The 57671-nt window shown below is 45.2% G+C and carries 58 protein-coding genes (2 of these 58 only partly in view); 32 read left to right on the top strand and 26 right to left on the bottom strand.

Annotated features, from left to right (window positions below; genetic code table 11):
- On the bottom strand, positions 1 to 493 hold the 5' portion of the coding sequence (gene nadK, locus AACV12_RS08965; protein ID WP_013857433.1) for an NAD(+) kinase. 392 nt of this gene lie to the left of the window's left edge; 493 of the gene's 885 nt are visible here — the first part of the coding sequence; its start codon is at positions 491 to 493; the stop codon falls past the left edge of the window.
- 142 nt (positions 494 to 635) lie between these two features.
- Between nadK and grpE the strand changes: the two genes are divergently transcribed.
- From grpE to dnaJ, 3 genes are all read left to right on the top strand, one after another.
- Complete coding sequence (grpE, locus tag AACV12_RS08960) at positions 636 to 1235, top strand: nucleotide exchange factor GrpE (RefSeq protein ID WP_038148829.1); 600 nt, start codon at positions 636 to 638, stop codon at positions 1233 to 1235.
- A gap of 344 nt (positions 1236 to 1579) precedes the next feature.
- Positions 1580 to 3487 (top strand): molecular chaperone DnaK, encoded by a 1908-nt coding sequence (dnaK, locus tag AACV12_RS08955; protein WP_013857431.1) that lies wholly within the window; start codon positions 1580 to 1582, stop codon positions 3485 to 3487.
- 286 nt (positions 3488 to 3773) lie between these two features.
- Positions 3774 to 4916, top strand: a complete 1143-nt coding sequence (gene dnaJ, locus AACV12_RS08950) for a molecular chaperone DnaJ (protein WP_170889424.1) — start codon at positions 3774 to 3776, stop codon at positions 4914 to 4916.
- Positions 4917 to 5025: 109 nt separating this feature from the next.
- On the opposite strand, the gene AACV12_RS08945 is transcribed toward dnaJ, so the two are convergent.
- A complete protein-coding gene (locus AACV12_RS08945) occupies positions 5026 to 5457 on the bottom strand; it encodes a type IV pilin protein (protein ID WP_170900211.1) in 432 nt (143 codons plus the stop codon).
- Between the two features lie 102 nt (positions 5458 to 5559).
- Here AACV12_RS08945 and AACV12_RS08940 point away from each other — a divergent pair, with 102 nt between their 5' ends.
- The 5 genes from AACV12_RS08940 to AACV12_RS08920 all read left to right on the top strand — a co-directional run bounded on the left by AACV12_RS08940 (position 5560) and on the right by AACV12_RS08920 (position 10223).
- Positions 5560 to 6060, top strand: coding sequence for a GspH/FimT family pseudopilin (locus AACV12_RS08940; protein ID WP_170900194.1), 501 nt, complete (start codon positions 5560 to 5562; stop codon positions 6058 to 6060).
- Entirely contained in the window at positions 6038 to 6706 is a 669-nt protein-coding gene (locus AACV12_RS08935) for a PilW family protein (protein WP_094164459.1), read from the top strand. Before AACV12_RS08940 ends, AACV12_RS08935 begins: the two co-directional genes overlap by 23 nt.
- Positions 6697 to 8004 (top strand): hypothetical protein, encoded by a 1308-nt coding sequence (locus AACV12_RS08930; RefSeq protein WP_170900193.1) that lies wholly within the window; start codon positions 6697 to 6699, stop codon positions 8002 to 8004. The genes AACV12_RS08935 and AACV12_RS08930 overlap by 10 nt, the downstream gene beginning before the upstream one ends.
- Positions 7994 to 8407 (top strand): type IV pilus modification PilV family protein, encoded by a 414-nt coding sequence (locus tag AACV12_RS08925; protein ID WP_017045593.1) that lies wholly within the window; start codon positions 7994 to 7996, stop codon positions 8405 to 8407. The genes AACV12_RS08930 and AACV12_RS08925 overlap by 11 nt, the downstream gene beginning before the upstream one ends.
- 256 nt (positions 8408 to 8663) lie before the next feature.
- Complete coding sequence (locus tag AACV12_RS08920; protein ID WP_017045592.1) at positions 8664 to 10223, top strand: AbgT family transporter; 1560 nt, start codon at positions 8664 to 8666, stop codon at positions 10221 to 10223.
- 63 nt (positions 10224 to 10286) lie between these two features.
- Here the strand turns inward: AACV12_RS08920 and fghA are convergent, their stop codons facing one another.
- Both fghA and AACV12_RS08910 read right to left on the bottom strand, forming a co-directional pair.
- Positions 10287 to 11129 (bottom strand): S-formylglutathione hydrolase, encoded by an 843-nt coding sequence (gene fghA, locus AACV12_RS08915; RefSeq protein ID WP_013857422.1) that lies wholly within the window; start codon positions 11127 to 11129, stop codon positions 10287 to 10289.
- A 52-nt stretch (positions 11130 to 11181) separates the two neighbouring features.
- Complete coding sequence (locus tag AACV12_RS08910) at positions 11182 to 12315, bottom strand: S-(hydroxymethyl)glutathione dehydrogenase/class III alcohol dehydrogenase (RefSeq protein WP_047688923.1); 1134 nt, start codon at positions 12313 to 12315, stop codon at positions 11182 to 11184.
- A 126-nt stretch (positions 12316 to 12441) separates the two neighbouring features.
- Here AACV12_RS08910 and AACV12_RS08905 point away from each other — a divergent pair, with 126 nt between their 5' ends.
- On the top strand, positions 12442 to 13329 hold the full coding sequence (locus AACV12_RS08905; RefSeq protein ID WP_019281152.1) for a LysR family transcriptional regulator: 888 nt from the start codon (positions 12442 to 12444) through the stop codon (positions 13327 to 13329).
- Between the two features lie 20 nt (positions 13330 to 13349).
- Positions 13350 to 13865, top strand: coding sequence for a tRNA adenosine(34) deaminase TadA (gene tadA, locus AACV12_RS08900; protein WP_170888572.1), 516 nt, complete (start codon positions 13350 to 13352; stop codon positions 13863 to 13865).
- A gap of 37 nt (positions 13866 to 13902) precedes the next feature.
- Here tadA and AACV12_RS08895 read toward each other — a convergent pair whose 3' ends face one another.
- A complete protein-coding gene (locus tag AACV12_RS08895; protein WP_254917022.1) occupies positions 13903 to 14037 on the bottom strand; it encodes a hypothetical protein in 135 nt (44 codons plus the stop codon).
- A gap of 209 nt (positions 14038 to 14246) precedes the next feature.
- Complete coding sequence (gene mltF, locus AACV12_RS08890; protein ID WP_013857418.1) at positions 14247 to 15785, bottom strand: membrane-bound lytic murein transglycosylase MltF; 1539 nt, start codon at positions 15783 to 15785, stop codon at positions 14247 to 14249.
- 312 nt (positions 15786 to 16097) lie between these two features.
- Between mltF and purL the strand changes: the two genes are divergently transcribed.
- Together purL and AACV12_RS08880 are read left to right on the top strand one after the other, a co-directional pair.
- A complete protein-coding gene (gene purL / locus AACV12_RS08885; protein ID WP_170900192.1) occupies positions 16098 to 19994 on the top strand; it encodes a phosphoribosylformylglycinamidine synthase in 3897 nt (1298 codons plus the stop codon).
- Between the two features lie 240 nt (positions 19995 to 20234).
- A complete protein-coding gene (locus AACV12_RS08880) occupies positions 20235 to 20468 on the top strand; it encodes a DUF3622 domain-containing protein (protein ID WP_010319076.1) in 234 nt (77 codons plus the stop codon).
- A 38-nt stretch (positions 20469 to 20506) separates the two neighbouring features.
- Here the strand turns inward: AACV12_RS08880 and AACV12_RS08875 are convergent, their stop codons facing one another.
- The 5 genes from AACV12_RS08875 to tsaA form a co-directional block, all read right to left on the bottom strand.
- Positions 20507 to 20698 carry a DUF4250 domain-containing protein gene (locus AACV12_RS08875; protein WP_010319077.1) on the bottom strand — a complete coding sequence of 64 codons (192 nt, stop codon included), beginning with the start codon at positions 20696 to 20698 and terminating at the stop codon, positions 20507 to 20509.
- Positions 20698 to 20904, bottom strand: a complete 207-nt coding sequence (locus tag AACV12_RS08870; RefSeq protein WP_010319078.1) for a YaeP family protein — start codon at positions 20902 to 20904, stop codon at positions 20698 to 20700. The genes AACV12_RS08875 and AACV12_RS08870 overlap by 1 nt, the downstream gene beginning before the upstream one ends.
- 108 nt (positions 20905 to 21012) lie before the next feature.
- A complete protein-coding gene (locus AACV12_RS08865) occupies positions 21013 to 21654 on the bottom strand; it encodes a tellurite resistance TerB family protein (protein WP_088731992.1) in 642 nt (213 codons plus the stop codon).
- Between the two features lie 140 nt (positions 21655 to 21794).
- Positions 21795 to 23510: a proline--tRNA ligase gene (locus AACV12_RS08860; protein ID WP_017047972.1), complete on the bottom strand. Its 1716-nt coding sequence runs from the start codon at positions 23508 to 23510 to the stop codon at positions 21795 to 21797.
- Between the two features lie 88 nt (positions 23511 to 23598).
- Positions 23599 to 24294: a tRNA (N6-threonylcarbamoyladenosine(37)-N6)-methyltransferase TrmO gene (tsaA, locus tag AACV12_RS08855; protein WP_047688902.1), complete on the bottom strand. Its 696-nt coding sequence runs from the start codon at positions 24292 to 24294 to the stop codon at positions 23599 to 23601.
- A gap of 121 nt (positions 24295 to 24415) precedes the next feature.
- Here tsaA and AACV12_RS08850 point away from each other — a divergent pair, with 121 nt between their 5' ends.
- Entirely contained in the window at positions 24416 to 24670 is a 255-nt protein-coding gene (locus AACV12_RS08850; protein WP_010319081.1) for a type B 50S ribosomal protein L31, read from the top strand.
- 3 nt (positions 24671 to 24673) lie between these two features.
- A complete protein-coding gene (ykgO, locus tag AACV12_RS08845) occupies positions 24674 to 24799 on the top strand; it encodes a type B 50S ribosomal protein L36 (RefSeq protein ID WP_010319082.1) in 126 nt (41 codons plus the stop codon).
- Between the two features lie 51 nt (positions 24800 to 24850).
- Here ykgO and AACV12_RS08840 read toward each other — a convergent pair whose 3' ends face one another.
- Both AACV12_RS08840 and AACV12_RS08835 read right to left on the bottom strand, forming a co-directional pair.
- Positions 24851 to 25300: a YaiI/YqxD family protein gene (locus tag AACV12_RS08840; protein ID WP_026027673.1), complete on the bottom strand. Its 450-nt coding sequence runs from the start codon at positions 25298 to 25300 to the stop codon at positions 24851 to 24853.
- Between the two features lie 7 nt (positions 25301 to 25307).
- Positions 25308 to 25595, bottom strand: a complete 288-nt coding sequence (locus AACV12_RS08835; protein ID WP_047688899.1) for a hypothetical protein — start codon at positions 25593 to 25595, stop codon at positions 25308 to 25310.
- Between the two features lie 868 nt (positions 25596 to 26463).
- Between AACV12_RS08835 and AACV12_RS08830 the strand changes: the two genes are divergently transcribed.
- Positions 26464 to 26976 (top strand): GNAT family N-acetyltransferase, encoded by a 513-nt coding sequence (locus AACV12_RS08830; RefSeq protein ID WP_013857407.1) that lies wholly within the window; start codon positions 26464 to 26466, stop codon positions 26974 to 26976.
- On the opposite strand, the gene AACV12_RS08825 is transcribed toward AACV12_RS08830, so the two are convergent.
- Complete coding sequence (locus tag AACV12_RS08825; protein ID WP_170900191.1) at positions 26936 to 27235, bottom strand: DUF3301 domain-containing protein; 300 nt, start codon at positions 27233 to 27235, stop codon at positions 26936 to 26938. The two genes, AACV12_RS08830 and AACV12_RS08825, sit on opposite strands and share 41 nt — an antisense overlap.
- Before the next feature lie 11 nt (positions 27236 to 27246).
- Entirely contained in the window at positions 27247 to 28290 is a 1044-nt protein-coding gene (locus tag AACV12_RS08820) for a DUF3549 family protein (RefSeq protein WP_170900190.1), read from the bottom strand.
- A gap of 122 nt (positions 28291 to 28412) precedes the next feature.
- Between AACV12_RS08820 and AACV12_RS08815 the strand changes: the two genes are divergently transcribed.
- Entirely contained in the window at positions 28413 to 28733 is a 321-nt protein-coding gene (locus tag AACV12_RS08815; RefSeq protein ID WP_170900189.1) for a YqcC family protein, read from the top strand.
- Positions 28727 to 29449, top strand: a complete 723-nt coding sequence (truC, locus tag AACV12_RS08810) for a tRNA pseudouridine(65) synthase TruC (RefSeq protein WP_017045581.1) — start codon at positions 28727 to 28729, stop codon at positions 29447 to 29449. The genes AACV12_RS08815 and truC overlap by 7 nt, the downstream gene beginning before the upstream one ends.
- 125 nt (positions 29450 to 29574) lie before the next feature.
- On the opposite strand, the gene dxs is transcribed toward truC, so the two are convergent.
- From dxs to xseB, 3 genes are all read right to left on the bottom strand, one after another.
- Positions 29575 to 31458, bottom strand: a complete 1884-nt coding sequence (dxs, locus tag AACV12_RS08805; RefSeq protein ID WP_013857403.1) for a 1-deoxy-D-xylulose-5-phosphate synthase — start codon at positions 31456 to 31458, stop codon at positions 29575 to 29577.
- 19 nt (positions 31459 to 31477) lie between these two features.
- Entirely contained in the window at positions 31478 to 32362 is an 885-nt protein-coding gene (gene ispA / locus AACV12_RS08800; protein ID WP_013857402.1) for a (2E,6E)-farnesyl diphosphate synthase, read from the bottom strand.
- A 148-nt stretch (positions 32363 to 32510) separates the two neighbouring features.
- On the bottom strand, positions 32511 to 32753 hold the full coding sequence (gene xseB / locus AACV12_RS08795; RefSeq protein ID WP_010319093.1) for an exodeoxyribonuclease VII small subunit: 243 nt from the start codon (positions 32751 to 32753) through the stop codon (positions 32511 to 32513).
- Between the two features lie 353 nt (positions 32754 to 33106).
- Between xseB and pomA the strand changes: the two genes are divergently transcribed.
- From pomA to rlmM, 6 genes are all read left to right on the top strand, one after another.
- Positions 33107 to 33871 (top strand): flagellar motor protein PomA, encoded by a 765-nt coding sequence (gene pomA, locus AACV12_RS08790; RefSeq protein ID WP_013857399.1) that lies wholly within the window; start codon positions 33107 to 33109, stop codon positions 33869 to 33871.
- A gap of 11 nt (positions 33872 to 33882) precedes the next feature.
- Positions 33883 to 34827, top strand: a complete 945-nt coding sequence (locus AACV12_RS08785; protein WP_017044193.1) for a flagellar motor protein MotB — start codon at positions 33883 to 33885, stop codon at positions 34825 to 34827.
- Between the two features lie 162 nt (positions 34828 to 34989).
- Positions 34990 to 36438 (top strand): tRNA uracil 4-sulfurtransferase ThiI, encoded by a 1449-nt coding sequence (thiI, locus tag AACV12_RS08780; RefSeq protein WP_026028114.1) that lies wholly within the window; start codon positions 34990 to 34992, stop codon positions 36436 to 36438.
- A 376-nt stretch (positions 36439 to 36814) separates the two neighbouring features.
- A complete protein-coding gene (locus AACV12_RS08775; protein WP_026027676.1) occupies positions 36815 to 37726 on the top strand; it encodes a transcriptional regulator GcvA in 912 nt (303 codons plus the stop codon).
- Complete coding sequence (locus AACV12_RS08770; protein ID WP_013857395.1) at positions 37716 to 38114, top strand: DUF423 domain-containing protein; 399 nt, start codon at positions 37716 to 37718, stop codon at positions 38112 to 38114. Before AACV12_RS08775 ends, AACV12_RS08770 begins: the two co-directional genes overlap by 11 nt.
- The gene (gene rlmM, locus AACV12_RS08765) at positions 38111 to 39202 is read left to right on the top strand and encodes a 23S rRNA (cytidine(2498)-2'-O)-methyltransferase RlmM (RefSeq protein WP_170900188.1); all 1092 of its coding nucleotides are present in this window, start codon (positions 38111 to 38113) and stop codon (positions 39200 to 39202) included. The genes AACV12_RS08770 and rlmM overlap by 4 nt, the downstream gene beginning before the upstream one ends.
- 44 nt (positions 39203 to 39246) lie before the next feature.
- Here the strand turns inward: rlmM and xni are convergent, their stop codons facing one another.
- The 5 genes from xni to queF all read right to left on the bottom strand — a co-directional run bounded on the left by xni (position 39247) and on the right by queF (position 46585).
- Positions 39247 to 40032, bottom strand: coding sequence for a flap endonuclease Xni (gene xni / locus AACV12_RS08760; RefSeq protein WP_026028115.1), 786 nt, complete (start codon positions 40030 to 40032; stop codon positions 39247 to 39249).
- Positions 40033 to 40122: 90 nt separating this feature from the next.
- Positions 40123 to 41490: a nucleotide 5'-monophosphate nucleosidase PpnN gene (gene ppnN, locus AACV12_RS08755; RefSeq protein WP_017044198.1), complete on the bottom strand. Its 1368-nt coding sequence runs from the start codon at positions 41488 to 41490 to the stop codon at positions 40123 to 40125.
- 301 nt (positions 41491 to 41791) lie between these two features.
- Positions 41792 to 43348 (bottom strand): GGDEF domain-containing protein, encoded by a 1557-nt coding sequence (locus AACV12_RS08750; RefSeq protein WP_094164171.1) that lies wholly within the window; start codon positions 43346 to 43348, stop codon positions 41792 to 41794.
- 109 nt (positions 43349 to 43457) lie between these two features.
- Complete coding sequence (locus AACV12_RS08745) at positions 43458 to 45725, bottom strand: tetratricopeptide repeat protein (protein WP_170900187.1); 2268 nt, start codon at positions 45723 to 45725, stop codon at positions 43458 to 43460.
- A gap of 14 nt (positions 45726 to 45739) precedes the next feature.
- A complete protein-coding gene (gene queF / locus AACV12_RS08740; RefSeq protein ID WP_170900186.1) occupies positions 45740 to 46585 on the bottom strand; it encodes an NADPH-dependent 7-cyano-7-deazaguanine reductase QueF in 846 nt (281 codons plus the stop codon).
- 98 nt (positions 46586 to 46683) lie between these two features.
- Between queF and syd the strand changes: the two genes are divergently transcribed.
- Together syd and AACV12_RS08730 are read left to right on the top strand one after the other, a co-directional pair.
- Positions 46684 to 47229, top strand: a complete 546-nt coding sequence (syd, locus tag AACV12_RS08735; RefSeq protein ID WP_170900185.1) for a SecY-interacting protein — start codon at positions 46684 to 46686, stop codon at positions 47227 to 47229.
- Between the two features lie 2 nt (positions 47230 to 47231).
- Entirely contained in the window at positions 47232 to 48008 is a 777-nt protein-coding gene (locus tag AACV12_RS08730) for a Zn-ribbon-containing protein (RefSeq protein ID WP_170900184.1), read from the top strand.
- 94 nt (positions 48009 to 48102) lie between these two features.
- Here AACV12_RS08730 and AACV12_RS08725 read toward each other — a convergent pair whose 3' ends face one another.
- The 3 genes from AACV12_RS08725 to metN are packed head-to-tail and all read right to left on the bottom strand — an operon-like array spanning position 48103 to position 50663.
- Positions 48103 to 48912: a MetQ/NlpA family lipoprotein gene (locus AACV12_RS08725; protein WP_013857385.1), complete on the bottom strand. Its 810-nt coding sequence runs from the start codon at positions 48910 to 48912 to the stop codon at positions 48103 to 48105.
- Between the two features lie 49 nt (positions 48913 to 48961).
- Positions 48962 to 49639 carry a methionine ABC transporter permease gene (locus AACV12_RS08720; RefSeq protein WP_170888582.1) on the bottom strand — a complete coding sequence of 226 codons (678 nt, stop codon included), beginning with the start codon at positions 49637 to 49639 and terminating at the stop codon, positions 48962 to 48964.
- On the bottom strand, positions 49629 to 50663 hold the full coding sequence (metN, locus tag AACV12_RS08715; protein WP_013857383.1) for a methionine ABC transporter ATP-binding protein MetN: 1035 nt from the start codon (positions 50661 to 50663) through the stop codon (positions 49629 to 49631). The genes AACV12_RS08720 and metN overlap by 11 nt, the downstream gene beginning before the upstream one ends.
- 197 nt (positions 50664 to 50860) lie before the next feature.
- Here metN and gmhB point away from each other — a divergent pair, with 197 nt between their 5' ends.
- From gmhB to AACV12_RS08680, 7 genes are all read left to right on the top strand, one after another.
- Positions 50861 to 51412, top strand: a complete 552-nt coding sequence (gmhB, locus tag AACV12_RS08710) for a D-glycero-beta-D-manno-heptose 1,7-bisphosphate 7-phosphatase (protein WP_013857382.1) — start codon at positions 50861 to 50863, stop codon at positions 51410 to 51412.
- Positions 51413 to 51438: 26 nt separating this feature from the next.
- Entirely contained in the window at positions 51439 to 51783 is a 345-nt protein-coding gene (locus AACV12_RS08705; protein WP_170900183.1) for an MliC family protein, read from the top strand.
- Positions 51784 to 51838: 55 nt separating this feature from the next.
- Positions 51839 to 52786: a trehalose operon repressor TreR gene (gene treR, locus AACV12_RS08700; RefSeq protein ID WP_013857380.1), complete on the top strand. Its 948-nt coding sequence runs from the start codon at positions 51839 to 51841 to the stop codon at positions 52784 to 52786.
- Positions 52787 to 52953: 167 nt separating this feature from the next.
- The gene (treB, locus tag AACV12_RS08695) at positions 52954 to 54378 is read left to right on the top strand and encodes a PTS trehalose transporter subunit IIBC (protein ID WP_026027679.1); all 1425 of its coding nucleotides are present in this window, start codon (positions 52954 to 52956) and stop codon (positions 54376 to 54378) included.
- A gap of 61 nt (positions 54379 to 54439) precedes the next feature.
- The gene (treC, locus tag AACV12_RS08690; protein ID WP_017047986.1) at positions 54440 to 56131 is read left to right on the top strand and encodes an alpha,alpha-phosphotrehalase; all 1692 of its coding nucleotides are present in this window, start codon (positions 54440 to 54442) and stop codon (positions 56129 to 56131) included.
- Between the two features lie 257 nt (positions 56132 to 56388).
- The gene (locus AACV12_RS08685; RefSeq protein WP_013857376.1) at positions 56389 to 57111 is read left to right on the top strand and encodes a winged helix-turn-helix domain-containing protein; all 723 of its coding nucleotides are present in this window, start codon (positions 56389 to 56391) and stop codon (positions 57109 to 57111) included.
- Positions 57102 to 57671: the beginning of an ATP-binding protein gene (locus AACV12_RS08680; RefSeq protein ID WP_017047987.1), read on the top strand. The gene runs 1065 nt beyond the window's last position; only the first 570 of its 1635 coding nucleotides appear in the window; its start codon is at positions 57102 to 57104; the stop codon falls past the right edge of the window. Before AACV12_RS08685 ends, AACV12_RS08680 begins: the two co-directional genes overlap by 10 nt.

Raw genomic sequence — 57671 nt, 5'->3', positions numbered from 1 at the left:
CTTCAAATTCAATCATATGTGCAATTTTGCCGGGGTGTAATACGGCTTCATTAAGCGCTGCATTATGGCTTTTGACTTGCCCGTGGCGATGAATTTCTGTTTCCAGTAAGAAGCGTTGTTCTTCTAAATATTCGCCATTGAGTACTGCAAGTAGCCTTGGTTGAAAATCTTCTGGGTTGAGATCGGTCAAAAATCCTAAATTGCCACGATTCACCCCAATCACGGAAATGTCGAAGCGTGATAATACGCGTGCGGCACCGAGCATATTGCCATCGCCCCCAACCACAACCGCAAGGTCTGCTTTTTTGCCGATTTCAAGCAGGCTAGCGAAATGTTCCGCAGGTACACCTTCCAATATTTCACTGAGACGATCATCAATAAAGACCGGATATCCCATTGAAGTTAGCCATTGGTAAAGCTCTTTATGTGTTTGAATGGCTTGTTGATCTCTTGGTTTTCCAATGATAGCGATCACTTCAAATGGTTTTTTCATAAATTTTCCAAACTAATTAGGCTTGAATCAGGATTGTTCATCCCCATAATAAGGGCAAGTTATGCCTTTGTGCGAATTTTTGTGTGCTTAACTTTTTGAACTGTGGAGGTTAAGCGCAAAATAGTTGGATTCTGGAGATATCATGAACAACGAAGAAAACAAAATCAAAGAAGAAGAACTACAGCAAGAAGTAGTGGGTCAAGAAGCTGAAGTCGTTGGTACTGACGCGGATATCGATTGGAACGAACAAGTTGAAGTCGATGAGAAAGAGTCCCAAATTGCGCAATTAGAAGCGGCGCTACTGTCGAGCGAAGCAAAAATTCAAGAGCAAAAAGACTCGGTGCTAAGAGCGAAAGCGGAAGTTGAAAATATGCGCCGCCGTTCAGAGCAAGAGATCGATAAAGCGCGTAAATATGCGTTGAGCCGTTTTGCTGAAGAGTTGTTGCCAGTGTTAGACAACCTAGAGCGCACGATTCAAGCTGCTGACGCTGAGAACGAAGTAGTGAAACCGCTGGTGGAAGGTGTGGAACTGACGCACAAAACTTTCATTGGCGTAGTTGAAAAGTTTGGCCTGAAAGAGATTAATCCTGAAGGCGAAACATTCAACCCAGAACTGCACCAAGCAATGTCAATTCAAGAGAGCCCAGATCATGAACCTAACACTGTGATGTTTGTGATGCAAAAGGGCTATGAGTTGAATGGCCGAGTGATTCGCCCTGCGATGGTCATGGTATCAAAGTAAAGAGTTGCGAAATAAGCCAAATGCTTTATTGGCGTTAATTTATTCAGTGCCAAAGAGAGGTGTACGTCGCCTCTCTTTTTTATGTCGAAATCGATTAATGTCGAGATAGAAACCTTCATTAAGTGATTTCGGGATTGAAAAAGTCGTTATTTACGCTGTTTAGTCGAAATATCATAACTTTTTTCAATTTTGCCCTTGAAAAGGTGCTGAGTGACCTTATTTATTGGGCATACGAGAAACGAACATCCTTGTTTAGTTTGTGAGTAAGGGTTGAAACCCTGTTCTCCCTCCCCCACATAGGGGGTAGCATAAAACAAAAATAGAATTTATTTGGAGATAGCCTGATGGGTAAAATCATTGGTATTGACTTAGGTACTACTAACTCTTGTGTTGCTGTTTTAGATGGCGACAAACCTCGCGTTATTGAAAACGCTGAAGGTGAACGTACAACTGCATCGGTAATTGCATATACAGATGGTGAGACGCTAGTAGGTCAGCCTGCAAAACGTCAAGCGGTAACAAACCCAACCAATACGCTATTTGCAATTAAGCGTTTGATCGGTCGTCGTTTTGAAGACGAAGAAGTTCAACGTGATATTGAAATCATGCCTTACAAAATCGTGAAGGCTGATAATGGCGATGCTTGGGTTGAAGCAAGAGGCCAAAAAATGGCCGCTCCTCAAGTTTCAGCTGAAGTTCTGAAGAAAATGAAGAAAACAGCTGAAGATTTTCTTGGTGAGCCAGTTACTGGTGCCGTTATTACGGTTCCTGCATACTTTAACGATGCACAACGTCAAGCAACGAAAGATGCAGGTCGTATTGCAGGCCTTGAAGTAAAACGTATTATCAACGAACCAACAGCGGCTGCACTTGCTTATGGTTTGGACAAACAAGGTGGCGATCGCGTTATCGCGGTATACGACCTTGGTGGTGGTACATTTGATATTTCAATCATCGAGATCGATGAAGTTGAAGGCGAGAAAACATTCGAAGTTCTAGCAACTAACGGTGACACACACCTTGGTGGTGAAGACTTTGATAACCGCATGATCAACTATCTCGTTGATGAGTTCAAAAAAGAGCAAGGCATCAACCTAAAAACTGATCCACTTGCGATGCAGCGTCTGAAAGAAGCCGCAGAAAAAGCGAAGATTGAGTTGTCATCAGCGCAACAAACAGATGTGAACTTGCCTTACATCACCGCTGATGCTGCTGGTCCTAAGCACATGAACGTGAAAGTGACACGTGCGAAACTAGAATCTCTAGTGGAGGACCTTGTTCAGCGTTCGCTTGAGCCACTAAAAGTGGCGTTGGCTGATGCAGACTTGTCTGTCGGCGACATCACTGACGTTATCCTAGTGGGTGGTCAGACTCGTATGCCTATGGTTCAGAAGAAAGTGGCTGAATTCTTTGGCAAAGAAGCGCGTAAAGATGTTAACCCAGATGAAGCGGTTGCTGTTGGTGCGGCCATTCAAGGTGGTGTGCTTGCGGGTGAAGTAAAAGACGTACTGCTACTTGACGTAACGCCTCTGTCTCTCGGTATCGAGACAATGGGTGGCGTGATGACTAAGTTGGTTGAGAAAAACACAACGATTCCAACTAAAGCGAATCAAGTATTCTCTACCGCTGAAGACAACCAAAATGCAGTAACGATCCATGTTCTACAAGGTGAGCGTAAGCAAGCCATGTACAACAAATCGCTAGGTCAATTTAACCTAGAAGGTATTCAAGCTGCACCACGTGGCATGCCACAAATTGAAGTTGTGTTTGACTTGGATGCGGATGGTATCTTGCACGTGTCTGCGAAAGATAAACAAACAGGCAAAGAACAGAAGATCACTATCCAAGCGTCTGGCGGTTTGAGCGATGCTGAAATCGAGAAAATGGTCCAAGAAGCTGAAGCAAACAAAGAAGCGGACAAAAAGTTCGAAGAGTTAGCGACAGCACGTAACCAAGCGGACCAAATGATTCACGGTACTCGTAAGCAAATTGAAGAAGCGGGTGATGCTCTTCCTGCTGACGATAAAGTGAAGATTGAAGCGGCCATTACTGAGCTTGAAGAAGCGAAGAAAGGTGAAGACAAAGAAGCGATCGACGCTAAAGTTCAAGCGCTTATGGCTGCTGCTCAAAAACTGATGGAGATCGCTCAGCAAAAAGCTCAAGCACAACAAGCGGGTGAAGGCCAACAACAGTCTGCAGAAGACGATGTTGTTGACGCTGAGTTTGAAGAAGTCAAAGAAGACAAAAAGTAATTGATTGAGTTCCCTCCTTTTAAGCGGGGAGGGCTAGGGTTGGGTGGCTCGCGAGTTTAACCCACCCTAACTTCTCTAAGAGAAGAATGAAATCAACGGTATGATGCGGGCGTTTGGGGTAACTCTTACGCCCGTATGTCTGTAATTAATGAAAACTCATTGGTGTCCATCTAACTAACAGTGTCTTTTTAGTTTGAATTCACTAGAATCTAGAGCCATTAGTTAGGTCGATATAAACACCAAGCGGCAGCGTGTCGTTTGCGGTAACAAATTGGTGACGAAGAAGATGTCAAAACGTGATTTTTACGAAGTATTAGGCGTAGGCCGAGATGCCTCTGAGCGCGATATTAAAAAGGCGTACAAGCGCCTAGCAATGAAGTTTCACCCTGATAGAAACCAAGGGGATGACAGCGCTTCGGACAAGTTTAAAGAAGTAAAAGAAGCGTATGAAATTTTAACCGATTCGCAAAAGAAAGCGGCTTATGATCAGTACGGTCATGCTGCTTTTGAACAAGGCGGAATGGGCGGTGGCGGCTTTGGTGGCGGCAGTGCTGATTTTGGCGATATCTTCGGTGATGTCTTTGGTGACATTTTCGGTGGTGGTCGTCGGGGCGGTGGTCAAGCGCGTGCACAACGTGGTGCTGACTTGCGTTACAACATGGAACTGTCTTTAGAAGAGGCCGTTCGTGGTTGTTCGAAAGAGATTGAAGTGCCAACACTGGTCCATTGTGATTCTTGTGAAGGTACTGGCGCGAAGAAAGGCTCGTCTGCGCAAACGTGTGGAACCTGTCATGGTCACGGTCAAGTACAGATGCGCCAAGGATTTTTTGCTGTACAGCAAACCTGTCCGACTTGCCATGGTAAAGGTAAGATCATTAAAGACCCATGTAACGTGTGTCATGGACAGGGGCGTAAGCAAAAAACCAAAACGCTTAATGTTAAAATTCCAGCCGGTGTGGATACGGGCGATCGCATTCGTTTATCTGGCGAAGGTGAAGCGGGAGAAATGGGCGCTCCAGCGGGGGATTTGTACGTACAAGTTCACGTCAAAGAGCACCACATTTTTGAACGTGATGGCAACAACTTATACTGTGAAGTCCCTGTAAGTTTTGCTATGGCGGCACTTGGCGGTGAAGTTGAAGTTCCAACACTCGATGGTCGTGTAAACTTGAAAGTGCCAGAAGAGACGCAAACAGGGCGCATGTTCCGTATGCGTGGTAAAGGTGTGAAAGGCGTACGCGGTGGGGCGATCGGTGATTTGGTTGTCAAACTCGTGGTTGAAACACCAGTGAAACTGAGCACGCGTCAAAAAGAACTATTACGTGAATTTGAAGAAACTTGCGGTGGTGAAGCGGCAAATAAGCATAAGCCTAAATCGGAAGGTTTCTTTAATGGCGTGAAAAAGTTCTTCGATGATTTAACCAGCTAATTCACTGTTGAATTATTATCTATCCAATAAGGCCTGCAATGCAGGCCTTATTCGTTCCAGATACAGGATGACTTTGTCCTCCCCTCACAAACTGAACCTTTGTGGTGTTCTATTTCCAGCATGCGCTTGGTGCGGATTCGTTGGTTGATTTCAATGTCATGACCTTATCGCTGGTAAGGCACTCATCCTTGTCTTGGCCTCTGGTGCTCTGCGCCGTCGCGGTGATGGTGTAGCTACTGGTTGCGGAGCTGGCGACTGAAAACTGATAGCGTTCAGCATCGCTTTCACAGATGACGCAATTTCCCCCTGAAATGATCCCGCTCCAGTCATAACCCTTATCGTAGTGATGCTCCAGTTCCAGTTGAATTCTCCCCATATCGGCGAGAGCGGTGGTTCGGTGTCCTTTTAAAACGTGCTTGGTATAACTTGGATAAGCGATTGCAGACAGTACGCCAATAATCACAACCACAATCAATAATTCGATCAATGTCATCCCGAACGACTGCCGGTTGTGGTTGTTGCATTTAGAATTTCGAATCATCACGTGGAGTTCCTTGTTGATTTACCCGCTATTTTTATTAGGTGATAGCATTCGCGCAAGGTGAATTTTGTTTCATATTTTAATTACATAGGAATTTGGGAAATGGCTCGCGGGTTTACTTTACTTGAGCTGCTTATCACGGTTTCCGTTTTGTCTATTTTACTCACGATAGCGGCTCCCAATTTCAAACAAGTCAGTGATACGCAAAAGATGCAACGTTTAGCGGGTGAGATTAATGGCTTGATGATGAGCGCCCGTTCGGAAGCAGTAATGAGAAAGCAGCCGCTATGGGTGCATATTGTCATGTCGGGTTCGGTTAATAGCCAAGGTGAATGGCAAATCGTGCTGACTAATTCAGGAACCTATCCCGGGGGGCAAGTGATTTCATCGCTATCGGGGCAACCTTATCGAAATATTGAATTGGGGGTGAATTACCCGTCAAATCAGATCCATTTTGAAGCCATTAATGGCCGAGCTGTAAATGGGAGCCTTGATTTTTCAACACACCAAGGTGCACTCAAATTCACGACCTATAGACCTTCAGGACGAATGCGCCTATGTGGTAATGGAGGAGACTATTTTGGTTTTAAGCAGTGCAGCTAACATACCGAGAGCAAAAAAGCATACCTATAAAGCTCATATCGCTGAAACCAAGCAGATGGGGGCAACGTTAATTGAGTTCATGGTGGCATCCATGCTTGGCTTGATTGCGATAGCCATTATCGGCTCCGTATTCATTACTGGACAGAAGGTAGCGACCGAAAGAGGCAAGGAGCTACTGCTACTGCAACAAGTGACGGGCGCGCTGCAATACCTCAAACAAGATATTCAACGTGCAGGTTATGATGGCGGTCATGGTAACTCACTCACGTTATTGGATAGCGATGATATCGTTTTTGTTTCGGCCGACCAATCAACGCTCGCGTATGCATACCTTGATGATACGGGGGCAACGAAACAGATCAGAAATGTTGGGTTTGTCATGACTTCTGGCGCGTTGGGTGTCTGTGACAGGCCGACGTCTGTGATTTCTGGGGCCAAAACCGTTTCCCAAGCGACGGCTGGTTGCTCTGCTATTTTTGATACTAACCAGATTAATGTGACTCATTTTCAAGTCCAGCGAGCATCATTAGCGGCGAATGGTGTGAGCTCAGCCTACATGACGATCTCTATGGCAGCAGAGTTGGTGGGGGATAGCCGTGTATCAACATCATTTGGAGTGGCAATAAAACAAAGGAATTGGCAGTAATGAAGCAAGCTCAGCAAGGCGCTGTAACGTTATTGATCACCACGCTTTTGTTGGTGCTCGCTTTAGTGGTGGCATTAGGCTCCTACCGTTCGCTCTTTTTTCAGATCAAACGAGCACAAAATGAGGTGCAAGCGAGGCAACAGCATTGGCGAGCAGAAGGGGGGCTTGAGTGTGGTTATAGCCATATTATGAACAATAAAAATAGTTCAATTCCCAACAACCTCAATACCTTGTGTGTCGATTTAGAGTTAACGTACCTCTCTGCAGACCCTACTAACGCCAGTACACTTATGTCCCAGTATCAAATGACGACGTTGAAAAAGAACATTCTGTTTCAACGTGGGAGAAGTCCAGGAGCCATTCGTTCTACTTCAGACTTAATAGTGTTTGGCTCTACACTTATTTCTCCACCAGATCCCGGGCCCAAAAATAGTGATGGGAAATATGAATGCGCGGCTATCGCCGTTGCTAAATATGTTATTGCTACGGCGGGAGTGACAAATAATGGTGTTGGGAGTGCTATTCAAAAACCAAGCGCTGTTTTTGACAATAGTGCCGATTGCGCGCCGACGCATAAAACGAACAGTAGTTCACAAAGCGGTATTTGGAAAAATAGTCGCGGTCTTTATGAAGCAGTCGATGTCAAAAATGATATTTACCGAGATGAAACGCTAAACCCATTTAAAGATCTCTTTGGTTACGAACGGGGAGAATGGGAAAAAGCACGCGACGATACTGAATTTAAGTTCTTGAGTTACACAATGACCAGTGGTGATGTTGATTGTGTTTCGAAATTTAAAGGTGCTTTGGTTCTTGGTCAGCCGAATCAAGTATGGATTGATGGCAGTTGTCAACTTAACCAAGCATCGATTGATACAATGTCAACCATACAAAATGCTCATCCTGGAACTTACCTTTTTTTGCTGGTGCATAATGGTGTATTAGGGATTCGAGGGAGTGGCAGCATTCAAGGGGTGCTCTTTCACTTTAACAGTGGATTTGCCGCTGATACGGCAAATTGGAATGGATTTGATACTGAACTCATCGCGGATCTCAATGCTAATTTTGATGCACCGATAAAAACATTGTACGGCAGCGCTACCACCTTGACGCCAAAGCACGCTACCTACTTACAGTCGGGATCTTTTCAATTTACCGGAGGAATGGCCTTTGATACCCAAGGTCAGATAGCACTATTTTATAACTCGCTACGTTTGCAATATAACAGTGATATTGAAAACAGCTTTTCCTTTTCGGTTCCACCTAGATGGCAAAAAGGTTCATGGAATGATCTCTAAGCAGCAAGGATTTAGCCTAATAGAAGTGATGATATCGTTTGTTCTAATTGGTGTTGGGGCACTGGGTTTGGTCAAATTGCAAGTGTTGGTTGAGCAAAAGGCGGATTTTGCCGTTCATAGTATCGAAGCACTACATTTGGCCGAACAAAAGTTGGAATGGTTTCGTAGCCGTGGCGCTTCTGCCGCGATTTCTACTCTCACGCCAGCGAATTTTGATAGTGATATTGTCAACGGACAAGATCACTCACATCCCTTTTATACACTCAGTTGGTCAGTACCAACGGTCTCTTTATCGGGCTCACTGAAAACCATTTATATTGAGTCCTATTGGCATGATCGTCAGGGAAATAAGCAGTCGGTTGAGCTGAAAACCATGATTTCGCAGTTCAGTGAGTTTGATTAGCGTCTCGATGCTTATACAAAAATGAAATATTTGATTTTGCAAATTGGTTACTGATTTGTAGGAAAAAAGAGCATAAGAATGTGTTTGGATTGTTGTGGTGGAATGCTATTTTTGCAAAATATGTCCCCGTTTTTGTAAAAAACTGTAGAAGCTTGTGCTTTGGTTGAGGCTTTTTTATAGAATAACCGACGATTAATAGGTCGGCTAAATAAATTGATATAGGCCTACAGCAGCAACATCACATATGGAGTTACGAATGAGTAACCAAGTCGTAAAACAAGCACCATTTCCGAAGCCGAGCGGTATGGATCGCTTTTTAAATTTTATTGAACGTGCAGGAAATAAAATTCCTGACCCTGCGATTTTGTTCTTCTGGGCATTGATTATTGTTTGGGTTTCATCGGCACTGTTATCGAATGTGACATTTGATTTGACCAACCCTCGAACGGGTGAAGCATTGCAGGTGAATAACCTACTGACAGGTAAAGCGCTCGCGAGTTTTCTAGCCAATATGGTGACCACATTCACCAGTTTTGCGCCGCTAGGTATCGTGCTGGTTGCCATGCTCGGTGTGGGAGTGGCTGATTCTTCAGGGTTTATCACTACAGGCCTTAAGAAAATGCTAAATTTCACGCCAGCGAAACTACTAACACCGATGCTGATTTTGGTGGCGATAGTGTCGCATACGGCTGCTGATGCTGGTTATGTATTGGTTATTCCTCTGGGTGGGATTATTTTCCATGCGGCAGGGCGTCATCCACTGGCCGGTATTGCAGCCGCATTTGCTGGTGTTTCTGGTGGCTTTTCAGCGAACTTTATTCCTTCTGGTATTGATCCTTTGCTCGCTGGTTTTACACAAACCGCCGCACAAATTTTGGATCCTCAATACATAGTGAATCCGCTGGCGAACATTTTCTTCACGGGTTTATCTTCGGTGATCATCGTCGCGATTGGTTGGTATGTGACTGAGAAAATTATTGAACCTCGTCTAGCGAATATGCCTGTCGATGAAGATGCGGAAATAGCGCCAGATCTAGGAACATTCAGCGCAACGGAATCGAGAGCATTTCGTTTTGCTGGCTGGGCAATGGTGGTAGGTATTGCATTACTCGTAGCGGCTTTGATCCCAGAAAACTCAGCACTGCGTTCGCCTGATGGTGAGCTAACGGCCTTTTCTGCGCCAGTGATGAAGTCGATCGTTCCTTTGATTTTTATCTTGTTTATTATTCCGGGAATTGTGTATGGCCGAGTGGCTGGCACCTTTAAAAACAGTAATGACGTGATAAAAGCGATGTCTGGCACCATGGCTACGATGGGCGCATACATAGTTATGTCGTTCTTCTGTGCTCAGTTCTTATCAGCGTTTGGTCAGTCTAATATTGGTACTATGTTGGCATTGTATGGCGCCGAAGGCCTAAAAGCGATGGACTTACCCGGCCAAGCAACGATTGTGGGGATGATTTTACTCACGGCTAGCGTTAATTTGCTGGTGGGTTCGGCCTCGGCAAAATGGGCATTGATTGGTCCAATTCTGGTACCTATGCTGATGGCGGTAGGGATTTCTCCCGAGCTATCGCAAGCGGCTTACCGCGTGGGCGATTCGGTTTCTAACATTATCTCTCCACTGATGGTCTTCTTCCCATTAGTCGTGGTGTATTGCCAACGTTATGTAAAATCGACGGGCATTGGCACCTTGGCTTCAATGATGATGCCTTTCTCCATTGCGATGCTGATTGGTTGGACGCTGTTCCTGCTCGCTTACTGGGCTTTTGGTATTCCGCTAGGGGTGCAAGCGCCTTACACATACAGCTTGTAGCGTTAACGTTATTTATCGAGTCTGAATTAAAAGCCCGCGAGTGTATCGCGGGCTTTTTCAATCTCATTTGTGCAGATGTTGCGCGTGAAATGCTAAGTGATCATCAATGAAACTTTGAATGAAAAAATAACTGTGATCGTAACCTTTATGCATTCTTAACGAGAGTGGGCTATTGCTCGCTTGTGCAGCGGCGAGTAAGCGTTCAGGTTTAAGCTGTTCGTGTAAAAACGGGTCTTCCTCTCCTTGGTCAACCAAAATGGGTAAGGATGATGAGTGAGTAGTGAGCAATTCAACCGCATCGTATTGTTTCCAATCTTGCTGGTTATTACCAAGGTAGTGGCGAAATGCTTTTTGCCCCCAAGGGCAGTGTATTGGGTTGCTTATCGGGCTAAAGGCTGAAATCGAGCGATAGCGTTGAGGGTTTTTCAATCCGATGGTTAACGCACCATGGCCACCCATACTGTGTCCTGCAATCGCTCGCTGTTGGTTTACGGGAAAATGTTGCTCTATTAAGGCTGGAAGTTCTTGCACAATGTAGCTGTACATTTGGTAGTGCTTATCCCAAGGCGCTTGAGTTGCGTTGAGGTAAAATCCTGCGCCAAGGCCAAAATCATACGCTCCTTGCGGGTCGTCAGGAACACCTTCACCTCTTGGGCTGGTATCGGCGGCAACAATCGCGATACCGAGCTTAGCCGCGCTTTGAAATGCGCCAGCTTTTTGCATGAAGTTTTCATCGCTGCATGTTAAGCCGGATAACCAATACAACACCGGAACCGATTGATAGGCCGCTTGAGGTGGAAGATAAATAGCAAAACGCATACTGCACCCTAGTACTTGTGATGAGTGCGTGTACTGTTTATGCCAGCCTTCAAATACTTTGGCTTGGCTAATGTTTTCAATGTGCATAGCAAGTTTCCCCCACCCAGCCCTTTAAGAAAAAAGGGCTGGCTATTAAGGCTTATTGGTCAAAATGAATCACAGAACGAATACTTTCGCCTTTATGCATTAAATCAAAGGCTTGGTTTATATCCTCTAAACCCATGGTATGGGTAATAAACTCTTGCAAACCAAATTCGCCAGCCAGATAGCGCTCGACAATGTGTGGCAGTTCTGAGCGGCCTTTTACGCCGCCAAATGCACTACCACGCCATACTCGGCCCGTCACTAATTGGAAAGGGCGAGTTGATATTTCTTGGCCCGCGCCAGCCACACCAATAATGACCGATTCTCCCCAGCCTTTATGGCAGCATTCCAACGCTTGGCGCATTACATTGACGTTACCGATGCACTCAAAAGAAAAATCAACACCGCCATCAGTCATCTCAATAATCACTTCTTGGATTGGCTTAGTCAGAGTTTTCGGGTTCAGGCAGTCCGTTGCACCAAGCTGAGTAGCAAGCTCAAACTTACTCTCATTGATATCAATGCCAATAATACGGCTGGCACCGGCCATTTTTGCGCCAATAATGGCGGAAAGCCCGATGCCGCCTAGGCCAAAGATGGCCACAGTATCACCTTGTTTAACTTTGGCCGTATTGAGCACCGCGCCCATGCCCGTTGTGACACCACAACCGAGCAAGCAGACCTCTTCTAATGGAGCCGCTTTATTGACCTTAGCCAAGGAAATTTCTGGCAATACGGTATACTCAGAAAAGGTGGAGCAACCCATATAATGGAAAATGGGTTGGCCGTCTTTATAGAAACGTGTAGTGCCATCAGGCATTAATCCTTTTCCTTGCGTTTCACGTACTGCTTGGCACAGGTTGGTTTTACCTGATTTACAGAATTTGCATTCACCACACTCTGCGGTGTACAAGGGAATGACATGATCTCCTACCTCGACGCTGGTTACCCCTTCACCAATCCGCTCAACGATACCGCCGCCTTCGTGGCCGAGGATAACCGGAAAAATCCCTTCAGGGTCCTCACCAGATAGCGTAAAGGCATCGGTATGACAAACGCCGCTCGCAATAATACGCACCAACACTTCGCCTTTTTGGGGCAACATAACGTCAACCTCCTCGACTTTTAGTGGTTGATTTGGCCCCCACGCAATCGCCGCGCGAGATTTAATGAATTGATGTGATGACATAAGATTTTCCTTTGCACATTACTTGAAGTTTCAAGTGAGTTGGGGAGAGTGACAGTATATTCCCTTCTTGAAATTTGATAATCGGTCTAAAATAAGAATCACTTTTACTTATCAGTAATAATTAAGATGGCGAGTTGGGAAGGCATTCATGAATTTGTTGCGGTGGCTGAAACTGGAAGTTTTACCGCAGCAGCACATAAACTATCGACATCAGTAGCGAATGTCAGCCGGCGTATTGCGCTATTAGAAGAGCGCTTGGCGGTAAAGTTGTTGCAACGTACCACGCGGCGAGTCTCCCTGACCGAAGCGGGTCAACTCTATTATCATCAGTGTCGGCAATTGGTTGAAGGCTTAGCGCAGGCTGATCTTGCTGTCACGCAGATGCAGCAAACGCCGTCAGGTTTACTGAAAGTGACCGCTCCGGTGACTTATGGTGAGCAGAAAGTCGCGCCTTTGCTGCATGAGTTTTTACAGTTACATCCTCAATTGGAGTTGGAACTGATACTCACTAACCAAAAATTGGATCTGATTGCGGAAGGAATTGATGTCGCCGTACGATTAGGGCAGTTAGATGATTCGAGTTTTATTGGCAAAAAGTTATCCAACCGACAACTGTTTGTCTGCGCTAGCCCTGACTATTTGGTGAAATATGGCACTCCCTATTCATTGTCAGAGTTGGTTCATCACCAATGTTTACAAGGCACTATGAACTATTGGCGATTTAAGGATCAGCAACGCTCTCGCGAAATCGGTGTTAAAGGAAAAATTAAATGCAACAGCGGTGTGGCGTTATTGAATGCCGCGTTGCAAGGGATTGGAATCGCACAATTGCCCGACTATTATGTAGAGCCGTATTTGCTCTCGGGTGAGTTGCAAGAAGTGCTACATCAGTACCGAGATGATCGTGAAGGTGTATGGGCCTTATACCCACAAAATCGCCATTTGTCCTCAAAAGTTAGGCTGCTGGTGGATTTTCTGGCAGAACGGCTATCGTCCGCTAACGGCAAAGGCTAGTGAAAGAGAAAATAGGATATATGAATACACAGTTTACCGTTCAAGATCAAAAGTTTATGCGCCGAGCCATCGCGCTTGCCAATCTTGCAGAACAAGCAGGTGAAGTGCCTGTGGGCGCTGTGCTTGTTAAAGATGGCGAAATCATTGCTGAAGGTTGGAATGCCTCTATTGGTCAACATGATGCGACAGCGCACGCTGAAATTCAGGCTTTGCGTCAAGCAGGTCAACGGTTACAAAATTATCGTTTGCTTGATACTACCTTATACGTCACTTTAGAGCCCTGTCCAATGTGCGCAGGCGCACTGCTGCATAGCCGAGTCAAAAGGATTGTCTTTGGCGCTCCAGATCTCAAAGCTGGGGCGGCCGGTACGGTGCTGAATTTATTTGAAAGCCAAGCCTCCTATCATTACGCGACGGTCGATAAAGGATTGTTAGAAGAGGAGTGTCGGGAGCAACTGCAATCTTTTTTTAGACGAAGACGCGCAGAGATACAGGCGGAAAAACAGCGGAATAAACAACAGAGTGATGGGCTTTAGCAAACATCCACTTTGAGTAGATGTTTGCCGCTGAAGGTTAAGCAGAGATTAATTGCATAAATGCACGGTTACGCCAGATAATTTTCTTTTTATTATTGGATAACATACGCTTACGACGGTTCGCTGCCACCGTTTTATTAAGGTGTTTTGATAGCTTTTTACGTTTAAGCATAAACAACCTCCTACTGCTGAGTTTTGACAATGATCCCTAATGGTTTAGGGTGCCTTATGACAATCTTAATCTGCCTTTATAGTGCAGGATTGTTACCATAATATGAAACTTAGGAAACGATCTTTTTCACGTTTTGATGTATGGGCTGCACACTTGGAAATCAAGTGTGCAATTTTTGTTCAACGTGGAAGATTTAGCTATTGTTATGCTTATTGAGCTACGGGGTCGAGATACTGATTATCCTGCGCCTCATCGGCCGATTCCATCGCTTCTAACGCGGCCTCCTCCTCCTCAATACTGATCACAACCAAATCATCAGTACCTGAACTATTGTCTATCTGCTTTTGTTGATCAACATGGCCAATAATACTTTGATAATAGCGACGAATATTTTCAACGTAGGCCTTGGCTTCGTCACCTCGCGCGTAGCCATATCGAGTCTGGCTGAAGTATTTCTTTTGTCTCAGTTGAGGGAGGCGTTCTTTGACTTCAGTCCATGAATCAGGGTTCGCACCTTGTTGCTTGGTTAAGCGTCTTGCATCCATCATATGCCCATAGCCGACGTTATAGGAAGCGAGAGCAAACCAAATTTTCTCATGTTCTGGGATGGAGTCTGGTATACGCTGTACCATCCGACGCAGGTATTCGACACCACCACGAATCGATTGTTCCGGATCGAGTCGATTGGCGACACCAACACTTCTTGCCGTAGGGAGAGTCAACATCATCATACCGCGGACCCCGGTGGGGGATTTAGCTAATGGATTCCAGTGAGACTCTTGATAAGCTAAGGCGGCAATCAATCGCCAATCAAACTCGTCAGAATATTGTTGGAAAAGAGGGGCCCATTTTGGTAAGCGGACATCGAGTGCTCTAATAAAGGCGCGCGTATCGACATAATCAAACGTGCCCACGTGACCAATATATTTCTCTTCCAAGGCCGCTAATTGACCAGATTGTTTAAGGTTGCCAAAAAACTCAATCATCAAGGCGTATAAACTTTCATCTTCAGAGCGACGCATATACCAAGCGATAGGCTGATCTTCAGTTAATTCAAAGGCGACGGCTAAGTCAGGGTATATTCGCTGCGACAGCGAGACTTCGACCGAATCAGCCATGGTAAATAGCAGTTCGCCATTCGAAACCTGTTTTAAAAGGTCGTTAACGTCGGCGTTATTATTCACATTGTACTGAAACTCTGGGTAGATCTGTTTAATGTCGCTGAGTGTATTCTCAAAGTGGGATTCATTCACGATAGAAAAAACGCTGTCACCTTCATGACCAGCAATCAGTTCCGGTTGTTTTTCCAGTAATTGTTTTAAATTTCTTGGACGCCAGTTGCCTTTCTTATAGACGACTTGTTGGCTGACATAGTAATAAGCGGGCCCTGTTCTGTACTCATTCAAGCGTTGATTCGATTGACTTAACCCCGCTGCAACAACGTCGATTTCCCCATTTTTCAGTGCAGGAAAGAGACTAGACAACCGATAAGCGGGTTTCATCTCTAGTTTAACCCCAAGCTGATTGGCAAATTCGCGTGCTAGTTCGTAGTCCAGCCCTGCAGGGCCATCTGGGCCAATGTAGTAGGAGAGTTGATTGTTCAACGTACCCACTCGCAATACGCCACGTTCACGAATATGGTCAAGCTCGCTTTTAGGATCTGAATCGATTTGGCAACCGACGACAAAAAGAGTGAGTAGGAAAATGGACAATGAGCGATGAAGCTGAATCAGATAATACTTTGGCATTTATGAGCGATCTCTTACATCAATTACTGCCTTTATATCAAAGGCGGCCATATTGGCAAAGTTTCAGATCAAAAACGGATGAAAAAGTGTCGGTGACCACGCTAATGTGGCTGTATTTCAAATTTGACAAAAAAAATGACGCAAACGGTTGCTTTTGGTGTTACGTCACAAAAAGAATTCCTTTATAATGCGTTCGAAATCACGAGGTGAAATTGGTATGTATTCAGTTTTCTTTTATTAACTTATTGTATTTTAATGATTTTGAATTCATTCCAATTACACCTCAACCCACTGTATAAGAGACCTAAGCACATGAGAATTTTGCGTGGCTCCCCAGCGCTTTCTGAGTTTCGTGTTAACAAACTCGTTGAACTTTGTCGTGAACAGCAACTGCCTGTATCGGGTATTTACGCGGAGTTCATGCATTTTGCTGATCTCTCTGCGGATTTAGACGCTCAATCCCTTGAAAAATTAGAGAAACTACTCACTTATGGCCCAACGATTCAAGAACATGAGCCACAAGGTCTTCTTTTACTGGTCACTCCTCGCCCTGGAACCATCTCGCCTTGGTCTTCCAAAGCGACGGATATTGCGCATAACTGTGGTTTGAATGAGGTGAAGCGCTTAGAGCGAGGCACGGCTTACTACATCGAATTAGATCGCGAACTTTCTCAACCGCAACTTGTTACGCTTTATTCCCTGCTGTACGACCGAATGATGGAAGTCGTGTTTACCGATTTCGAATCAGCAACCTCACTGTTTAAAGTCGCTGAACCTGCTCCCGTAGCGTACGTCGACTTGCTGAATGGCGGCCGCTCAGCGCTTGAAAAAGCAAACGTTACCCTTGGGCTTGCATTGGCTGACGATGAAATTGATTATTTGTTCGAAAGCTTCGTCACTAAGCTTGAGCGTAATCCAACCGATATCGAATTAATGATGTTTGCTCAAGCAAACTCTGAGCATTGTCGCCATAAAATCTTCAATGCCGATTGGACTATTGATGGCGTTAAGCAAGATAAATCGCTGTTTAAGATGATCAAAAACACTTATGAAGTGACTCCTGATCACGTGCTGTCTGCCTATAAAGATAATGCCGCCGTCATGGTGGGTTCAGAAGTTGGGCGTTTTTTCCCTGATCCAGAGACACGCCAATATGGTTATCACCATGAAAAAGCGCATATTTTAATGAAGGTGGAAACACACAACCACCCGACGGCGATTGCTCCTTGGCCGGGCGCATCAACGGGTTCCGGTGGTGAAATTCGTGACGAAGGTGCAACGGGGATTGGTGGAAAACCTAAAGCCGGGTTAGTCGGTTTTACTACTTCAAACTTGCGTATTCCTAATTTTGTGCAGCCTTGGGAAACGGATTTTGGTAAACCGGGGCGCATTGTCACGGCACTTGATATTATGCTGGAAGGCCCGCTCGGTGGCGCGGCTTTTAACAACGAATTTGGTCGTCCAAACTTGTTAGGTTACTTCCGTACTTACGAAGAGAAAGTTAACTCTCATGCTGGTGAAGAAGTGCGTGGTTATCACAAACCAATCATGATTGCTGGTGGGATGGGGAATATCCGCGACGAGCATGTGCAGAAAAAAGAGATCCCTGTTGGCGCGAGCTTAATTGTGCTTGGTGGTCCGGCAATGAACATTGGCCTTGGTGGGGGTGCCGCTTCTTCTATGGCATCTGGTCAATCTGCGGAAGATCTTGATTTTGCGTCGGTACAGCGTGAAAACCCAGAGATGGAACGCCGCTGCCAAGAGGTGATTGATCGCTGCTGGCAACTCGGTGAGGCGAATCCGATCGCCTTTATCCATGATGTGGGCGCTGGTGGTATCTCAAACGCATTGCCTGAGCTTGTTGATGATGGTGAACGTGGCGGTATTTTCCAACTGCGTGATGTACCTAACGATGAGCCGGGAATGAGCCCGCTTGAAATTTGGTGTAATGAATCACAAGAGCGTTACGTGCTGGCTGTAGCGCCAGAAAACATGGCGCGCTTTGACGCCATTTGCCAACGTGAGCGCGCGCCTTATGCTGTTGTGGGCATTGCCACTGAAGAGCGTGAACTGAAATTGGAAGATTCACATTTCGACAATACGCCAATTGATATGCCGATGGACGTATTGCTTGGCAAAACACCTAAAATGTATCGTGATGTGAAGACGCTGAAAGTTAATAATCCAGCACTTGATCGCCGTGATATCGAATTGAACGAAGCGATTGATCGTATACTGCGTCTCCCTGCGGTTGCAGAAAAAACCTTCCTCATCACCATTGGTGACAGAACCGTCACTGGTTTGGTCGCTCGTGACCAAATGGTTGGTCCGTGGCAAGTGCCAGTAGCAAACTGCGCGGTCACTGCGGCAAGTTATGATACTTACCATGGCGAAGCGATGTCGATGGGTGAGCGCACGCCAGTTGCCTTGCTGGATTTTGGGGCATCGGCACGTTTAGCCGTGGGCGAAGCGATCACCAATATTGCCGCTACCCATATCGGTGATATCAAACACATTAAGTTGTCGGCGAACTGGATGTCACCAGCGGGTCACCCAGGTGAAGATGCTGGTTTGTATGAGGCAGTAAAAGCGGTCGGTGAAGAGCTTTGTCCTTCGCTCGGCCTGACTATCCCTGTGGGTAAAGATTCGATGTCGATGAAGACCAAATGGGATGAGAATGGCGAACAAAAAGAAGTGACCTCTCCGCTATCATTGGTGATCACGGCATTTGCTCGTGTTGAAGATGTACGTAACACCATCACCCCTCAGTTAAGAACCGATAAGGGCGAAACCTCACTGGTTTTGATTGATTTAGGTAATGGTAAGAATCGCTTGGGCGCAACGGCGTTAGCACAAGTCTACAAACAGTTGGGTGATAAACCCGCAGACGTAGATAATGCGGCGCAGCTTAAAGCCTTCTATGAAGCGATCCAAACTTTGGTCGCGAATCAGCAGATTATTGCCTATCACGATAAAGGTGACGGTGGTTTATTCGTTACTCTAGCTGAAATGGCCTTTGCTGGTCATTGTGGCGTGAAAGCCGATATCGCTGCGCTAGGTGATGATGCATTGGCCGCGTTATTTAATGAAGAGCTGGGCGCAGTCATTCAAGTTCGTCACCACGATTTAGATACGGTGATCTCGACGCTAACGGCGCATGGTTTACAAGCGTGTTCACACGTTATCGGTCGTGTTGACGCTTCTGATGAGCTAGCCATTACCGCTGGTGAACAACCTATTGTTGTGCGTAACCGCACCGAACTTCGCACCATTTGGGCTGAAACCACGCATAAGATGCAAGCGCTGCGCGATAACCCGCAGTGCGCGGACCAAGAGTTTGCAGCAAAACAAGATAACAGTGATAAAGGCCTTAACGTCAGTTTGAGCTTTGACGTGCAACAAGATGTTGCAGCACCGTATATTGCTAAAGGCGTGAAGCCAAAAATGGCTATTTTGCGCGAGCAAGGGGTTAACTCACACGTTGAAATGGCGGCAGCGTTTGATCGCGCAGGCTTTGAAACAACCGATATACACATGAGCGACATCTTAACGGGTCAAGCGGTGCTTGAAGAGTACCAAGGCCTCGTCGCATGTGGTGGGTTCTCTTATGGTGACGTATTGGGCGCGGGCGAAGGCTGGGCGAAATCAGTGCTGTTTAATGTACAAGCTCGTGAACAGTTCCAAAGTTTCTTCCAACGTGAAGATACTTTCTCGCTAGGAGTGTGTAACGGCTGTCAAATGCTGTCGAATTTGAAAGAGTTAATCCCTGGTGCGGATTTATGGCCGCGTTTTGTGCGCAATGAATCAGAGCGTTTTGAAGCGCGCTTTAGCTTAGTGGAAGTGCAGCAATCTGATTCACTGTTTTTTAATGAGATGGCTGGCTCGCGCATGCCGATTGCGGTTTCGCATGGCGAAGGGCGCGTTGAAGTTCGTGATACGGCACATTTAACGGCGATTGAACAATCAGGCACCGTTGCGCTGCGTTTTGTGGATAACAACGGCCATGCCACGCAGCAATATCCGAACAACCCAAATGGTTCACCAAATGCCATTACAGGCTTAACGACTCAAGATGGCCGTGTGACGATCATGATGCCGCACCCAGAGCGCGTGTTCCGCACGGTAGCGAACTCTTGGCATCCTGATTCTTGGGGTGAAAACAGCCCATGGATGCGTATGTTCCAAAATGCACGTAAGAACTTAGGGTAACTCACCTTGTCGCCAGTGAGATAAACGACTTAGTCTTGTTATTCCAGCCGCTGCAACTCAGCGGCTTTTTTGTTTACTTTGAGGATGAATTTTTTGTAAAAAATGCAGAAAAAAATTGTGATTTGTGCTCTAATGCCGCGCTTACCAAGGGATGGTGTTCAACATCCGCCGCCATATAATATAATGGCGCGCGACAAACGTTGATGAGTAATCCCTTATTATTCCCTTAGGAAAACGAAAATGTCAGAAAGTAAAAAATTTACCATCAAAGTGACTGAAAAGCGCAATGGTTGGGCGGCGGAAATCGTACGTCAAGTGACCTCTCGCAGAAGTGTTGTTTCAAAGCGCGAAATGGGTTTTGAAAGCGAAGCACAAGCACAAGCTTGGGCGGAAAAAGAGCTCAGTGGCTTTATTGAGAACCAAGCGAAACGCAATGAGCGTAAGGCTCTGGCAAGAAAAGAGAAAAAAGCTTAGTACAAAAACCCGCTTTAAATTAGCGGGTTTTTTATGCCTTAACGAAATTGACCGATTTGCGGTAAAAACTCAAAACCTGCACTGGCTAAGCGAGCCTCTAATGCCGCACGATCGATATCAAAGTCATCCGCCAGCTTATCAAGATCGCCATTAAAATCATCACGTAGCTTCATATTGATGATGCTCATCAGCATGATTGGATCCATCGAGGCAAAATTGGCTAAATTCATCACTTATCCTCGAAATCAGAAATCAGCAAGTTAGCTGCCGCAAAGGCTGCTTGCTCTCGAACCGCTTTTGGCAGCGATTCGTCTGCTGCGACATCATTCAAGGTTTTGATGGCGCAGGAGATTGCTTGAGGAATATAAGCTTGATCACCACTGCCTATCTGCGCATAAAGCTCGCGCACTAATTCACAACAACCGTAAACTTGCATAGATTAAATCCTAACTAATGATAATGGCTCTCAATATACACATTACGTTTGGCAAAGACAAAATCAGAACTTGCGTTTGCGCAAGCTCTGATTGCATGTGATGAAACTTTAAGCGTTCACTTGCTGCTCTAGCGCCATAACCAGATCGTCGGCTAGCTGTAGTTGCTTAGCGAGCTCGTTCAGATACGCTTTTTCCATGAAATTTTGTTCATCGGCGATAAGTAAAGAGGCCAGATAAAGCTCACTCGCTTGTGCGGGCGTTGTGGCTAACTGTGCAATAGCCGTGGGATCGAGCGGTTTATGCAGCTCATTTTTTACCAGCTGCTGCAATTGGTTATCTGCGCCCATTTCAGAGATGGCTTGCTCAATTTTCGCCATTTCTTGTTCATCCACATGACCATCAGCTTTTGCGGCGGCAATCATCGCTTTTAGGATCAGCGTGCTGTGGCTAGCATCATTAGGGTCAAAGCTAGACTGCGGTTGAGTGGTCGTTTGTTTTGCTTGCCAGTCATTATACGCTTTATAGGCTAGTGCGCCGAGCGCCGCTGCTCCACCAATCCCTATCACTTTAGTGCCTATTTTTTTTGCTTTCTTCGAGCCCATCAATAAACCGATTAGGCCACCACCGAGTGCACCTGCTCCTAAGGTTTTGAGTTTACTTGAATCTTGTGTGATAGCGCCGAGTTGGCTTGAACCTTGTTTTACGATGTCTGAATTCAATGCTTGGTTAAGTAAACTTTTTAGATCCATAGGTCACCTCCATTAATAATGGATTAAAGAATAGATCACCGTAGATGAATCGAAGATTAATATGCTTGAAAAAGCTTTTGTGGCTGGTGACAAAATAAAAAAGGTTGCCATTTAGGCAACCTTTTCAAGAGCATACTTTATTAGGCGATTTGAGCATTAATAAAGGAGACTATTTCATTCATAGCGACGGCCGACTTCTCACCACTGCGGCGATGTTTATATTCGAAGTTGCCCTCATCCATACTGCGATCGCCAATAATGATGGTATGTGGCACACCGATCAGTTCCATATCTGAGAACATTACGCCCGGGCGCTCTTTACGATCATCAAATAGCACTTCAATACCAGCTGCGGTCAGTTCCGCATACAGCTTTTCAGCAGCTTGTTGGACGCGCTCTGATTTGTGCATGTTCATGGGGACAATCGCCACTTGGAAAGGCGCGATCGCGTCAGGCCAGATGATGCCGTATTTATCGTTGTTTTGCTCAATGGCTGATGCCACAACGCGTGATACACCAATGCCGTAACAACCCATCTCTAAAATGGTGTTTTTACCATTAGAATCAAGAACGCCACAGTTCATTTTCTCAGAGTAGTTGGTACCCAATTGGAAAATATGACCCACTTCGATACCGCGTTTGAGCATTAGTGTCCCTTTGCCACATGGGCTTGGGTCGCCTTCAACGACGTTACGGAGGTCTTCCACTTTCGCTAGCTCAACGTCACGGCCCCAGTTGATGCCAAAGTAGTGTTTGCCATCGATGTTGGCTCCTGCGCCAAAATCGCTCATGACGGCTACGCTGTGATCAACGATAAATGGCAATTCAAGACCAACAGGGCCAAGAGAGCCTGGGCCTGCACCAATCAGCGCGCGAATCTCTTCTTCGCTAGCCATTTCTAGCGGAGCGGCAACTTCAGCGAGTTTCTCGGCTTTGATTTCATTGAGTTCATGATCACCACGGATGATCAGTGCCACGATAGAGGCATCGATCTCATCAGATGCTTTTACAAACAGTGTTTTAACTGTTTTTTCAATCGGTAGGCCATGCTGCTCAACCAATTCAGCGATGGTTTTGGCGTTTGGCGTATCAACCTGCGTCATCTCTTGAGTTGGCGCGGCGCGCTCAACGGCTGGCGCAATGGCTTCCGCTTTTTCGATGTTGGCGGCGTAATCCGATTCAGTTGAGAAGGCGATGATGTCTTCACCACTTTCAGCCAATACATGGAACTCATGCGAGCCGTTACCACCGATAGCGCCGGTGTCGGCTAATACTGGGCGGTAATCAAGCCCCATGCGATCGAAGGCTTTACAGTAAGCTTCGTGCATCGCTTGGTAAGATTTCTCTAAGCCTGCTTTATCAATATCAAAGCTATAGGCATCCATCATGCAGAATTCACGAGCACGCATCACACCAAAACGAGGACGTCTCTCATCACGGAATTTGGTTTGAATCTGGTACAGGTTCAGCGGCAATTGCTTGTAAGAGCTGACTTCGTTGCGTACCAAGCTGGTGATCACTTCTTCTGCTGTTGGACTAAGCACAAACGGACGAGTATGGCGGTCAGTAAAGCGAAGTAGCTCAGGGCCCATTTTCTCAGAGCGGCCTGTCTCTTCCCACAGTTCAAACGGTTGCACAACGGGCATCAAGGTTTCGATTGCACCGGCATTGTCGATCTCTTGACGAACGATGTTTTCGACTTTACGCAGCACACGTAGACCAGTAGGCAGCCAGGTATAAAGACCTGAAGCCAGCTTACGGATCATACCTGCACGTAACATGAGCTGATGGCTCACGACTTCTGCGTCGTTTGGAGTCTCCTTCAAAGTAGAAAGAAGATATTTACTGGTACGCATTCTATGGTATCCGTTTCATGATAGTTAAAAGCGCTCTCCAATGAGAGGCTAGAATTAAGCCGCTAATAATATCAGCCAATCGGCTTTGTCAAAAGCGTTCTATTGCGGTTACTGAGACTAAGTTGTTTGCGATAGTGAATTTTACGTTCAGATCGAACAGATTTACCGCATATTCTTTATGATCGATTTTGTGTTTCTTATAGGCTGGGCGAGGGTCTTGAGCCAGCACTTGCTCAATGACGGCTTTAACCATGTCGTGATCTGCACGCGCATTCAGTGCTGTTAACGCCGCTTGGCTAAAGGTCACTGCGATCTTGTCGGGCTCGCTCTCGGCATAGCCACCGCTGGCTGTGGCTATCGAATCGGAATAGGGAATATAGGGTTTGATGTCAATGATCGGTGTGTTATCGACTAAATCTACGCTGCCTAGTTCCAAATAAACCTGATCACCTTGCTGAGTGACGCCTTTCAATTCAACGGCAGACATACCGATGCCGTTAGGTCGAAACGTGGCCCGTGAAGCAAATACGCCGATCCGCTCATTTCCGCCTAAGCGCGGTGGGCGCACCGTCGGTTTCCAACCGGCATCGAGGTTTTGGTCAAACAGAAAAAGTAACCAGACATGGCTAAATTGTTCGATACCTCGCACCGACTCTAAGCAATTAGCGTGACCGATGAGCTTGACTCTCGCGCTTGCGCTCGCCACTAAGCGAGGTTGGCGAGGAACGGCAAATTTTTCTTTATAAGGCGTTTCAATAGTGCCAATCGGAGCAATGGTGTGCATATCCGTATCCGTCTTTTTTCACGTTGGTTGAGAAAAATATCACATTTAAGCTTGCTTTTCTTCTTGGTAATGATTATTAATTGGCATGTTATAACATAACAATTTAAGTGAGGGAAAATTGATGAAAGACGGAATTCATCCGCCATACCAAAAAGTGGTTTTCCACGACACCAGTGTGGATAAGTATTTTATTGTGGGTTCAACGCTAAAAACTGATCGGACGATCGAGTGGGAAGATGGCAACACCTATCCTTATTTCACCTTAGATGTGTCGTCTGAATCGCATCCGTATTACACCGGTAAGCAGCGAGTTGTTCAAAAAGAAGGACGAGTGGCGAATTTCAATCGTCGCTTTGCTCAGTTTGGTAAGGAGTAAACTATGAAAGTATTAAGTTCATTAAAAAGCGCAAAATCACGTCATCCAGATTGTCAAATCGTCAAAAGACGCGGTCGTTTATATGTAATTTGTAAAACCAATCCAAGATTTAAGGCGGTTCAGCGCTAATGAAGAGAAACGGTTGGACAGGCCAGTGATTGTCCAACCGTCAAAACGTGGTTATTTGTTCGCTTTAGCCAAAATGCGATCCAAATGGTTGGCAAATTCGCGCCGTTCTGTTTGAGAAAGCGCACTTGGTCCGCCAGTTTGGATACCGCTTGAGCGCATTGTGTCCATAAAATCTCGAATATTGAGGCGAGCCTTGATGGTCTCTTTGGTATACAGCTCACCACGAGAATTGAGTGCCAAGCCACCTTTGGTTATCACTTCATCGGCCAGCGGAATATCGGAAGTAATTACCAAATCGCCCACTTCTACCCGTTTGACGATTTCGTTATCGGCAACATCAAAACCACTGGGGACTTGCAGTGAACGAATGTTGGATCGTTGCGGAATCGGAACGACATGATTGGCCACAAAAGTACATTCAACGCCCGTCCTTTCGGCTGCGCGGACAATGGTTTCACGAATTACTTTCGGACATGCATCGGCGTCCACCCAAATTTTCATCATTCAATTACTTCTCGGTTAGTTGTGCCTCTAGGGCTGCTACTCGGGCTGACAAAGCGGCTAGTTGCGTTTCAAGTTCGGCTACCTTGCTCGCGCTATTTTCCGTACTAACGCTCACTTCTACTTTGGGAACTCGGTGTGCATTTTTCCAACTTTTGATGGTTGCAATCAAGGCTGGCATTGGCACTGAGGTGCTAAGACGTGACTTTACTAAGGCCACACTCGGTTCCTTTCCCTGTTGTTGTAAGAGAGTCAAGATGTTTTCTAGTTCTTGAGTGACATCTTTTGTGAGCATAGGTTGTCCTTTTTGTGAGTTGCTGTGATCTTACCTTTTATTTACCAAGAGCAAAAGTGGCGAAGTGTTGTAAGAGATCTCGCACATTGTTTGTAAGAAATCACAGTGTTTAGCGCAGTGTTTGGTGGTGATTTTTTTATAACTATTTGTTTTTAATTAATATATCTATTTCTTTAGGTTGTTTTTTTTAAAATGATATTTTTAGGTGATTGTTTCTTAAAGCCAAACGAGTAAATTGAACCCTGTCGGAAGGATTCTGACAAGGAATTACAAAGCACCAGGGTTTGGTCTCTTCAGGAAGAAGACAAGGTTGTTCACGAAGAATAACCACGCAGGATGCTAGGACAGCGTAAGGATACAACAGTTGGCAGGATGCGAGCTGCATGGATTGGCGATGGACACCTTGTGGATAAGGCAGGACAACATCAGGATGATGTTATGGACACCGCTCAAGGAACAAGTGATGAGTATTGACCGGAGTGTTAGTACCATGGAAAGTTTGGACACCGCTAGGATGGCGATGCAGGATGAGCCGAAGAATTGGCCACTATTATGGATGATGCATGGAGCACACAATTTAGTAGCTGGACTGCTGCGAGTAAGACTTTAAGCCTCGACACATGCGTGTTGAGGCTTTTCTTATTACTTGCATTCTGGCTTTAGCGTGTTGTTGCTTCAAAAAAAGTTCATATGATAAGTGCAGCAAAATAATAACAACAAAAAAACAATCTAGATCAATTACCTCATCGTTCGGTTGGTTTAATTTTCGGCTTCTTTGCAAAAATAGAGTACCAGATTTTATCTGGGCTAAGGCGTATTGCCCTGAGCCTAGTTGAGTCTTTCGGTATTATTTTGCGGCTAACAAGGATTGTACGTGACAACCGTAACAAGAAGAACGCTTCTTCTCCCTTACACCGATTCGTTAGAGTCTGATTTTTTGATGCTCAATTGTTGCGCCAAAAATCGGGCACAGATGAATGGCCCTAAAACGGTCGCTTCAGCAAAACAGCTTTTTCAACGAGTGCTTCATGATCCTCATTTGTACGCAATGGCGGTGTTAGATAATTATAACCGCGAATACATGGGGCATTTGTTCATTGAACTTGACGAAGAGCGAGCAGAACTCGGTTTTCTTTTTGATAAATTGTATTGGGGCAAAGGCATTGCAACTGAGGCATTGAAGGCTTTTTTACCTAAAGCAGCCTACCAATTGCAACGACAAAAAATTACAGCCACTGCTAATATTGGCCACCATGCCTCTATTGCGGTACTCAAAAAACTCGGCTTTGAGCTGTTGGGTGAGAAAGAAGATGTTTTTGGCCCTTATTGGGAATTTGAGTTTACATACGATGAGGCGGCAAATGAAAAGCAGATGGCCTAAAGCCTATCATTTGTAATTCACCTTGGTAGCAGTCGTCACCTAGTGCAGAAAACTCAAACCAATAAACGGTATGCCAACGCCAGAGTCCTTCTGGCGTTTTGAATTTGTGGTGTCCAAAAGCAACGCTGATCAGCTGTAAGTCGAGTTGTTCGCATTTTCGACTGATCGCCGCTTTTGCTAATTCGGCTTGGCGACGCTGTTGCCAGAAAAGAAAGCAGCCCAAGCTGAGTAATAAAATAGCCAATAGATCGCCTAGCATAAACATTCCAGTTATTGAGCTTTAGTTGTTTGTTGTAAGCGAATTAAGGCATCGGCTAATTCGATCGAAGGGCTAGAATGCAGCAGTGGCAGCAGTACCATTCGCAGTTCTGGCAGCATCACTAAATCAGCAAAGAGCTGGTTAAAGAGGGCTTGATTGCCTGTTTGCGCCAAGCGTAATAAAAACGTTTCGGCAAGTGATGGGTTAGACAATACATGCCACGAGCGCCCTGCAATGGCAATTAATATCTCTTGATGGCTCAAGCGTGGGCTTTGCAGAATACGTTCAACCAAGGTCGCGGTGAGTGCATTATTCGCACCTGATAAGGCTCGTATTAAAGCAGAGAGTAAGAACAGATCAGGTTCGTGGCTTTCGATGTGCAGCATTGCCATCTCTTGCAAACGCAGCGCCAACTTATCATTCAACGGTGCACTATGTTCGAGTGCCCCAAGCAGGGCATACAAAGGCTGAGCGGAGAGGTGGTTTAATGCTTTCCTTAGTAACACGCTATTTTGTTCTTTGTTTAAACGAGCACAAATATCAGTAATGCCTTGTAAGCCGACCGTCTGCCAGTTTTCCCAGCCTAAATCCCCACTAAAATAGTGTTGCGCATGCTCATAATATTGGCTTGATGGTAGGTTCAACTGGGCGCGTATTTGGCTGTGGAATACTGCCATTTTGTCGTCGCTCGGTTTAAAGGTATAAGGGTTATTGGCAAGCTTTTGCTGCTGCTCATCGCTGAGGTCTTGATGCAAACGTGACCCCATCGCTTCAAGTACAAACTTGATGAAGTTACCTATCTCAGCTTGTTTGAGTAGGCCGCGTTCATCCAAAGAGAATTTAAGAAACCAGATCCAAGGTTGTTGGGCTTGGTTCCAATACGCGATGGCAAGATGAGCATGACGCTGCAATGGATAGGGATACGGTTGTTGACCTTTTTCTACTTGAGAAAAGTGTGTATTTTCAATCGGGCAGATGCGTCTTCCTAAATCAAAGATCCGATATTGGCTACCACTATTGGTGAGCAATTGGCTAAGCGTATGAATGGTATCCATGGATAAAGTGGCCTTAACTTGTGTTCTTGAATAACTATTTTTGATCAATAACTCTCTTTGAACAATAAATGGTACTCTATAGCCCATTTTCAAGGTCACTTAGCAAATTAACTTGGTGAATAATGACAGTAAGCACAAAACTGACCCACCTGTTGAAGCAACTAGAAACTCAGTTACGCAATTCTCAGTACTGGCAATCTCAGCCGCCAAGCGAAAGCGCATTGATGAGCACAGAGCCTTTCTCCATCGATACCCTCACTCCGGAGCAGTGGCTGCAGTGGATTTTCATCCCCAAAATGTTATTGGCAATTGAGCAGCAAACAGAGCTTCCTCAAGGGTTTTCGCTCACTCCCTATTTTGAAGAGGCATGGCAACATCAAGCGGAATTGGCTGAGGTGATTGCGTTGCTACGTTTGATTGATGAGGTAAGCCAACCATGTTAGAGATTCTGTATCAGGACGATGATTTGGTCGCCGTGAATAAACCCGCAGGAATGCTGGTGCATCGCTCATGGCTAGATAAACACGAAACGCAATTTGTGATGCAAACGCTGCGCGACCAAATTGGCCAGCATGTGTTTCCCCTACATCGATTAGATAGGCCAACTTCTGGCGTGCTCGTGTTTGCGCTCTCCAGTGAAGTGGCGGCACAAATGATGCCGATGTTTGCCAACCATCAAATGGAAAAAACGTACCATGCGATTGTGCGTGGTTGGATTGAACAAGGGGATGTGCTTGATTACCCACTCAAAATCGAGCTAGATAAAATTGCCGATAAGTTTGCCAAACAAGATAAAGAAGCCCAAGAAGCGATCACCGCTTATCAACCATTAGCGACAGTAGAAGTGCCGTATTCAACCGGGCGTTTCCCAACCAGCCGCTACTGTTTGGTGGAAATGAAGCCGCAAACGGGCCGTAAACATCAGTTGCGTCGTCATATGCACCATTTGAGTCATCCGATTATTGGTGATACCACTCATGGTGATGGCAAGCACAACCGCCTATTTCGCGATCATTATGACGCGCAGCGTCTGATGCTCCATGCCTCTGAATTACGTTTTACTCATCCGTTTACAGGCCAAGCATTAGTGCTTAAAGCTGGTTTTGATGAGGTATGGCAAAGGCTGTTTACTCAGTTTGAGTGGAGCCAGCCGATATAAAAACAAAACCCTCGCGATGCGAGGGTTTTGAGTATTGGGATGTAACTGAAAGTGGTGTAGCTTATCGAGCTATTCGGTTCATAAAAACCTTCAGTTCATAAAACCGACAGCTTATAAAACGCTCGCTACTTTGCTAAATATTCTTGAATGGAACGCTCGATTCCTTTGGCATCTAAACCTAATTCTGCATGCAGCTCTTCTTGTGTGCCTTGAGCGATGAATTGATCAGGCAAACCTAGATTGAGTACCGGTTTTAGGATTTTCTCTTTCATCATCAGTTCAATGACGCCGGCACCTGCACCACCTGCAATCGCATTCTCTTCCAAGGTCACTAGCACATCATGTTGCGCAGCCAGTTGGCGAATGAGTGTTTCATCAAGGGGCTTAACAAATCGCATGTCAGCCACTGTTGCATTTAGCTTATCGGCTGCTTCAAGCGCATTTGGTAGGAAAGTGCCAAAGTTGAGGATCGCGATTTTTTCATTCGCGATAGCCGTGTCACATTGGCGCATAATGCGTCCTTTGCCAATCTCTAACGCACTAAATTGGGTTTGGATTTCGACTCCCATGCCATTGCCACGAGGATAACGCACTGCGCTTGGCCCTGTGTGTTTATGGCCGGTATAGAGCATTTGTCGGCACTCATTTTCATCGGCGGGTGCCATGATCACCATGTTGGGAATGCAGCGCATGAAGCTTAAATCAAACGCACCTTGGTGAGTTTGGCCATCAGCTCCGACTAACCCTGCGCGGTCAATGGCAAACATAACCGGTAAATTCATGATGGCAACATCGTGGATCAGTTGATCATAACCCCGTTGTAAAAAGGTTGAGTAGATCGCCACTATCGGATGATCTCCCGCAATCGCCATACCTGTCGCAAGGGTGACGGCATGTTGCTCAGCAATCGCCACATCAAAATATTGTTGTGGGAACTCTTTTGAAAAGCGAACCATGCCAGAGCCTTCGCGCATCGCGGGTGTAATCGCCATTAATTTTGGATCTTGCGCGGCCATGTCGCATAAAAAATCGCCAAAGATTTTAGAAAAAGTAGGTTTAGCATTGCTGCTTTTTGGTAGGCTAGTGTGGCTCGGGTCAAATTTAGGAACGCCATGGTAACCAATCGGATCTTTTTCTGCGGGCTCATAGCCTTTGCCTTTTTTGGTCATGATGTGCAAAAACTGCGGGCCTTTGAGCTCGCGCATGTTGCGTAATGTCTTGATAAGTTCAATCACATCATGGCCATCGACTGGGCCGATATAGTTAAATCCAAGCTCTTCAAACAAGGTGCCGGGTACGACCATGCCTTTCAAGTGCTCTTCTGTGCGGCGTACCAGCTCTTTGATAGGCGGTATGCCAGAGAGCACTTTTTTGCCCCCTTCACGGATTGAGGTATAAAGGCTACCGGAAAGCAGTTGCGCTAAATGGTTATTCAGTGCGCCGACGTTTTCAGAGATCGACATTTCGTTGTCGTTGAGCACGACTAACATATCCGGATGAACGTCGCCAGCATGGTTCATTGCTTCAAAGGCCATGCCTGCGGTGATAGCACCATCACCAATCACGCCCACCACTTTGCGATTTTTCCCTTCTTTACCTGCACTGATCGCCATCCCTAAGGCGGCACTGATTGAGGTGGACGAGTGGCCGACAGAGAGCGTGTCATATTCACTTTCTTCACGCCAAGGAAAAGGATGAAGACCGTCTTTTTGACGAATGGTCGACATTTGCTCGCGGCGACCAGTTAATATTTTGTGCGGATAAGCTTGGTGGCCTACATCCCAAATCAGCTGATCGAAAGGGGTGTTATAGACGTAGTGTAGGGCAACCGTTAATTCAACCGTGCCTAAGCCTGACGCAAGGTGGCCACTCGACTGACTGACGGAATTAAGAAGGTAGTTTCTTAATTCATCACACAACGTTGGCAGAACCTCTTTCGGCAGACTGCGCAGTTCATCGGGTGTATTTGCTAAAGCCAGTGTTGGGTATTTTGAAATATCAAGAGTCATAATTTTGCGCGCTTATAGTTTAGTTCTTGCGCTCGACGACGTATCGGGCGAACTCTTCGAGTGATTCTGTATTGTAGGGTATTGCTTCCAAGGCTTGAAGAGCTTCCTGTAACAGACTTTGTGCTTTATCAATAGCACCTTGTAACCCTAGCAGCGCTGGGTAGGTACTTTTATTGAGTTGTTGATCCGAGCCTTGAGGTTTACCTAGTGTCTCTGTATCGCTAACGATATCCAAAATATCATCTTGAACTTGGAATGCGAGACCAACGGCATCGGCATAGCGATCCAATTGTGGTAGTACCGCAAGCCCTTTTTCACCAGCCGCAAGCGCACCTAAACGGATTGCACAACGCATCAAGGCTCCCGTTTTATTGCGATGGATCTCTTCTAATTCCTGCACTGAAACCAGACGATTTTCCGCTTGCAGATCCAACGCTTGCCCTATACACATACCTTGAGCACCGGAAGCTTGAGCCAACATTTGGACCATCTTAATGCGGTTGACTTGCGCATGTTCGGCGAGTTGACCTTCTGCCAAAATAGTAAAGGCCAGTGTTTGCAGGGCATCGCCCGCTAAAATCGCGATGGCTTCGTCAAATTCGATGTGACAAGTGGCTTTACCGCGACGCAATTCATCGTCGTCCATCGCGGGAAGGTCATCGTGGATCAACGAATAAGCATGAATACATTCTATTGCGCAGGCTGGGGTATCGAGTTCATCTGGCGTACAACCAAGCATTTGCCCTGTGATATACACCAAATAAGGTCGAGCTCTTTTGCCGCCAAGTAACAAACCGTAGCGCATCGCGTCAATCAACGGTTGTTTTTGGTGCGGTAAACGGCCTAACCAAAGGTTTAATTGGTCAATATTTCTTTGCTGATAGGAGCTCAGAGCCTCAATCATAGGGCACTCTTTCTACTAAGTTGTGGTATCTACTAGGTTACGATCGACCGTTTCCCTGTGACTTAATTGACAGGTTCATGTCACATAGCGAGCGATGAGATCGATAAATATGAGTCAGTAATAAGTATGTATCAGTAATACGTGCCTATTACTCAGGTAGTTCAGTAAAGTCAGAGAGTGGCGCGTCATCGCTCGCACTGAGCAAAATACTGACTCGCTGCTCCGCTTCACTTAACTTACTTTGTCCAGCACGAGCAAGGGATATTCCGCGCTCGAATTTTTTTAGCGCATCATCTAAGGCTAAATCGCCATTTTCTAGCTGTTCCACTAAGCTATCAAGTTCTTCGATTGTCGCTTCGAAGGACATATTTTCAGGTTTCTTGCTCGCCATAATCTTTTTATCTTGGTAAATATGCACGAAAGTTACCTTAGGGCGTAGTGATGGTCAAATTTAACCAACGATTTTTGTCTGAAAAGTCCCTCTTTTGGAACTGTCACTATCACAAATAATAAAAATAATAATACGATACTTAGCAACCAGACCGATATTTACTGAAATAGTGACGGTGACTCAGAATCTTGGCCATATCAGTGTGCTGGCAACAGTGCATCTTTGCTCAGTTTAGGTATAAACTGAATAGAGAGAATTTCGGTATGATCCAATAATTTACTTAAAGATTTGAATCTATTGCCGATAACGAGTTTAAACTCATTATCGCGGGTAAGCAGCATGAGGAGTGCTTTGTGGATTTAGCAACGCTGATAGGCCTGATCGGAGGCCTCGCTTTCGTTATCATGGCGATGATTTTAGGCGGAAGCCTAATGATGTTCTTCGACGTCACATCTATCTTGATCGTAGTGGGTGGGTCAATGTTTGTTGTATTGATGAAGTTCACGATGGGACAATTCTTCGGTGCAGCCAAGGTGGCAGGTAAGGCATTTATGTTCAAATCCGATGAACCTGAAGATTTGATCGCGAAAATTGTAGAAATGGCTGATGCGGCGCGGAAAGGTGGTTTTCTTGCATTAGAAGAGATGGAAATTACCAATAGCTTCATGCAAAAGGGAATCGATTTGCTGGTGGATGGCCATGATGCTGACGTGGTGCGCTCTGCTTTGCAAAAAGACATTGTATTGACTGATGAGCGTCATTCACAGGGAACTGGCGTATTTCGTGCCTTTGGTGACGTAGCGCCAGCGATGGGCATGATCGGTACTTTGGTGGGCTTGGTTGCCATGCTGTCTAACATGGATGACCCCAAATCAATTGGTCCTGCCATGGCCGTTGCCTTATTAACTACCTTGTACGGCGCTGTTCTCTCGAACATGATTTTTTTCCCGATTGCAGATAAACTCGCTTTGCGCCGAGATCAAGAAAAGCTTAACCGCCGTTTAATCATGGATGGCGTTCTGGCTATTCAGGATGGACAAAACCCACGGGTCATTGATAGTTATCTGAAAAACTACCTCAATGAAGGCAAGCGTGTTTTAGATGTTGATAGCGAATAACGGAGCCTGTAATGGATGATGAAGAAGGCTGTAAATGCCCACCTCCCGGCTTGCCGTTGTGGATGGGAACCTTTGCCGATTTAATGTCGCTGTTGATGTGTTTCTTCGTACTGCTGCTCTCTTTTTCCGAGATGGACGTTCTGAAGTTTAAACAGATAGCAGGCTCGATGAAGTTTGCTTTTGGTGTGCAAAATCGTTTGGAAGTGAAAGACATTCCTAAAGGGACAAGCATCATTGCACAAGAGTTTCGCCCAGGCCGCCCCGAACCGACACCGATTGATGTCATCATGCAACAAACCATTGATATCACGCAGCAGACACTTGAGTTTCAAGAAGGGGATTCAGATCGAGCGGGTGGTGTTCAGCGTGAAGAAGGTCAATTGACGGGGGGGCAATCCCCTGAAACTTCAACGCAGAATAATCAAAATACTCAATCGGAAATGCAACAACAGCAAGCAGAATCTATGTCGCAAGAGATGGAAATTGTTGAACAGGACATCAAAAAAGCGTTAGCAAGAGAAATCGAACAAGGCGCTATTGAAGTTGAAAACTTAGGTCAGCAATTGGTGATCCGTATTCGTGAAAAAGGTGCGTTTCCCGAAGGCTCTGCATTTCTACAACCTAAGTTTCGTCCATTGGTTCGTCAAATTGCCGATCTGGTTAAAGATGTGCCGGGCATTGTGCGTATTTCTGGCCATACCGACAATCAAAGTGTCGATTCTGAATTGTATCGCTCAAACTGGGATCTTTCGGCTCAACGAGCGGTTTCTGTGGCGCAAGAGATGGAAAAGGTTCGTGGGTTTTCTCATCAACGACTCAGGGTGCGTGGTATGGCCGATACCGACCCAGTCGGCTCTAACGATACGGAAAGTGAACGTTCACGCAACCGCCGAGTAGAAATCAGTATCATGCAAGGTGAACCGCTGTACAGTGATGAAGTTCCATCCGTTCAGTAAGTTACGTTGGATTATGTAAAAACACATAGACGAGCGCTAAGGCTCGTCTTTTTTATGGTTATCACCTCGTGTATAATCCTGCGCCCTTAGCGGTGTATCAGTAGCAAGCAGAATGCGACCCATTGATTCACCACGTTGCCCAATCAGATTGCGAATAGAACTATGAAATTTATTGTTAAGCCCCATCCGGAAATTTTTGTTAAAAGTGACTCAGTACGCAAGCGCTTCACAAAAATTTTAGAGTCCAATATTCGTAATATCATCAAACGAAGAACAGAGTCAGTCGCGGTATTTAACCGTCGCGATCACATTGAAGTGGCTGCGCAAAGTGACCAATACTATCAAGAAGTCCTTGAAATTCTGACTCACACTCCTGGCATCCAGCAAGTGCTCGAAGTGCAGCAATCTGAGTTTAAGGATATGCATGACATTTACGAGCAAGTGTTAGCACTCAGCCGTAATAACATCGAAGGAAAAACTTTTGTCGTGCGTGCTAAGCGTCGAGGAAAGCATGATTTTACCTCAATCGATGTTGAGCGTTATGTTGGTGGTGGTTTAAACCAAGCAGTTGAGAGTGCAAAAGTTCAACTAAAAAACCCGGACGTTACCATCAATATTGAAATAGCCGATGAATTGCTCAATCAAGTGATTGCCCGCTATAAAGGTTTAGGTGGTTTCCCTCTTGGCACTCAAGAAGATTTATTGAGTTTGATTTCTGGTGGTTTTGACTCGGGTGTATCAAGCTATTTACACATCAAACGTGGCTCAAAAGTGCATTATTGCTTCTTCAATTTAGGCGGTCCAGCGCATGAAATTGGTGTAAAGCAAGTGGCCCATTATTTGTGGAATAAATACGGTTCTTCAGCCAAAGTGCGTTTTATCTCGGTCGATTTCGAACCTGTGGTGGCTGAAATCTTAGAAAAAGTAGACGATGGTCAAATGGGTGTGGTGCTAAAACGTATGTTTATGCGCGCCGCAGGCATGATAGCTCATAAGTTAAATATTGAAGCTTTAGTGACCGGAGAAGCGTTGGGTCAAGTTTCGAGCCAAACTCTAACTAATCTTCGTCATATTGATGGTGTGACAGATACTTTAATTTTACGTCCTCTCATCAACTGGGACAAAGAAGAGATTATTAAAGTGGCGCGCGAGATTGGAACAGAAGATTTCGCCAAAACGATGCCAGAATACTGTGGGGTTATTTCAAAAAGCCCAACAGTTAAAGCGGTGAAAGCGAAATTAGAAGCCGAAGAAGCGAAGTTTGATTTCTCAATCCTAGAGCACGTAGTTTACAACGCTCGTCAAATGGATATTCGTGATATTGAGAAAGAGAGCCAAGAGCAAGCACCTGAAGTTGAACAAGTGACCGCTATCGAAAAAGATGCGGTGGTACTTGATATTCGTAGCCCAGATGAAGAAGATGACAAGCCACTGCTGATTGAAGGTGTGGAAGTAAAACATTTGCCTTTCTACAAGTTATCGACTCAGTTTGGTGATTTGGATCAATCGAAAACATATCTCTTATATTGTGCGCGCGGTGTGATGAGCCGGCTTCAAGCTCTGTATTTGAAAGAGCAAGGCTTTAACAACATCAAGGTATATCGACCTTAATCGTTATCTCGATACAGAATCGACCGCTCACGTTTTCGTGAGCGGTTTTTTTATGGCTCCGACTTAATCACAGACATAAAAAAACACCGCCCAAGGGCGGTGCTAAAGAATTTGACAGACAGGTCAAACAATAAATACAGGAAGTATATGTTTTGGTGCAGGGGATAACTGCACAAAACAGGATGGTAGAATTCTACCTCACTCGAAATACGAGTTTGCAAACACAACATCGCAACAAAAGCCAATTGATTCATAACTGAATCAAGCCGTTCAGGCCTTGTTGCGGGGTGAAATATAGAATTTCTCTAGCCGCTCGGCAATGGACAATTTATAATGTTTCAGATTAAAAAAACTAATCTAATTTTTGAGTGTACCTATGTCCAGAAGATTGCCACCATTGAACTCGCTGAAAGTGTTTGAAGCGGCAGCTCGCCAGCTGAGTTTTACTCGCGCTGCGGAAGAGCTATTTGTGACACAAGCCGCAGTCAGTCATCAAATCAAAGCGTTAGAGGAATTTTTAGGGTTAAAGCTATTTCGCCGTCGTAATCGTTCTCTGCTATTGACAGAAGAAGGGCAAAGTTACTTTCTCGACATTAAAGATATCTTCACCGCACTCTCTGAAGCCACCGATAAGGTACTAGAGCGCAGTGAGAAAGGGGCATTAACCATTAGTTTACCGCCGAGTTTTGCGATTCAGTGGCTCGTGCCGCGTCTGGCCGATTTTAACCAGCAAGAGCCGGATATTGATGTGCGTATCAAAGCGGTTGATATGGATGAAGGTTCGTTAACCGATGATGTGGATGTGGCGATTTATTATGGGCGAGGTAACTGGCCTGGTTTACGCGCGGATAAGTTGTATCAAGAGTTTTTGATCCCGCTTTGCTCTCCTTCACTGCTGTTAGGCCCTAAGCCTTTAGAAACACTGGACGATCTAACACGCCATACTCTGCTACACGATACTTCACGTAAAGATTGGAAACAGTTTGCCAAAGAGAACGATCTTGAAGGGGTGAATGTCAACCACGGCCCCATCTTTAGCCATTCGACCATGGTGCTGCAAGCGGCGGCGCATGGGCAAGGTATCGCACTGGGGAATAACGTGTTAGCTCAGCCAGAGCTGGAAGCGGGTCGCTTGATTGCGCCTTTTGACGAAGTGTTGATGACTAAAAATGCTTTCTATGTGGTCTGTCACGAGAAGCAGGCCGATATGGGGCGCATCGCCACTTTCCGTGATTGGATGCTCAAAAAAGCCAGAAGGGAACAAGAGGTATTGTTAGATGAAGAGTAAGTTATTGCTCACTATCGCGGCTTTTATGGCGGGCGTTGGTGTCGCTCTAGGAGCTTTTGCGGCGCACGGCCTAAAAGCGTATTTAACCCCTTACTTGCTTTCGGTGTTTGAAACGGGAGTGCAGTACCAATCGATTCACGCTTTAGCCATATTAGCGTGTGGTATTTTGCTGCGTTGTCGTTTGGGATCGAAAGCACAAAAATATTTTTTCATTGCGGCAATTTGCTTTATCATCGGCGTCCTTTGTTTTAGCGGCAGTCTTTACGCTTTAGCACTCACGGGCATCAAGTGGTTTGGCCCGATCACGCCATTTGGTGGCGTGTTCTTTATGCTAGGGTGGGGAGTGTTTGGCTATGCAGCACTTAATATTCAAGAGGTGGACCAGTGAAACACGTAATGCTCTATTGTCGTGCAGGCTTTGAAAAAGAGTGTGCCGGAGAGATCCAAGATAAAGCGACTAAGCTAGAGGTTTTTGGTTTTCCTCGTTTGAAAAACAATACGGGTTACGTTTTGTTTGAGTGCTATCAGGCCGGTGATGCTGATAAGTTGGTTAAAGAGATCGATTTCCAATCGCTTATTTTTGCTCGTCAGATGTTTGCGGTAGCGGCGGAATTTAGCGATTTACCTAAAGATGATCGTATTTCGCCTATCTTATCTGAACTCGCCGAACTTGAGGATTTTCCGTGTTGTGGTGACATTCGCATTGAAACGCCAGATACCAATGAAGCGAAAGAGTTGCTCAAATTTTGTCGTAAGTTTACCGTGCCATTGCGTCAAGCGTTACGTGGCAAGGGGATTCTGTCTAACAAAGAGTCGGCGAAGAGACCTGTGCTACATGTCTGCTTTATTCAACCCGGACACTGCTTCGTTGGGTATTCGTACACCAACAATAACTCGCCTTTTTTCATGGGTATTCCTCGTTTGAAATTCCCAGCCGATGCGCCAAGTCGTTCCACTCTGAAGTTGGAAGAGGCTTTCCATGTGTTTATTCCTCGTGAAGAGTGGGACGAACGTTTGGCTCCGGGAATGTGGGCGGTAGACTTGGGTGCATGCCCGGGGGGCTGGACTTACCAACTGGTGAAGCGTTCGATGTTTGTTCATGCTATCGACAACGGTCTAATGGCTGAAAGTTTGATGGACACAGGACAAGTGAAACACCATGCCGAGGATGGTTTTAAATTTGAGCCGCCACGCAAGAACGTGACTTGGATTGTGTGTGACATGATTGAAAAGCCAGCTCGTGTTGCGCATTTAATGGGGCAGTGGATCCTCAAGGGTTGGGCGAAAGAAGCCATCTTCAACTTAAAGCTGCCAATGAAAGGGCGCTATGATGAAGTTTTACAAGATATTGAAAACCTAAAAGTTTTTCTGATTAAAAATGATGTAAAGTTCCGCATGCAGGCAAAGCATTTGTATCATGATCGTGAAGAGATCACAGTGCATGTCCAATGCTTGTCGAACATCTCTCCGCACTAATGCTCCAATAGGTTAATTTAACGCTCCTTTCTAGGAGCGTTTTGCTATTCTGGATGGGATACTTGCGCTGAAAAGCGAATGTCTTGCAAGTTAAAACCGAGCTCTATATCGGTCTTTAGTGTGGCAATGTGTTTGCAGACTCGCGCCATATCGATCTGCTCATCAAATTTTTTACGGTATTTCTTGGCCAAATCAGCACTGGCGTAGGCCGCTTCTATGTCGGGAAATTGTGTTAATATCTCTTTTGCTGCTTTTGGACCAATGCCGGCAATGCCGGGAACTTGGCTTGAACTGATGCCCGTTAATCCCCAAAAATCGGTTAATTGGCTCGGCTTTACGCCAAATTCCTGTTCAATAAAGGGTTGATCTAACCAACGATGTTGAAAGTAGTCACGAATTTGTAAAGTGGGAGAGAGCAGTTGGCAGTAGCCTTTATCGGTTGAAATGATCGTTACTTTTTCACCGTGGCTTGCCACTTTCGTGGCTAAGGTGGCCACCAAATCATCGGCTTCATCACCTTCCGAGAGCAGTGAATCAATCCCTAATTCCCACCATGCTTGCTGAATGGCGTCTAAGCCAAGTTGCAGTGCTTCTGGCATCGGCTTCCGGTTCTGCTTATAAGTCGGTAGAAGTTGTGCTCTCCAGCCCCGGTCTTGTAAGTGATGATCAAACACGGCGATGATGTGGGTCGGTTGAGCTTCATTGATGATACGGTGCAAGGTGCGCGAGGTTGTCTCTATGGTTCTTGCCATATCGTTAGGATCGGGTTGTGCGGAGTGCACCCGACGGATCAAATTCAAAGCATCAATGATGACAAGGTGTAAAGACATAACGACCAAAAAATAAGGGCTTAATAAGCCCTTATTGTAATGATCTCACTTAATATTGCCACTCATCCCCGGCATAAGTTATTTTTGCCTTTAATGGTTATTGGTTGCAATTTTATAGCAAGGTTCATAAGCACTGCCACCGGGCAGCTTCATTCGGTGTTGTGCAACGAAGTCTTTTAGCAATAGATCCATTTTTTTCATCAATTGGGCATCGCCATCAATGATGAATGGGCCGTGACGTTCAATTTCTCGAATGCCTTCCGCTTTCACATTACCAGCGACAATGCCAGAGAAGGCGCGACGCAAGTTAGCAGCGAGTACTTCTGGTTTTTGGTTTAGGTGTAAATCCAAGTTGGCCATACTGTCGTGAGTCGGTTCAAAAGGCAGTTGGAACTCAGGCTCGATTTTGAGGGACCAGTTGAAACTATAAGCATCACCACTATCTTTACGATGCTGACGAACCAGCGGCATCGCTTGGCTCATGATACGCGCCGCTTTTTCTGGATCATCAATGACGATTTGATAATGTTGGCGTGCTTTTTCACCTAATGTTTCGGCAATGAATGTGTCGATTGAACGGAAGTAGGCTTCGCTCTCTTTTGGACCAGTCAGTACAATTGGCATTGGTTGGCTTGCGTTATCTGGGTGCATCATGATACCCAAAATGTACAGCAGTTCTTCCGCTGTTCCTGCTCCACCGGGGAAAATAATGATGCCGTGCGCCATTCGCACAAAAGCTTCTAGGCGTTTTTCAATATCCGGCATAATCACCAATTCGTTCACAATCGGATTCGGTGGCTCGGCGGCAATGATCGATGGTTCGGTTAAGCCAAGATAGCGTTGTGCGGTATAGCGCTGTTTAGCGTGTCCAATGGCGGCCCCTTTCATTGGCCCTTCCATAGCGCCTGGTCCGCAGCCTGTACAAATGTTCAGTTCACGTAAGCCCAGCTCATGGCCCACTTCCCGCGTATATTGGTACTCAGTAGGGTTGATAGAGTGTCCACCCCAACAAACCACTAAGTTAGGTTCAAGACCGGGAACCAAGGCACTGGCATTACGCAAAATACCAAACACTAAGTTGGTGATGTGAATGGCATTGGTAAGATTTAGGCGCTGATTATCCGCCAGATGCATGTTGACATAAACGATATCGCGTAGGACCGAAAACAGATGTTCTTGAATTCCTTTAATGATCTGCCCATCAACAAAGGCATGTTCTGGTGGATTCGTCAGCTCTAGCTTGATACCGCGTTCACGGCGCATGACAGTGACATCAAAAGATTTATATTTTTCAAGAAGTTCTTTTGAGTTATCTGTATGGCTACCAGAGTTAAGTACCGCCAAAGTGCAGTTGCGATACAGTTGATATAGATCGCTCGACGCGGTCTTTTTTAGACGCTCAACTTCAAGTTGAGAAAGCAGATCCATGCTGCCTGTAGGGCTGATATGAGTAATCATACTGGCCTCCTTAGTTGAGAAGTAAGGAAAATGTCCACGCTACGACTAAAGTTGGTTTTTATATATACCCGCTTAGTATGGAGTATAGGTCATGGTTCGTTTAGTGACGGATGTGCGATAGGACGATATAACTGATTGAAATTACAGTATCAATCTAGTTCTTTTCTCGATTGTTAGGAAATGTTTATGCAAGCAGAGTGTGATGTTCAGCACGCTTTAGTTTGGTTTTGTTCAAATAGCGACCAGTTAAGGCCGCGATTTGAATGGATTTCTTTTGTCTACATCCGATCTGGACTTGTGTTTATTTCCAAACTACTTGGTTAGGACCGAAACTCTTGGCTTCTAGTAACGAGCGGCGTAAACGTTCAAGTACTTCCTCTGGCGTATCGGAGTCTTTAAAACAGGTACTCGCGGCTGAAAGTGTAATCGTAATACTCTTGTCTCTGAACTTGAAAGGGAGCCTCGATACATGACGTTGAATGTTTTTTACCACCTTGAAACAGTGATTATCTTCTTGATCGGGAAGTAAAATAATAAATTCTTCACCAGAGAAACGTGCCACGGTATCCGTATCAGATGCTTCTTTGGATATGGTGCGGGCAATAATTTTAAGGGCTTTATCACCTGCCGTATAGCCAAAGCTATCGTTGATAGTTTTGAACTTATCAATATCAAAGATTACGATTCGGAAAGTGTGTTGAGCTCTTATCCAGCGCCGATATTCCAGCTCAAGGTGGTCATTAAAGGCCGTGCGATTATAGACTTTTGTCAGTGGATCAAGCAGCAAGCGCTGAGACTGATCTTCCAATCGACGGCGATAATCTTGGGTGAGCTCAAACAGAGCTTCCATTTGATTTTTGCCATAATTTAAGCGTTCAATCAGTGCCTGCTCGCGTTGCTCTGCATGACTTAAGCGTTCAGAAAGTGACGCCATTTCGCATAATATAGGTGAAACGGAGAGCTTAAGATCGTCAATCGCCACAGAATCTTTGATTAGGGTTTGGCTTTGGGTAATCAAAGCGGCGAGTTCAGCATTCATCTCTTGGCGATGTTCAAAGTAACTCTGGCTTTGGTCTGCGTTGTGAGTGCTACTTTTAATGTGTTTTGTGAGTGATGAGTTGACCTGTTCTAAAAACTTCTCAGATGTTTTTCGCTCACTGTTGGTGCCATCAATCACCAGTTTTAGAACCTCTAACGTCAACTCTAAGAGCGTTGATGTCGATACGCCAATCAACAGCTTGGCACGAATATCTACCAGTAGTTCCCCTGATTCACCTTCAAAATCCAATTCAGTGATCAGGTGTTGCAGTTCATCGGATAGCTTGGTCAATAGCTCTCTATCCGCGACATGCAGCTCGCTGATGGCCGTATTCGGGTTCGCTGTTATTATTTTGATTGCACGTTCATAAATCCCAAGCAGTTGAATCGCTTGTTCGGCTTTAGGCTGAGCTTCTGAAAAACTGAGCAGATCACGCAAATCACGCTTAAGTTTGGCGGGTAGGCCAGCAACGCGAAGTAATGTTTCCCCACAATGTTTGATTTGAGAGTCCAAATGAGAGTTTTCTTTTTCCATAACCAAAGTTTGTTGCTTCAACATGCGCTCCAATACGGCTAAGCGAGGTATGAGCGTGCTTACATCTTTTTGTTGCTCTAGAGCTTCACGAAGATCCGATAAATTAATATTTAGCTGATGATCATTACCCTGACACGCCAAGCTTAGTGATGCGACGATCCGTTTTAGGACAGTATGTTCTCGTTTAAATTTGAACGAAGTGTCCCTGTGTGTCAAACGAACCTGTTCCAACTGAGTTTTCAGCTGCTGTAACTGTGTTTGAATATCCTGTTCGAGAGCGCCCATGTACAACTAAACTAAACTGCGAGGATCGTTAGGATCCTATTAATTGATTTATCGATAATAACAAATTAATTGCCCACGTCACTGCTTTAACACATTGAATGCCGAGTAATTACCCATCTTTTAGGAGTTTTTTGATGCTCTCCTCATTCTTATAAGAAGAATGCACTTTTATCAACCCTTGATTGATGGCGTGCTTGCATGATTTGCGAATATTGTTGGAGGCAAAACTAGCGGCTGGAGCGTTATCAATCGCTTTTAAGTAGACCCAATGGCTTGCTTCTTCTCTCATACTTAGCTCACGAGCCGTGTTGGTTGCCATCAGCAGAATATCGAGCAGCTCTTTATCATTAATCGCCATATAAGCTCTTGGCAAAAATGGGTAGTCGGCGATGCCCATCCGTATTGTACGGTTTAAGCGACGTTCAGGTTGAAATTCATCTATCCATTGCTGAATTTGATCGAATGCGATTTCAGGCGGTGTATTGCGATCGGCATTCGGTTCGATATAGAGCAGATTGGAATCTGAAAAGTGATAAATTCGATTCGGTTCTTTGATTTTCGATTTTAAAAACTGACCAAATTGATGCTCCAATTCTAAGCCAGCTGAATAGCCATGTTCTAAGTACATGTTGCGCAGAAAGGGAATATCAATCATCACAAAGCGGAGGCGATCACTCAGTGGCTCGTGGATGAGTTCACCAATATACCACGGCTCAAAATGACGGCTGCTTTTTTGCATCGCTGAAGGAAGTTTAGCATTGAGCATGCGCAGGTTACGCAAGCGAGAGCGAGAATGGGTAAAGAGCGTGCTGTTGAGTTCATCGATTTCTTCATTTTGCAACTGGATAAGGTAGCCTCTACGCAGTAGCAGTAAAAATAAAATGATGGAGATGATAAACAGAATAAAGGCGATCTTTTTGAACTTATTATACTCTTCTTGAGTTTTGAGCAGCGCTTTTTCTTGCCCGACTAGATGTAAGGTTTGTTCTACAAACTCTTTTTGTTGACGAAAAGCATCTTCACTGATCTGATTGAGTTTTTCTTGGCGTATTTGCGATAGTGCATTGCTGCGTTTTATGTTCTCTAAGGCCTGTGCGTACTGACCGTTTTGCTCATAACCCAAGGCCAGTAACCGATAGGCATGCTCTTCAATCTCTTCATCTTGCATCGTTTTAGCAACGCTTAAGGCGTGTTGAGCGTTGCTGATGACCACATCGGCTTGTTTTTGGTGAAAGGCCAATCCTGAATGCAGTAAGTAAGCCTGTGCCTTTAAACGAGGATAATCTTTCAGCTCAAGCAAGTCTTCAGCGCGAGTGAGATATTGGTCAGTTAATGGGTAGTTATAGAGATTAAGATAGGTCGCCGCCAAACTAATACGCACTTCAATGACTTTTTCCAGATCATTGCGGCTCGTTTCGTGATCGATCACGTTGAAGTAGTGAACGAGCGCTAGATTGTATTTACCTTGCTGGTAATAGACATCGCCCATACGTTGCAATACATCAGCCAAGGCTGGCGACTTGTTATAGCCGTCATAAAAATCGGCGGCTTGAGACAAATGCTCTAAAGCCTTATCGAGCACTTTTCTTTCAAAAAAAAGCTGAGCCAGTAAGGTATTGGTTTTAGCGAGTAGGGCGCTTGAGTTGTTTTCAATCGCGCCCCAATAGGCAACTAGCAACTCAGATAAAGCACGATTGTAAAAGCCATGAGTGAGAAAATGTTGACCAATAACAATCTGATATTCAATCACGGTTTTCGGTGAGGAGATCGAATCAATGTAAGGCTTTAGGTCAGCAAAAAGCTTATTGGCCAGTTCGATATCATTGGCTTTTGAGGCAATTTCTGCTTTGAGCAGGGTAATTTTATAATCGAGACCTTTTGCCACTTGATCCGCATTTTTGATGGCATCATATTGAATGCTGATCGCGCGTAGCGCCTGCCGAGCGGCGCTTGCATCATTATTATTGAGCCAAATTAGACGAGTTTTGAGTATTTGTACATCCGTGGCTAAATAAGGCAATTGATAGTGTTGCGTGAGCTCTTCAGCAAGTTTTAACGCGGCCAGTGCGGCATCCATATTGTGCAACTGGAACTCTGCTTTGGCTAAAATCTTTAACGCATCAACGCTGCTGCCCGGTGTTCGAATCCGACTGTCGCTTTCATCGCGCGCCATCACTGATGATGATTTTTCTGATTTTTCGGCCAACTTGCGCTGAGTCAGATACTCAGTGGCTAGGGTTTTGGCTTGATTCGGTGAGATATCAATCAACCCATTGGCTTCATTTAACATTGGCGACGAGTAGATAGTGGCTTGTGAAGCCAATGAAAACAGAGCCAGAGTTAAACTGAGCAAAAGTGTCCAGCGCACGTTGATCATCCTAATGCTAATCCTTATTGACGGGCCATACGTTGGTTATGTGTTGGCCGTTCTTGTTCGGTTGAGCGAAATGGGTTGATATCCAAACCGCCGCGGCGAGTGTATCGAGCGTATACCGTTAACTGTGTCGGTTGGCAGTATTGCATAATGTCGGTGAAGATGCGCTCTACACACTGTTCGTGGAACTCATTATGTTCACGAAATGAGACGAGATAACGTAACAGTGCTTCTCGATCAATTTGTTGACCTTGATAATGAATTTCGACGCTGCCCCAGTCGGGTTGATTGGTGATTAAACAGTTCGATTTCAGTAAATGGCTGTGCAGTGTTTCATTGACTTGCTCACCACGCGCGGCACTTTTCAGTAAGCTGGCATCAAATAGGTAACTTTCAATCTCAATATCTTGTCCATCAATGCATTCACCCTGCATAGTCACAATTGCTTGGCCAGTGTAATCGGTCACCGGGTTGAGAGTGACACTGACTGGCGCGCCGGCACAGGCCGATAAATCGTTGGTTAAGCGCTGCGTTACTTCATCCCAACTGGCTATTTTGCTTTGGTTATAGCTATTCAGGTAGAGCTTAAAGGATTTAGATTCAATCAAACTAGCACTTGTCGCAGGGATAGAAACCTCGCCAATTGCCACTTGTGGTAACCCTTTTTCATTGAGCCAAGAGAGCTCGTACAAAGTCCAAATGTCACAGCCTTTAAACGGTAAGCTATCCCCCAAATTCAGATCATCACGGTTTAAGCTACGAGGGACAGGTTGCAGTAAGCTTGGATCGTATTGTTTGGCGTAGTCGGTTTTTTTGCCAAGGGTTAACCCTGCCAGCGCTTTGGCATCGGAATATTTGCTCATACTTTCACGTCAATTCGATTAGAATAAGCAGAATTTTACGCAATCCTAGGGTTGCTGTCATCACACAAGGCAGCGACTCATCAATTTTGGAGCACTTCATGGCACAAACTGCCGAGCAAGCCTTACTTTCATTTACTCAACGTTATCTTGACGCTTACCAAACAAAGCATGGCGAGTCTCCTCGTAATGATGAGTTGGCTGAGTTAGATTCCCCTTGCGCAGTGATGAACGACCAAGACAGTGTGCTGTGGAAGCCCATCGTCAGATCGGTTGCAGCTGATTTTTCTAACGTAGAAGCAGCGATTGAATTGACTCTACATTCTGATATTAAAGCCTTTTATGGCGTACAGTTTTGTGCGGACATGCCCGCTAAATGGCAAGGCAACGAGCTCGCTCTATTGCAAGTGTGGAGTGAGGATGATTTTGTTCGTTTGCAGGAAAATATCCTCGGTCATTTGGTGACTCAGCGCCGACTAAAACTCAAACCAACCGTATTTATTGGTGCAACCGATGCGGAGATGGATGTAATTTCGATCTGTAACCTTTCTGGCCATGTGTTATTAGAACGTTTAGGTACCGATAAACGCGACGTGCTGGCCGAAAGTGTGGCCGAGTTTTTCGCTAATTTAGAACCTGTGGTGTAACGATGTACGTGGTTGAATTGCAGTTTGAGTGTTTTGATAACACGACTATCTCGGCGGTAGACAAAGCGATTAATGGCCTAATGGATGCTTTACGCTATAACGGTCAAGTGCTTGGGCGTGAATTCCCCATCGTGATGGGAGAGGGCGAGTTCTTTGTGCGGGTGGTTTGCCCAGAGCAAGAAAGCTTACACCCTAAGTATCATTCTGATTTTGTTAGGATGTGCCTGAATCGCTTGACGGAGGCTAGTTTGCTGGCTCCGAAAGCCCGTTTGTTGGGGCGCGATCTTAATTCCGAGCAAGCCGCTGATGATGTTTTGCCTAGCTGGCAGATACTTTACACCACTTATGTACACACTTGTTCTCCGCTGCGCAGTGGTGACACATTGCTGCCGATCCCTTTATATCGTAATTCTGCGACCTTAAATGGCGATCATAAAGCGGTGATCAAATGGCAAACGGAGTGGCAGGCGTGTGATGAACTTCAGATGGCGGGTGGTTGCCGAGCAGAACACGCTGCACTGCACGAGATTTGCGATGTGGACAGTGTGCTGTTTATTAGAGGATGGGATTTACGAGGACGAATTGAGTTTTTGACCCACGTCCCTACTTATTACTATCAGTATCGAGTTGGCGGCCAGAGCCTAGCGGACGAACAAGCCAGAAAATGCCCGAAATGTGGGGGAGAGTGGCTACTCAATGAACCGCTGCACGACATTTTCCATTTTAAGTGCGACCCGTGCCGTATTGTGTCCAATATGTCTTGGGATCATATTAAGTAAGCAGGTGCGTGTTGTTGATACGAAAAAGCCGATACATCGCGTATCGGCTTTTCTGTTTTTATAGGCTTTTTTGCACAGGTAATAGGTTTATTAATTACCAGCCTTTTACTGCACCACCGTCAAAAATTTTCGAAGCGGCTTGGTACACTTCTTCTGTTTGGTAGGCTTTAACAAAGTTAGTCACGTTTTCAGCATTCAGATTTTCTGCACGAGAAACAATGATATTGACATAAGGTGACTCTTTATCTTCAACGAACACACCATCTTTTTCAGGCGTTAGATTGATTGAGCTGGCGTAGGTCGTGTTGATGATCGAGAGCGTAACGTCGTCAAGTGAACGAGGCAGTTGCGCGGCATCTAACTCAACAATAGTGATGTTTTTTGGGTTGGCGACCACATCACGTACCGTTGCCAGTAGGCCTGCTCCGTCACGTAGAGTAATAAGGCCTTGCTGTTCTAGCAGCAGTAAAGAGCGGCCAAGGTTGGTTGGATCGTTAGGTACCGCAATACGAGAGCCATCTTGAATCTCATCAACCGATTTCACTTGTTTTGAATAGCCAGCAATCGGGTAAACAAAGGTGTTACCTGCAATCGCTAATTTGTAACCGCGGTCAGCGATCTGTTGATCAAGGTATGGCTTGTGTTGGAATGCATTGATATCAATCGAACCATCATCCAGTGCCGCATTAGGGGTAACATAGTCGGTAAATGTTACGAGTTCTACATCTAGGTTGTATTTTTCTTTTGCAATTTTTGCTGCAACTTCAGCAACTTGTGCTTCAGCACCGGCAATGACACCCACTTTGATTTTATTGTTGTCGACCGCTTTTTCACCACAGCCTGCCAGCACGAGTGCTGAAGCGCTAACGGCGAGGGTAAGTAGAGCTTTAAGGCTAAATTTCATGATTAACTCCTTGTTATAAAACGAATCTGTGTTTTAACTTTATTGTGATTTAACGGTGGTCGACACGGCGGACAAACTTATCGCCAATCGATTGAATAATTTGTACTAAGACAATCAACATCGCCACGGTGACCGTCATGATGCCTAAGTCGTAGCGATGAAAGCCGTAACGAATAGCGACATCGCCCAAGCCACCGCCGCCAACGGTTCCGGCCATGGCAGAGTAACTTACTAGAGTGACCATAGTGATGGTGACTGAGTTGACAATCGTTGGTAGCGCTTCAGGAAGCAACACTTTACGAATAATTTGGATCGGCGTAGCCCCCATTGACTGCGCAGCTTCGACCAAACCAGTGGGCACTTCCAGCAATGCACTTTCAATTAAACGAGCGACAAATGGAATTGCGCCAATCGTCAGCGGAACAATAGCCGCAGTGGTACCAATAAACGTACCGACAAGCAGTTTTGTCACCGGAATAATGGCCACCATAAGCACCAAAAATGGCACAGAGCGACCAATGTTGACGATGGCACCAAGAATGCGGTTCAGCTGAGTGTTTTCGAGAAGGCCGCCTTTTTTGGTGGTATGTAAAATAACCCCCAGTGGAATACCAACCACGAAACCGACGATGCCCGCGACAGCGACCATGTAGAGTGTTTGCCAGGTTGCCATCAGTAGAAGATCGCCATTCAGGTTTAACCAAGCGGTGATGGTGTTAAAGGACATAACCAAGTACCTCTACTTTTACGTTGTTTTCGCGAAGAAATTCAAGAGCGGCCGTATCGTCCGACTCATTACCAAACAGTTCAGCGACCATCATGCCGAATTTAACGCCACCAGCGTAATCAAGGTCAGAACTTAATATACTGACATCAATATTAAATTTACGGGCAATTTGTGTCATCAAGGGAGCATCAACCGTTGCGCCTGTAAACTCTAATCGCACCAGCGGGTAGCTACCTTTTACGCGAGTGGCTTGCAGGCGAGCTTGGTAATCTTCCGGAATTGATAAATCGAGCGTTGAGCGAATAAATTGATGAGCCAAGGCGGTTTTAGGGTGAGCAAAAATCTCGCCAACTGTGCCTTTTTCAACCAGTTCACCGTCGCCAATAATCGCCACTTCGTGGCAAATACTTTTTACCACATCCATTTCGTGAGTAATTAGCAAAATGGTGATATTGAGTGTGCGGTTGATCTCTTTCAATAGCTCTAAAATTGATTGAGTCGTCGCAGGATCAAGCGCACTGGTGGCTTCGTCACACAGCAATACTTTGGGATCAGAGGCGAGTGCTCGCGCTATTGCAACACGTTGCTTTTGACCACCACTCAGATTTGCAGGATAAGTTTCGCGCTTATCCGTCAGGCCGACCAGTTGCAACAGCTCTGACACTTTCTTTTCAATGCTATTTTTTTCGACACCAGCCAGCTCAAGTGGCAGAGCAACGTTGTCAAATACCGTACGTGATGAAAGCAAATTGAAGTGTTGAAAGATCATGCCAATGTTGCGACGAGCTTGACTGAGTTCTGATTTGCTCAGTTGAGTTAAATCAACGCCATCAACCACAACCGAACCTGTTGTTGGAGCTTCTAGCATGTTGACACAGCGAATCAGTGTACTTTTCCCTGCACCTGACGAGCCAATTACACCAAAAATAGTGCCTTGCTTAATGTGAAGATTAATCTCTTTCAAAGCATGAATTTCCTTATTGCCTTGATAGAAAACTTTATTTACTTGATTAATTTGAATCATCGGAAAACCTGTGCAGGGATAACAGAATAAAATGTTGAACTCTCTCTCACTTGTTGGACGATGCTATGGCTTAACTTGATTTAAGTCAATAGATATTTTTACGTCTAGACGTCTAAACGCTTTGGTGAATTAGGTAGTGATGAAAAAAATAAAGCGTGTAATAATCATCATATCTGGCGTGATATGAGAGAGTTATTTTGGCTAAACCTGCAGTGTTTTTAGATCGCGATGGCGTGATCAACGTTGATCATGGCTATGTTCATGATGAACATGATTTTGAGTTTATTGATGGTGTATTTGAAGCCACTAAGAAGTTTCAAGACATGGGGTATTTGCTGGTTTTGGTGACCAACCAATCAGGTATCGCTCGTGGGAAATTTAGTGAAGAGCGCTTTTTATCTTTAACGCAATGGATGGACTGGAATTTTGCCGATCACGGTGTCGAGTTTGATGGTATTTATTACTGCCCGCACCATGCAGAGCACGGTGAAGGTAAGTATAAAGAAGAGTGTGATTGCCGCAAACCCAAGCCTGGTATGTTTATCTCCGCACGGGACTTTCTTGATATCGATATGGAAAAATCCGTGATGATAGGCGATAAAGCTGAAGATATGATGGCTGCACAAGCCGCAGGTGTTGGTACTCGTGTGTTAGTGCGTACGGGTAAGCCAGTTACTGAGCAGGGTGAATTACTCGCCACCGTGGTACTTGATAGTATTCGCGATGTCCCTGCTTTTCTTGCACCGTAAAAATTCCCCCCTTTGTGGAAGGCAATATGAATAAATCATTTATTTTTGTTGGATTCAGTGTTGGTTTTTTAGCAGCATGCTCACCACATTACGCGAACGATTCGCGCGTTGAAAGTGAGAACCTGTTCCAGCATTATCAATGCCGTTCTGGTGAGCATTTTGATGTTGCGTATATTGAGCAACAGTCAGCCGTTCTCCGTATTGCCGATCGCGAATATACATTAATACAAATTCCAGCCGCCTCTGGCGCAAAGTATGTGATCGACGATAGCGAGCAAACTCAGCCTCAAACCGTGCTTTTACATACGAAAGGCGATGAGGCTTTGCTCGAAGTGGGATCAACGACTTATCAAGGCTGTACCACTCAATAATTCATTTAAGATAAGCGCATGCTATCTTCCATTTTTATTTACGCTATAGGTTCGCATGAGCAGAAAACTGACTATCTTGGATATTGCAAAACTGTCTGGTGTTGGTAAATCGACGGTTTCTCGTGTATTGACGAACGACCCAAAAGTGAAGCCTGAAACACGAGCAAAAGTGGAACGCGTTATCCAAGATTCTGGGTATGTGCCACTGAAATCGGCTCAGTTAATGCGTGGTGGCAGTGAGAAAGTGATTGGCGTGATTATCTCACGCCTTGAGTCACCGTCTGAAAACCGCGCTGTGGGGCGAATGCTACAGGTGTTGTATCAAAATGGGTACGATGTGGTGATTATGGAAAGCCAGTTTGATCGCACTAAAACGAACGAGCACCTTGAGGTTTTACATAAGCGTAATGTGGATGGTGTAATTGTATTTGGTTTTACCGATCTCGATATCACACAACTCAACCTATGGGCATCGCGAGCGGTTGTGATTGCGATGGATGCCGATAAAGTCTCATCGATTAACTATGACAATTATGGTGTTATTCAAGGCGCGCTTGCTCATTTGACTTCGAAAAATCGAGTTCATATTTCCTACATTGGGGTCGATCCTAGCGATAAAACGACAGGTAAATTACGTTTAGATTCGTACTTAGATTGGTGCAAACAAAGTGGATGCACTCCCAATTATCGCACTGGACGTTTGCATCATGAAAGTGCCTACCAACTGGTTGATGAAGTGCTGAATGATCAGACTCAAGCTATCGTGTGCGCCAGTGACACTCTGGCACTTGGCGTGATTAAACGTCTCCAAGAATTGGGCCGAGATGATATCGCCGTCACTGGTGTGGGTGGTAATGAACTGCTCTCTTTTCTTTTCCCTAATATTTACAGTATTGATCCTGGCTATGCTCAAGCGGGAGAAAAAGCAGCTAATTTATTGATTTTACAGCTTAATAATGAAATGAACCCTGCACACATCACTCAACAACCGCTAACAAGCTAACTCCTTATTTCTTAAAGTGAATTACAATTAGTCTGTGATCTTATTCAATTAATGGGATTGTTCCCATTTTTACCTTTTATTATTTATGTCAATATTGCACTTGTAGGTGGGAATGTTCCCATTAAAAAGAAAAACAGACAGTATTCCAATATAGGGTGGGCAAAAGTATGGCCAAGATAGCGAAGCAAGACGTGATACGTCTTATCGAGCTGGTAGGTGGTAAAGAGAACATCGCCAGTGTGAGTCACTGTTTGACTCGTTTACGCTTTGTTTTAAATGATACCGACAAGGCGGATAAAAAAGGACTAGAACAGCTGAGCATGGTTAAAGGGTGTTTTACCAATGCTGGGCAGTTTCAAGTTGTGATTGGTACTGAGGTGGACGAAGTTTACGCCATCTTAATCGGGCTTTCAGGCAAAGAAGCCGTTTCTAAAGATGAAGCGAAGAAAGCCGCTCGCCAAAACATGAACTTTTTAGAACGTGGCATTTCGCATCTTGCGGAAATCTTTGTTCCTTTGCTGCCAGCGATCATCACCGGCGGTTTAATCCTCGGTTTTCGTAATGTCATTGGCGACATTCGTATGTTCGATGGCAAAACCTTGGTTGAAATTAGCCAATTTTGGGCCACGGTTCATTCTTTCTTATGGTTAATTGGCGAGGCTATTTTCTTCTTCCTACCGGTTGGTGTTTGTTGGTCAACGGTGAAAAAGTTGGGTGGAACACCGATACTGGGGATTACTTTGGGTGTGACTCTGGTTTCGCCTCAATTAATGAATGCTTATCTGATCGGTAAGCAGATGCCCGAAGTGTGGGATTTTGGCTTGTTTGTGATAGAGAAAGTCGGCTATCAAGCTCAGGTGATTCCTGCGATGTTGGCGGGTGTTGCTCTGGCGTTTATTGAGACAAACTTAAAGCGCATCATCCCTTCTTATCTTTACCTCGTTGTTGTGCCGTTTATCTCTATCATATTGTCCGTTATTTTGGCCCACGCTTTAATTGGTCCATTTGGTCGCGTATTGGGCGATGGCGTCGCATTTGCGGCTAAAGCTGCAATGACTGGCGATTTTGCGGTTATCGGTTCAATGGTGTTCGGTTTCTTGTATGCGCCACTGGTCATTACCGGGATTCACCACACCACTAACGCGGTGGATCTGCAATTGATGCAAGAAATGGGTGGTACGCCAATTTGGCCACTGATTGCACTGTCAAATATTGCTCAAGCGTCTGCGGTCGTCGGTATCATCTTTATCAGTAAAAAACACGGTGAGCGAGACATCTCTGTTCCTGCGGCTATTTCGGCTTATTTGGGTGTGACAGAGCCAGCGATGTATGGTGTCAACTTAAAGTACAAGTTCCCAATGCTAAGCGCCATGATTGGTAGTGCTATTGCAGCCGCAATTTGTGGTAGTGCAGGGGTGATGGCGAATGGCATCGGTGTGGGTGGTTTACCAGGTATTCTTTCGATTCAACCACAATACTGGGGTATTTACGGCATCGCGATGCTGGTGGCGATGGCCGTCCCAATTCTGCTTACTCTGTTTTTATACAAACGAGCTCAAGCTAAAGGCGAGCTAGAGCCAGCAAGTGCATAACCTTTCATTCGAGTGGTGAGTTTTCACCACTCATTTTCATTTTGGTAAGTGAGTTGTCAATATGGTTATAACCAAGAGTGATAGTCAGTGGTGGAAAACTGCGACCATCTATCAGATTTATCCCAAAAGTTTTTGTGATAGCGGCAATAAAGGAACGGGAGATATCAAAGGGATCATCTCTAAACTGGATTACTTGCACCGCTTGGGAATTGATGCCATTTGGCTGACACCCATTTATTCATCTCCGATGGTTGATAACGGTTATGACATTTCGGATTATTACAGTGTCAATCCTCAATTCGGTAGCATGCAAGATTTTGATGAACTGCTGACTCAAGCTCATCAAAGAGGTATCCGTATTATTATGGATATTGTGGTTAACCACACCTCAACCGAGCACGCTTGGTTTCAGTCGGCGTTGGGTGATAAATCAAGCCCGTATCGTGACTATTATATTTGGCAAGACCCGATTAATGGTCAGGCTCCAAATAATTGGCAGTCAAAGTTTGGTGGTAGTGCATGGGCGTTAGATGACGTAACAGGGCAATATTATCTGCACCTATTTGCCAAAGAGCAGGCGGATCTAAATTGGGAAAATCCTCAAGTTCGTGAGGAAGTGAAGCAAGTGATTCGTTTTTGGGCCGAAAAAGGGGTGGATGGTTTTCGTCTCGATGTGATCAATTTAATCTCAAAAGCGCAGGATTTCAGTGATGATCACCAAGGTGATGGACGCCGTTTTTATACCGATGGCCCGCGCGTGCATGAATTTTTACAAGAGATCAGCCAAGCGGTTTTTCAACAATACGGCAGCGTCACTGTGGGGGAAATGTCCTCAACAACGCTTGAACATTGCCAACAATATTCACGCTTGGACGGCAAAGAGCTGTCGATGGTGTTTAACTTCCACCATTTAAAAGTGGATTATCCGAATGGTGATAAATGGACGAAAGCGCCATTTGATTTCTTGCAATTGAAGCAGATTTTCAACCATTGGCAAACGGGTTTAAATGGTAAAGGGTGGGGAGCACTTTTTTGGTGTAACCATGATCAACCTCGTATCGTGAGCCGTTTAGGGGATGATCAACGTTATCGCGTTGAGTCGGCAAAAATGTTGGCCGCATCGATTCATATGATGCAAGGCACGCCTTATGTTTATCAAGGTGAAGAAATTGGCATGACCAATCCCGGCTACACCGCTATTGAACAGTACCGAGATGTGGAAAGTACTAACATTTACGACATCATGGTGAACCAGCAAGGGGTAAGTCATGAAGCGATGATGGCCATTCTTGCACAAAAATCCCGTGACAATTCTCGCACGCCAATGCAATGGAATGCAGAGCGCTTTGCTGGTTTTAGCCAAGGTCAGCCTTGGCTAGACATTGCAGAAAACTATCAAGAATTGAATGCGCAACGGGCGTTAGCTGATGAGCAATCGGTGTTCTATTTCTACCAAGAGTTGATAGCGCTGCGCAAAAAAATCGGTGTAATTACCGATGGTGATTACACCGATTTACTCCCCGATCATAAAGAGATTTTTGCCTACCAGCGACGCAACGCGAAACAGGTGCTGATCTGTATCAATAACTATTATGGCGTTGACACCGAATGCGTGCTGCCAAAAGAGTTACCGATTGAGAAAGCAAAATACCTGTTAGGCAACTATACAGATATAAAACCACTCAAAGTTTTGGAGCATCAAGTGCTTCGTCCGTATGAAACACGCGTAATTTTGTTCGATTTAGTATCCTGATTGAGTCCTACCCCTATAGATTCAGTCATTTTTCAGCCCCGAATTTTCGGGGCTTTTTTATCGACTCTGTTTATGAGTCACGGCTCAATGGTACTTTCTTCGTACTCTTATTGATTCAACGCGGTAGGTTCGGCTGTTGATGGTTTGTTTAATGTTTTAACAACACCACAACTTTGTTGCTTGGTCACAATTAGTCACACAAAGATGAAACACAATCCGCTATAGTTTGCGTTCTTAGCAAGCGGATGTGAAACACAATGAACAGTACTCTCTCCCCCTCTTATCGAGTGGTTCTCGTTGAAGACGATTTAGAACTCTCGGAACTGATCAAAGACTTTCTCAACCACTATGAGTTTTGTGTCTCAACGGTTGCGGATGGGATTCAAGCCGTTGATCGGATTTTGGATGAGCAACCTGATTTAGTCATTCTGGATATTATGCTACCAGGGCAAAGTGGTATGGATGTCTGCCGCGCTGTCCGAGATCAATACCACGGTATGATCTTAATGCAAACGGCGTTGGACGATGATATTGATCAGGTGATGGGGTTGGAACTGGGTGCCGATGACTATGTTGTTAAGCAGGTTAAGCCCCGTTTGCTACTGTCACGTATTCGAGCTTTACTTCGGAGGCAAGCAAGAGGAAGTCAAAGTGACAAATACGAATTGTGCATAGGTAACTTGTGGATGAATTTACAGCATCGAGCGGTATTACTTGAGCAGCAGCCCATAAAACTCACGACCAGCGAGTTTGAGCTTTTGTATCTACTCGCCCAACATGTCGGCACCATTGTCACGAGAGATGATATCGCTCAGCATGTGCGTGGTTTTGAATATGATGGTTTAGATCGCTCAATTGATCGTCGTATATCACGCTTGCGGCGTGCGCTCGGAGATGATCCTAATGAACCTAAGTTGATAAAAACGGTTCGAGGTAAAGGATATCAGCTCTGCGCTGTATCGGAAGGGAAGTGGTCATGATTCGATCTTTTTGGGTACTCTGGGTAGCTGTGTTTCTGCCGATCTTATTACTCAGTATTCCCACGCAATTTAATCCGATCCCATATCTTAGCCGCAGTATCTCTGAAGAATTTTATAAGCCTGTCTATCAGAGTAACTTTACGTTTCTATCTGAAAAATTACGTCAAGCGCCTCAAGCTGAGTGGACAACGATTATTGACGGCTATGCTAAGCATTTCAGTTACCCACTTCGATTAGAGGCATTAGACAGTTACCACGTCTCCCCAGAAGTTTATCAAGCGTTGCAAAAAGGCGAGATCATTTTTCAAGATGGTGATCCTATGGCACTTTTGCAAAGAGTGTTGAACAGTGACAAAGTGCTCTATTTCGCGATCAATGAACCGAGAGAACTCGCAGCGCTTAACCAGTCCAGAGGTACATTATACCTCGCGGTAGAAGATCTCCGTAGCCAACCTCGTACTCAATGGCAAACCAGTATTGCTGAGCAAAATAGCCGAATACCTTTAGAGTTGAGTCTATTGCAAGAGCAAGATTTGTCACCTATCGAGCGAAGTAAATTG

This window comes from Vibrio sp. 2-2(8) (genome assembly GCF_963888495.1).
Classification (GTDB): Bacteria; Pseudomonadota; Gammaproteobacteria; order Enterobacterales; family Vibrionaceae; genus Vibrio; species Vibrio anguillarum.
This window is presented reverse-complemented; position numbering and strand designations above follow the sequence as displayed.

Excerpts from the sequence above, each read along its gene's own strand:
- grpE (WP_038148829.1), top strand. The coding sequence starts at position 636 with ATGAACAACGAAGAAAACAAAATCAAAGAAGAAGAACTACAGCAAGAA.
- dnaK (WP_013857431.1), top strand. The coding sequence starts at position 1,580 with ATGGGTAAAATCATTGGTATTGACTTAGGTACTACTAACTCTTGTGTT.
- dnaJ (WP_170889424.1), top strand. The coding sequence starts at position 3,774 with ATGTCAAAACGTGATTTTTACGAAGTATTAGGCGTAGGCCGAGATGCC.
- AACV12_RS08945 (WP_170900211.1), bottom strand. The coding sequence starts at position 5,457 with ATGATTCGAAATTCTAAATGCAACAACCACAACCGGCAGTCGTTCGGG.
- AACV12_RS08940 (WP_170900194.1), top strand. The coding sequence starts at position 5,560 with ATGGCTCGCGGGTTTACTTTACTTGAGCTGCTTATCACGGTTTCCGTT.
- AACV12_RS08925 (WP_017045593.1), top strand. The coding sequence starts at position 7,994 with ATGATCTCTAAGCAGCAAGGATTTAGCCTAATAGAAGTGATGATATCG.
- AACV12_RS08920 (WP_017045592.1), top strand. The coding sequence starts at position 8,664 with ATGAGTAACCAAGTCGTAAAACAAGCACCATTTCCGAAGCCGAGCGGT.
- fghA (WP_013857422.1), bottom strand. The coding sequence starts at position 11,129 with ATGCACATTGAAAACATTAGCCAAGCCAAAGTATTTGAAGGCTGGCAT.
- AACV12_RS08910 (WP_047688923.1), bottom strand. The coding sequence starts at position 12,315 with ATGTCATCACATCAATTCATTAAATCTCGCGCGGCGATTGCGTGGGGG.
- AACV12_RS08905 (WP_019281152.1), top strand. The coding sequence starts at position 12,442 with ATGGCGAGTTGGGAAGGCATTCATGAATTTGTTGCGGTGGCTGAAACT.
- tadA (WP_170888572.1), top strand. The coding sequence starts at position 13,350 with ATGAATACACAGTTTACCGTTCAAGATCAAAAGTTTATGCGCCGAGCC.
- AACV12_RS08895 (WP_254917022.1), bottom strand. The coding sequence starts at position 14,037 with ATGCTTAAACGTAAAAAGCTATCAAAACACCTTAATAAAACGGTGGCA.
- mltF (WP_013857418.1), bottom strand. The coding sequence starts at position 15,785 with ATGCCAAAGTATTATCTGATTCAGCTTCATCGCTCATTGTCCATTTTC.
- purL (WP_170900192.1), top strand. The coding sequence starts at position 16,098 with ATGAGAATTTTGCGTGGCTCCCCAGCGCTTTCTGAGTTTCGTGTTAAC.
- AACV12_RS08880 (WP_010319076.1), top strand. The coding sequence starts at position 20,235 with ATGTCAGAAAGTAAAAAATTTACCATCAAAGTGACTGAAAAGCGCAAT.
- AACV12_RS08875 (WP_010319077.1), bottom strand. The coding sequence starts at position 20,698 with ATGAATTTAGCCAATTTTGCCTCGATGGATCCAATCATGCTGATGAGC.
- AACV12_RS08870 (WP_010319078.1), bottom strand. The coding sequence starts at position 20,904 with ATGCAAGTTTACGGTTGTTGTGAATTAGTGCGCGAGCTTTATGCGCAG.
- AACV12_RS08865 (WP_088731992.1), bottom strand. The coding sequence starts at position 21,654 with ATGGATCTAAAAAGTTTACTTAACCAAGCATTGAATTCAGACATCGTA.
- AACV12_RS08860 (WP_017047972.1), bottom strand. The coding sequence starts at position 23,510 with ATGCGTACCAGTAAATATCTTCTTTCTACTTTGAAGGAGACTCCAAAC.
- tsaA (WP_047688902.1), bottom strand. The coding sequence starts at position 24,294 with ATGCACACCATTGCTCCGATTGGCACTATTGAAACGCCTTATAAAGAA.
- AACV12_RS08850 (WP_010319081.1), top strand. The coding sequence starts at position 24,416 with ATGAAAGACGGAATTCATCCGCCATACCAAAAAGTGGTTTTCCACGAC.
- ykgO (WP_010319082.1), top strand. The coding sequence starts at position 24,674 with ATGAAAGTATTAAGTTCATTAAAAAGCGCAAAATCACGTCATCCAGAT.
- AACV12_RS08840 (WP_026027673.1), bottom strand. The coding sequence starts at position 25,300 with ATGAAAATTTGGGTGGACGCCGATGCATGTCCGAAAGTAATTCGTGAA.
- AACV12_RS08835 (WP_047688899.1), bottom strand. The coding sequence starts at position 25,595 with ATGCTCACAAAAGATGTCACTCAAGAACTAGAAAACATCTTGACTCTC.
- AACV12_RS08825 (WP_170900191.1), bottom strand. The coding sequence starts at position 27,235 with ATGCTAGGCGATCTATTGGCTATTTTATTACTCAGCTTGGGCTGCTTT.
- AACV12_RS08820 (WP_170900190.1), bottom strand. The coding sequence starts at position 28,290 with ATGGATACCATTCATACGCTTAGCCAATTGCTCACCAATAGTGGTAGC.
- AACV12_RS08815 (WP_170900189.1), top strand. The coding sequence starts at position 28,413 with ATGACAGTAAGCACAAAACTGACCCACCTGTTGAAGCAACTAGAAACT.
- truC (WP_017045581.1), top strand. The coding sequence starts at position 28,727 with ATGTTAGAGATTCTGTATCAGGACGATGATTTGGTCGCCGTGAATAAA.
- dxs (WP_013857403.1), bottom strand. The coding sequence starts at position 31,458 with ATGACTCTTGATATTTCAAAATACCCAACACTGGCTTTAGCAAATACA.
- ispA (WP_013857402.1), bottom strand. The coding sequence starts at position 32,362 with ATGATTGAGGCTCTGAGCTCCTATCAGCAAAGAAATATTGACCAATTA.
- xseB (WP_010319093.1), bottom strand. The coding sequence starts at position 32,753 with ATGGCGAGCAAGAAACCTGAAAATATGTCCTTCGAAGCGACAATCGAA.
- AACV12_RS08785 (WP_017044193.1), top strand. The coding sequence starts at position 33,883 with ATGGATGATGAAGAAGGCTGTAAATGCCCACCTCCCGGCTTGCCGTTG.
- thiI (WP_026028114.1), top strand. The coding sequence starts at position 34,990 with ATGAAATTTATTGTTAAGCCCCATCCGGAAATTTTTGTTAAAAGTGAC.
- AACV12_RS08775 (WP_026027676.1), top strand. The coding sequence starts at position 36,815 with ATGTCCAGAAGATTGCCACCATTGAACTCGCTGAAAGTGTTTGAAGCG.
- AACV12_RS08770 (WP_013857395.1), top strand. The coding sequence starts at position 37,716 with ATGAAGAGTAAGTTATTGCTCACTATCGCGGCTTTTATGGCGGGCGTT.
- xni (WP_026028115.1), bottom strand. The coding sequence starts at position 40,032 with ATGTCTTTACACCTTGTCATCATTGATGCTTTGAATTTGATCCGTCGG.
- ppnN (WP_017044198.1), bottom strand. The coding sequence starts at position 41,490 with ATGATTACTCATATCAGCCCTACAGGCAGCATGGATCTGCTTTCTCAA.
- AACV12_RS08750 (WP_094164171.1), bottom strand. The coding sequence starts at position 43,348 with ATGGGCGCTCTCGAACAGGATATTCAAACACAGTTACAGCAGCTGAAA.
- AACV12_RS08745 (WP_170900187.1), bottom strand. The coding sequence starts at position 45,725 with ATGATCAACGTGCGCTGGACACTTTTGCTCAGTTTAACTCTGGCTCTG.
- queF (WP_170900186.1), bottom strand. The coding sequence starts at position 46,585 with ATGAGCAAATATTCCGATGCCAAAGCGCTGGCAGGGTTAACCCTTGGC.
- syd (WP_170900185.1), top strand. The coding sequence starts at position 46,684 with ATGGCACAAACTGCCGAGCAAGCCTTACTTTCATTTACTCAACGTTAT.
- AACV12_RS08730 (WP_170900184.1), top strand. The coding sequence starts at position 47,232 with ATGTACGTGGTTGAATTGCAGTTTGAGTGTTTTGATAACACGACTATC.
- AACV12_RS08725 (WP_013857385.1), bottom strand. The coding sequence starts at position 48,912 with ATGAAATTTAGCCTTAAAGCTCTACTTACCCTCGCCGTTAGCGCTTCA.
- AACV12_RS08720 (WP_170888582.1), bottom strand. The coding sequence starts at position 49,639 with ATGTCCTTTAACACCATCACCGCTTGGTTAAACCTGAATGGCGATCTT.
- metN (WP_013857383.1), bottom strand. The coding sequence starts at position 50,663 with ATGATTCAAATTAATCAAGTAAATAAAGTTTTCTATCAAGGCAATAAG.
- AACV12_RS08705 (WP_170900183.1), top strand. The coding sequence starts at position 51,439 with ATGAATAAATCATTTATTTTTGTTGGATTCAGTGTTGGTTTTTTAGCA.
- treR (WP_013857380.1), top strand. The coding sequence starts at position 51,839 with ATGAGCAGAAAACTGACTATCTTGGATATTGCAAAACTGTCTGGTGTT.
- treB (WP_026027679.1), top strand. The coding sequence starts at position 52,954 with ATGGCCAAGATAGCGAAGCAAGACGTGATACGTCTTATCGAGCTGGTA.
- treC (WP_017047986.1), top strand. The coding sequence starts at position 54,440 with ATGGTTATAACCAAGAGTGATAGTCAGTGGTGGAAAACTGCGACCATC.
- AACV12_RS08685 (WP_013857376.1), top strand. The coding sequence starts at position 56,389 with ATGAACAGTACTCTCTCCCCCTCTTATCGAGTGGTTCTCGTTGAAGAC.